Origin of the sequence: Streptomyces odontomachicola, from assembly GCF_039605595.1 — a bacterium.
GTDB lineage: Bacteria > Actinomycetota > Actinomycetes > Streptomycetales > Streptomycetaceae > Streptomyces.
The window spans coordinates 225,589-282,961 of the sequence record NZ_JBCFOK010000007.1 but is presented as its reverse complement, the minus strand read 5'-3'; the positions used below and the strand labels follow the sequence as shown (position 1 = coordinate 282,961).

The 57,373-nt window shown below is 71.9% G+C and carries 47 protein-coding genes (2 of these 47 running past the window's edge); 30 read left to right on the top strand and 17 right to left on the bottom strand.

The window, feature by feature from the left end; genetic code table 11:
- The 5 genes from ABEE00_RS15735 to ABEE00_RS15715 all read left to right on the top strand — a co-directional run.
- Positions 1-217 carry the end of an NAD(P)H-binding protein gene (locus ABEE00_RS15735; protein WP_345746084.1) on the top strand. Its footprint begins 629 nt before the window's first position, so 217 of the gene's 846 nt are visible here — the last part of the coding sequence; the start codon falls outside the window, past its left edge; the stop codon is at positions 215-217.
- 198 nt (positions 218-415) lie between these two features.
- Positions 416-3,025, top strand: coding sequence for a sensor histidine kinase KdpD (locus tag ABEE00_RS15730; protein ID WP_345746083.1), 2,610 nt, complete (start codon positions 416-418; stop codon positions 3,023-3,025).
- Positions 3,000-3,686, top strand: a complete 687-nt coding sequence (locus ABEE00_RS15725) for a response regulator (RefSeq protein ID WP_345746082.1) — start codon at positions 3,000-3,002, stop codon at positions 3,684-3,686. Before ABEE00_RS15730 ends, ABEE00_RS15725 begins: the two co-directional genes overlap by 26 nt.
- Positions 3,687-3,784: 98 nt before the next feature.
- Positions 3,785-4,222: an OB-fold nucleic acid binding domain-containing protein gene (locus ABEE00_RS15720; protein ID WP_345746081.1), complete on the top strand. Its 438-nt coding sequence runs from the start codon at positions 3,785-3,787 to the stop codon at positions 4,220-4,222.
- 3 nt (positions 4,223-4,225) lie between these two features.
- The gene (locus tag ABEE00_RS15715; RefSeq protein WP_345746080.1) at positions 4,226-4,993 is read left to right on the top strand and encodes a DUF3159 domain-containing protein; all 768 of its coding nucleotides are present in this window, start codon (positions 4,226-4,228) and stop codon (positions 4,991-4,993) included.
- Positions 4,994-5,117: 124 nt separating this feature from the next.
- Here the strand turns inward: ABEE00_RS15715 and ABEE00_RS15710 are convergent, their stop codons facing one another.
- On the bottom strand, positions 5,118-5,780 hold the full coding sequence (locus ABEE00_RS15710; protein WP_345746079.1) for a potassium channel family protein: 663 nt from the start codon (positions 5,778-5,780) through the stop codon (positions 5,118-5,120).
- Entirely contained in the window at positions 5,777-6,448 is a 672-nt protein-coding gene (locus tag ABEE00_RS15705; protein ID WP_345746078.1) for a potassium channel family protein, read from the bottom strand. The genes ABEE00_RS15710 and ABEE00_RS15705 overlap by 4 nt, the downstream gene beginning before the upstream one ends.
- 69 nt (positions 6,449-6,517) lie before the next feature.
- Between ABEE00_RS15705 and ABEE00_RS15700 the strand changes: the two genes are divergently transcribed.
- Both ABEE00_RS15700 and ABEE00_RS15695 read left to right on the top strand, forming a co-directional pair.
- Positions 6,518-8,629: an APC family permease gene (locus ABEE00_RS15700; RefSeq protein WP_345746077.1), complete on the top strand. Its 2,112-nt coding sequence runs from the start codon at positions 6,518-6,520 to the stop codon at positions 8,627-8,629.
- Between the two features lie 229 nt (positions 8,630-8,858).
- Positions 8,859-10,193, top strand: coding sequence for a class I SAM-dependent RNA methyltransferase (locus ABEE00_RS15695; RefSeq protein ID WP_345746076.1), 1,335 nt, complete (start codon positions 8,859-8,861; stop codon positions 10,191-10,193).
- Between the two features lie 67 nt (positions 10,194-10,260).
- Here the strand turns inward: ABEE00_RS15695 and ABEE00_RS15690 are convergent, their stop codons facing one another.
- A complete protein-coding gene (locus ABEE00_RS15690; RefSeq protein WP_345746075.1) occupies positions 10,261-12,699 on the bottom strand; it encodes an FG-GAP-like repeat-containing protein in 2,439 nt (812 codons plus the stop codon).
- Positions 12,700-12,832: 133 nt separating this feature from the next.
- On the opposite strand from ABEE00_RS15690, the gene ABEE00_RS15685 reads away from it, so the two are divergent.
- Positions 12,833-13,564: a MerR family transcriptional regulator gene (locus tag ABEE00_RS15685; protein WP_345746074.1), complete on the top strand. Its 732-nt coding sequence runs from the start codon at positions 12,833-12,835 to the stop codon at positions 13,562-13,564.
- Between the two features lie 186 nt (positions 13,565-13,750).
- The gene (locus ABEE00_RS15680) at positions 13,751-14,458 is read left to right on the top strand and encodes a S1 family peptidase (RefSeq protein ID WP_345746073.1); all 708 of its coding nucleotides are present in this window, start codon (positions 13,751-13,753) and stop codon (positions 14,456-14,458) included.
- A 21-nt stretch (positions 14,459-14,479) separates the two neighbouring features.
- On the opposite strand, the gene ABEE00_RS15675 is transcribed toward ABEE00_RS15680, so the two are convergent.
- On the bottom strand, positions 14,480-16,225 hold the full coding sequence (locus ABEE00_RS15675; protein ID WP_345746072.1) for a tetratricopeptide repeat protein: 1,746 nt from the start codon (positions 16,223-16,225) through the stop codon (positions 14,480-14,482).
- Between the two features lie 148 nt (positions 16,226-16,373).
- Here ABEE00_RS15675 and ABEE00_RS15670 point away from each other — a divergent pair, with 148 nt between their 5' ends.
- The 5 genes from ABEE00_RS15670 to ABEE00_RS15650 all read left to right on the top strand — a co-directional run bounded on the left by ABEE00_RS15670 (position 16,374) and on the right by ABEE00_RS15650 (position 19,877).
- On the top strand, positions 16,374-17,135 hold the full coding sequence (locus ABEE00_RS15670) for an AzlC family ABC transporter permease (RefSeq protein WP_345746071.1): 762 nt from the start codon (positions 16,374-16,376) through the stop codon (positions 17,133-17,135).
- Entirely contained in the window at positions 17,132-17,437 is a 306-nt protein-coding gene (locus tag ABEE00_RS15665) for an AzlD domain-containing protein (RefSeq protein WP_345746070.1), read from the top strand. Before ABEE00_RS15670 ends, ABEE00_RS15665 begins: the two co-directional genes overlap by 4 nt.
- A 217-nt stretch (positions 17,438-17,654) precedes the next feature.
- Complete coding sequence (locus ABEE00_RS15660; protein ID WP_345746069.1) at positions 17,655-18,815, top strand: AAA family ATPase; 1,161 nt, start codon at positions 17,655-17,657, stop codon at positions 18,813-18,815.
- Positions 18,816-18,979: 164 nt separating this feature from the next.
- A complete protein-coding gene (locus ABEE00_RS15655; protein WP_345746204.1) occupies positions 18,980-19,309 on the top strand; it encodes a nucleotide pyrophosphohydrolase in 330 nt (109 codons plus the stop codon).
- Between the two features lie 106 nt (positions 19,310-19,415).
- Positions 19,416-19,877, top strand: coding sequence for a DUF6099 family protein (locus ABEE00_RS15650; RefSeq protein WP_345746068.1), 462 nt, complete (start codon positions 19,416-19,418; stop codon positions 19,875-19,877).
- A 172-nt stretch (positions 19,878-20,049) separates the two neighbouring features.
- On the opposite strand, the gene ABEE00_RS15645 is transcribed toward ABEE00_RS15650, so the two are convergent.
- Positions 20,050-20,334: a hypothetical protein gene (locus ABEE00_RS15645; protein WP_345746067.1), complete on the bottom strand. Its 285-nt coding sequence runs from the start codon at positions 20,332-20,334 to the stop codon at positions 20,050-20,052.
- A gap of 134 nt (positions 20,335-20,468) precedes the next feature.
- Here ABEE00_RS15645 and ABEE00_RS15640 point away from each other — a divergent pair, with 134 nt between their 5' ends.
- From ABEE00_RS15640 to ABEE00_RS15605, 8 genes are all read left to right on the top strand, one after another.
- Complete coding sequence (locus ABEE00_RS15640) at positions 20,469-21,392, top strand: LLM class F420-dependent oxidoreductase (RefSeq protein WP_345746066.1); 924 nt, start codon at positions 20,469-20,471, stop codon at positions 21,390-21,392.
- A gap of 15 nt (positions 21,393-21,407) precedes the next feature.
- Complete coding sequence (gene mmuM, locus ABEE00_RS15635; protein WP_451918587.1) at positions 21,408-22,334, top strand: homocysteine S-methyltransferase; 927 nt, start codon at positions 21,408-21,410, stop codon at positions 22,332-22,334.
- 190 nt (positions 22,335-22,524) lie between these two features.
- The gene (locus ABEE00_RS15630) at positions 22,525-23,763 is read left to right on the top strand and encodes an arginine deiminase (RefSeq protein WP_345746065.1); all 1,239 of its coding nucleotides are present in this window, start codon (positions 22,525-22,527) and stop codon (positions 23,761-23,763) included.
- 116 nt (positions 23,764-23,879) lie between these two features.
- Positions 23,880-24,890: an ornithine carbamoyltransferase gene (gene argF, locus ABEE00_RS15625; RefSeq protein ID WP_345746064.1), complete on the top strand. Its 1,011-nt coding sequence runs from the start codon at positions 23,880-23,882 to the stop codon at positions 24,888-24,890.
- Between the two features lie 161 nt (positions 24,891-25,051).
- Positions 25,052-26,455 carry an amino acid permease gene (locus tag ABEE00_RS15620; protein ID WP_345746063.1) on the top strand — a complete coding sequence of 468 codons (1,404 nt, stop codon included), beginning with the start codon at positions 25,052-25,054 and terminating at the stop codon, positions 26,453-26,455.
- 357 nt (positions 26,456-26,812) lie between these two features.
- Positions 26,813-27,175 (top strand): arsenate reductase family protein, encoded by a 363-nt coding sequence (locus ABEE00_RS15615; RefSeq protein WP_345746062.1) that lies wholly within the window; start codon positions 26,813-26,815, stop codon positions 27,173-27,175.
- A gap of 160 nt (positions 27,176-27,335) precedes the next feature.
- Positions 27,336-28,163 carry an enoyl-CoA hydratase family protein gene (locus ABEE00_RS15610; RefSeq protein WP_345746061.1) on the top strand — a complete coding sequence of 276 codons (828 nt, stop codon included), beginning with the start codon at positions 27,336-27,338 and terminating at the stop codon, positions 28,161-28,163.
- A 1-nt stretch (position 28,164) separates the two neighbouring features.
- The gene (locus ABEE00_RS15605; RefSeq protein ID WP_345746060.1) at positions 28,165-30,477 is read left to right on the top strand and encodes a bifunctional salicylyl-CoA 5-hydroxylase/oxidoreductase; all 2,313 of its coding nucleotides are present in this window, start codon (positions 28,165-28,167) and stop codon (positions 30,475-30,477) included.
- A gap of 29 nt (positions 30,478-30,506) precedes the next feature.
- Here the strand turns inward: ABEE00_RS15605 and ABEE00_RS15600 are convergent, their stop codons facing one another.
- The 5 genes from ABEE00_RS15600 to ABEE00_RS15580 all read right to left on the bottom strand — a co-directional run bounded on the left by ABEE00_RS15600 (position 30,507) and on the right by ABEE00_RS15580 (position 36,796).
- A complete protein-coding gene (locus tag ABEE00_RS15600) occupies positions 30,507-30,722 on the bottom strand; it encodes a DUF3099 domain-containing protein (protein WP_345746059.1) in 216 nt (71 codons plus the stop codon).
- The gene (locus ABEE00_RS15595) at positions 30,686-31,555 is read right to left on the bottom strand and encodes a PaaX family transcriptional regulator (RefSeq protein WP_345746058.1); all 870 of its coding nucleotides are present in this window, start codon (positions 31,553-31,555) and stop codon (positions 30,686-30,688) included. The genes ABEE00_RS15600 and ABEE00_RS15595 overlap by 37 nt, the downstream gene beginning before the upstream one ends.
- Positions 31,556-31,568: 13 nt before the next feature.
- Complete coding sequence (locus tag ABEE00_RS15590; RefSeq protein ID WP_345746057.1) at positions 31,569-33,095, bottom strand: CoA transferase; 1,527 nt, start codon at positions 33,093-33,095, stop codon at positions 31,569-31,571.
- Positions 33,095-34,897, bottom strand: a complete 1,803-nt coding sequence (locus ABEE00_RS15585) for an acyclic terpene utilization AtuA family protein (RefSeq protein WP_345746056.1) — start codon at positions 34,895-34,897, stop codon at positions 33,095-33,097. The genes ABEE00_RS15590 and ABEE00_RS15585 overlap by 1 nt, the downstream gene beginning before the upstream one ends.
- Positions 34,898-35,101: 204 nt before the next feature.
- Positions 35,102-36,796: an AMP-binding protein gene (locus ABEE00_RS15580; RefSeq protein WP_345746055.1), complete on the bottom strand. Its 1,695-nt coding sequence runs from the start codon at positions 36,794-36,796 to the stop codon at positions 35,102-35,104.
- 238 nt (positions 36,797-37,034) lie between these two features.
- Between ABEE00_RS15580 and ABEE00_RS15575 the strand changes: the two genes are divergently transcribed.
- Complete coding sequence (locus ABEE00_RS15575; protein WP_345746054.1) at positions 37,035-38,162, top strand: acyl-CoA dehydrogenase family protein; 1,128 nt, start codon at positions 37,035-37,037, stop codon at positions 38,160-38,162.
- Positions 38,159-38,557, top strand: a complete 399-nt coding sequence (locus tag ABEE00_RS15570; RefSeq protein WP_345746053.1) for a RidA family protein — start codon at positions 38,159-38,161, stop codon at positions 38,555-38,557. The genes ABEE00_RS15575 and ABEE00_RS15570 overlap by 4 nt, the downstream gene beginning before the upstream one ends.
- A 37-nt stretch (positions 38,558-38,594) precedes the next feature.
- On the opposite strand, the gene ABEE00_RS15565 is transcribed toward ABEE00_RS15570, so the two are convergent.
- From ABEE00_RS15565 to ABEE00_RS15555, 3 genes are read right to left on the bottom strand one after another with little or no spacing between them, the layout of a single operon-like run.
- On the bottom strand, positions 38,595-39,179 hold the full coding sequence (locus ABEE00_RS15565) for an NUDIX hydrolase (protein ID WP_345746052.1): 585 nt from the start codon (positions 39,177-39,179) through the stop codon (positions 38,595-38,597).
- Positions 39,094-40,023, bottom strand: a complete 930-nt coding sequence (locus ABEE00_RS15560; RefSeq protein WP_345746051.1) for an isocitrate lyase/PEP mutase family protein — start codon at positions 40,021-40,023, stop codon at positions 39,094-39,096. The genes ABEE00_RS15565 and ABEE00_RS15560 overlap by 86 nt, the downstream gene beginning before the upstream one ends.
- Complete coding sequence (locus ABEE00_RS15555; protein WP_345746050.1) at positions 40,023-40,790, bottom strand: ArsR/SmtB family transcription factor; 768 nt, start codon at positions 40,788-40,790, stop codon at positions 40,023-40,025. Before ABEE00_RS15555 ends, ABEE00_RS15560 begins: the two co-directional genes overlap by 1 nt.
- Positions 40,791-41,065: 275 nt before the next feature.
- On the opposite strand from ABEE00_RS15555, the gene ABEE00_RS15550 reads away from it, so the two are divergent.
- A complete protein-coding gene (locus ABEE00_RS15550; RefSeq protein ID WP_345746049.1) occupies positions 41,066-43,546 on the top strand; it encodes a glycosyltransferase in 2,481 nt (826 codons plus the stop codon).
- A complete protein-coding gene (locus tag ABEE00_RS15545) occupies positions 43,543-44,757 on the top strand; it encodes an acyltransferase family protein (protein ID WP_345746048.1) in 1,215 nt (404 codons plus the stop codon). Before ABEE00_RS15550 ends, ABEE00_RS15545 begins: the two co-directional genes overlap by 4 nt.
- Before the next feature lie 57 nt (positions 44,758-44,814).
- Here the strand turns inward: ABEE00_RS15545 and ABEE00_RS15540 are convergent, their stop codons facing one another.
- Both ABEE00_RS15540 and ABEE00_RS15535 read right to left on the bottom strand, forming a co-directional pair.
- Positions 44,815-46,344 (bottom strand): helix-turn-helix domain-containing protein, encoded by a 1,530-nt coding sequence (locus ABEE00_RS15540; RefSeq protein WP_345746047.1) that lies wholly within the window; start codon positions 46,342-46,344, stop codon positions 44,815-44,817.
- A gap of 128 nt (positions 46,345-46,472) precedes the next feature.
- Entirely contained in the window at positions 46,473-46,892 is a 420-nt protein-coding gene (locus ABEE00_RS15535; RefSeq protein WP_345746046.1) for an RICIN domain-containing protein, read from the bottom strand.
- A 594-nt stretch (positions 46,893-47,486) separates the two neighbouring features.
- Between ABEE00_RS15535 and acnA the strand changes: the two genes are divergently transcribed.
- Positions 47,487-50,210: an aconitate hydratase AcnA gene (gene acnA, locus ABEE00_RS15530; protein ID WP_345746045.1), complete on the top strand. Its 2,724-nt coding sequence runs from the start codon at positions 47,487-47,489 to the stop codon at positions 50,208-50,210.
- 67 nt (positions 50,211-50,277) lie between these two features.
- Here acnA and ABEE00_RS15525 read toward each other — a convergent pair whose 3' ends face one another.
- Positions 50,278-50,529: a hypothetical protein gene (locus tag ABEE00_RS15525; protein WP_345746044.1), complete on the bottom strand. Its 252-nt coding sequence runs from the start codon at positions 50,527-50,529 to the stop codon at positions 50,278-50,280.
- An 11-nt stretch (positions 50,530-50,540) separates the two neighbouring features.
- Positions 50,541-53,942: a GH92 family glycosyl hydrolase gene (locus tag ABEE00_RS15520; protein ID WP_345746043.1), complete on the bottom strand. Its 3,402-nt coding sequence runs from the start codon at positions 53,940-53,942 to the stop codon at positions 50,541-50,543.
- A gap of 425 nt (positions 53,943-54,367) precedes the next feature.
- Between ABEE00_RS15520 and ngcE the strand changes: the two genes are divergently transcribed.
- From ngcE to ABEE00_RS15505, 3 genes are all read left to right on the top strand, one after another.
- Entirely contained in the window at positions 54,368-55,795 is a 1,428-nt protein-coding gene (gene ngcE / locus ABEE00_RS15515) for an N-acetylglucosamine/diacetylchitobiose ABC transporter substrate-binding protein (RefSeq protein WP_345746042.1), read from the top strand.
- An 82-nt stretch (positions 55,796-55,877) separates the two neighbouring features.
- Complete coding sequence (locus ABEE00_RS15510; protein WP_345746041.1) at positions 55,878-56,804, top strand: carbohydrate ABC transporter permease; 927 nt, start codon at positions 55,878-55,880, stop codon at positions 56,802-56,804.
- Positions 56,804-57,373 carry the 5' portion of a carbohydrate ABC transporter permease gene (locus ABEE00_RS15505; protein WP_345746040.1) on the top strand. 369 nt of this gene lie beyond the right edge of the window, so the window shows 570 of its 939 coding nt (coding positions 1-570); it begins with the start codon at positions 56,804-56,806; its stop codon lies beyond the right edge, outside the window. The genes ABEE00_RS15510 and ABEE00_RS15505 overlap by 1 nt, the downstream gene beginning before the upstream one ends.

Genomic DNA, 57,373 nt, shown 5'->3' with positions numbered 1-57,373 from the left:
CAGGCCGCTGCGCTACGAGGAGCTGCCGCCCGAGCAGGCGCGCGCCGCCATGGAGCACAACGGCATCCCGGGGCCCATCGCCGACGCGCTGCTCCAGTACTGGGAGGCGACCGTGGGCAAGGACGTGCCGGTCAGCGGCGAGGTCGAGCGCATCACGGGGCGCGCGCCGCGCAGCTTCGCGCAGTGGGCGGAGGAGAACGCGGGGAAGTTCCGCTGAGCCGGGCAGGGCGCAGGGCTCAGGGCGGGTTCCGGTGGGCGGGCGGCGTCGCGGTGGGCCGCTGGGGCCGCGAGCGGACCCCGTGACCTTCCGGGAGCGCCGGGGCGTCACGGTGACCTGGCCAGTCCATACGGAACCCTGACGCCCTGAGCCGCCCGAGCGGCCTGAGCGCCCGCCGTGAGCGGTGACAATGAGGGCATGGCGTCAGCACGGCAGACGCGGCGCGGAACGCTGCGTATCCATCTCGGGGCCGCCCCCGGAGTCGGCAAGACCTACGCGATGCTCTCGGAGGCGCACAGGCGGCTGGAGCGCGGCACGGACGTGGTGGTCGGCCTGGTCGAGCACCACGACCGGCCGCGCACAGAGGTGCTGCTGCACGGCCTGGAGCAGGTGCCGCGGCGCGAACTCGCGCACCGCGGCTCGGTGTTCACGGAGATGGACACCGACGCGGTGCGCGAGCGGCGGCCCCAGGTCGCGGTCGTGGACGAGATGGCGCACACCAACGTGCCAGGCTCGCGCAACGAGAAGCGCTGGCAGGACATCGAGGAACTGCTCGCGGCCGGGATCGACGTGATCACCACGGTCAACATCCAGCACCTGGAGTCGCTGGGCGACGTGGTGGAGTCGATCACCGGCGTGCGCCAGCAGGAGACCGTGCCCGACGAGGTGGTGCGCCGCGCCGACCAGATCGAGCTGGTGGACATGGCCCCGCAGGCGCTGCGGCGGCGCATGGCGCACGGCAACATCTACTCCTCGGACAAGATCGACGCCGCGCTCTCCAACTACTTCAGGCCCGGCAACCTCACCGCGCTCCGCGAGCTCGCGCTGCTGTGGACGGCCGACAGGGTCGACGAATACCTCCAGCAGTACCGCTCCGAGCACGCCATACGCTCCACCTGGCGGGCCCGTGAGCGGATCGTGGTGGGGCTCACCGGCGGCCCCGAGGGCCGCACCCTCATCCGGAGGGCGGCACGGATGGCGGCCAAGGGCTCGGGCAGCGAGATCCTCGCCGTCTACATCTCCCGCTCCGACGGCCTCACCTCGGCCTCGCCCAAGGAGCTCGCCGTGCAGCGCGGCCTGGTGGAGGACCTGGGCGGCACGTACCACCACGTCATCGGCGACGACATCCCCAGCGCGCTGCTCGACTTCGCCCGCGGCGTGAATGCGACCCAGATCGTGCTGGGCTCCTCGCGGCGCAAGGCGTGGCAGTACATGTTCGGCCCCGGTGTGGGCGCGACCGTCGCCCGTGATTCGGGGCCCGACCTGGATGTGCACATCGTGACCCACGACGAGGTGGCCAGGGGCCGCGGACTGCCCGCCCAGCGCGGCGCCCGGCTGGGCCGCGCCCGCACCGTCGGCGGCTGGCTCATCGCGCTGGCGGCGCCCTTCCTGCTGTCGCTGCTCATGGCGGAGATCGACCCGCACATCGGCTTCGCCAACGAGGTGCTGCTCTTCCTGGTGCTCACCGTCGCGGCCGGCATGGCGGGCGGGCTGCTCCCCGCGCTGGCCTCGGCGGCGCTCTGCTCCGGGCTGCTGAACTACTACTTCACGCCGCCCACCCACACCTGGACGATCAGCGACGCGCGCAACATCGTCTCGCTCGCCGTCTTCTTCGGTGTGGCGCTCGCCGTGGCCTCGGTCGTGGACCTCGCCGCGCGCCGCACCCACCAGGCCGCCAGGCTGCGCGCCGAGTCGGAGATCCTCTCGGTGCTGGCCGGCAGCGTGCTGCGCGGCGAGGACTCCCTGGACGCCCTGCTCCAGCGCGTACGGGAGACCTTCGGGATGGACGCGGTCGCGCTGCTGGAGCGCTCGGGAGAGCCCGGCGACTGGACGTGCGTGGGCAGCTCGGGGGAGATCCCCGAGGCCGGCGAGACGCGCCCGGACACCGGCGATGTCGACATGCCGATCGGCGACGACGTGACCCTGGTGCTGTACGGGAGGGCGCTGCCCGCCGAGGACCGCAGGGTGCTCGCCGCCTTCGCCGCCCAGGCCGTCGCCGTACTCGACAGGCAGCGTCTCGAGGGCCAGGCCGAGCAGGCGCGCGAGCTCGCCGAGGGCAACCGCATCCGCACCGCGCTGCTCGCCGCGGTCTCGCACGACCTGCGCACCCCGCTCTCCGCGATCAAGGCGTCCGTCTCCTCGCTGCGCTCCGACGACGTGGAGTGGACCCCGGAGGACGAGGCCGACCTGCTGGAGGCCATCGAGGAGGGCGCCGACCGGCTGGATGCGCTGGTCGGCAACCTGCTCGACATGTCCCGCCTCCAGACCGGCACCCTCGCGCCGCTGATCCGCGAGATCAGCCTGGAGGAGGTCGTGCCCAAGGCCCTGCGCGGCGTGCCCGAGGGCACCGTGCGGCTGGCACTCGCCGAGGAGCTGCCGCTGGTCGCCGTCGACCCCGGGCTGCTGGAGCGCACGGTCGCCAACATCGTCGAGAACGCGGTCAAGTACAGCCCCTCCGACAAGAAGGTCCTGGTCCGCGCGAGCGCCCTCGCCGACAGGGTGGAGCTGCGCGTCACCGACCGCGGCCCCGGCGTGCCCGACAGCAGCAAGGACCGCATCTTCGAGCCCTTCCAGCGCTACGGCGACGCCCCGGCCGGCTACGGCGTGGGCCTCGGCCTGGCCGTCGCCCGCGGCTTCGCCGAGGCCATGGGCGGAACGCTGGAGGCCGAGGACACACCGGGGGGCGGCATGACGATGGTGCTCACGCTGCGCGCCGCACACGGCCGCGACCCCCGCAGGACGCCACTGGAACCCCGCAGGACACCACTGGAGAGGACATCCCATGCACCGGGTGCTCGTGGTCGATGACGAGCCGCAGATGGTCCGCGCCCTCACGATCAATCTGAAGGCGCGGAAGTACGAGGTGGACGCGGCGCCCGACGGGGCCACCGCGCTCCGGCTCGCCGCGGACCGGCACCCCGACGTCGTGATCCTCGACCTCGGGCTGCCCGACATGGACGGCGTCGAGGTGATCCGCGGCATCCGCGGCTGGACCCGGATGCCGATCCTTGTGCTCTCCGCGCGGCAGACCTCCGACGAGAAGGTCGAGGCACTGGACGCGGGCGCCGACGACTACGTGACCAAGCCGTTCGGGATGGACGAGCTGCTGGCCAGGCTGCGCGCGGCGGTGCGCCGCGCCGAGCCGGGCGGATCGCCGTCCGAGGACTCCGGGGTGATCGAGACGGCGGGCTTCACCGTGGACCTGGCGGCCAAGAAGGTGCACAGGAACGGCAGGGACGTGCGCCTCACGCCCACCGAGTGGCACCTGCTGGAGGTGCTGGTCCGCAACACCGGGCGGCTGGTCAGCCAGAAGCAGCTCCTGAAGGAGGTCTGGGGCCCGGCGTACGGGACCGAGACCAACTATCTGCGCGTCTACATGGCCCAGCTGAGGCGCAAGCTGGAGGCCGACCCCGCGCACCCCGCGCACTTCGTGACCGAGCCGGGAATGGGCTACAGGTTCGAGAAGTAGCCGGAAGCGGCGAGTGCGCGCCGGTGCTCCCGGGAGCGCTTCCCGGCGTGCGCGAGGACCCGCGATCGATGTCGCCCGGCACGGGTACGCTGGCGGTTATGACAGGTGCCACCCACCGGGCCGACAGGGCGCCCGGACCCGTCGACAGCAAGCCCAGGACGACCGGGGGAAACCGGTTCCGGCGCTTCCTGGAGCGGCTGGGATCCTCCGAGGAGGATCTGCGTTCCGAGGAGCTGCGGCAGGACGCGGACAGCAAGGGCTGCACGCGGATCTGCGACTGCGGCGACCGGCAGATAGTCCGCGTCACCGGCACCCTGCGCACCGTCACCCTGCGGCCGCGCGCCGGAGTGCCGACGCTGGAGGCCGAGCTGTTCGACGGTTCGGCCTCGCTGGACGTGATCTGGCTGGGCCGCCGCGCCATCACGGGGATAGAGCCGGGGCGGCGGCTGATCGCCTGGGGCCGGATCTCCACCAACCGCGGCCGCCCGGTCATGTTCAATCCGAAGTACGAGCTGCGACCCCTCGGACAGGAGTAGCGGGTGACATCCCTCGACAAGCCCACCGCCGGTCGTGAAGCCGCCGGTCCCCACGACACAGGACGGCGCGACGCCGAGGGCGGTGAGGAGGAGGGCTCGGCCGAGGTGACCGAGGCCGCGCTCTTCGAGGCGTTCGGCGGAGTGCGCGGCCTGGTGGAGACGACGGTCCCCGGCCTGGTCTTCATCCTGATCTACACGCTCAACAAGGACTGGTTCCCGCAGGCCGCGATCATCGCGCTGGCGATGTCCGTGGTCATGGGCGTGGCCAGGCTGGTGCGCAGGGACACCGTGAAGCACGCCTTCAGCGGCGTCTTCGGCGTCGGCTTCGGCGTGGTGTTCGCGATGATGACCGGCAACGCCAAGGACTTCTACCTCCCCGGCATGCTCTACACGCTGGGCCTGGCCCTCGCGTACCTCATCACCGCCGCCGCCGGCGTGCCGCTGCTCGGCCTGGTGCTGGGCCCGGTGTTCAAGGAGAACCTCTCCTGGCGCACCCGCAACCCCGGCCGCAAGAAGGCGTACACCAAGGCCAGTTACGCCTGGGGCCTCATCCTGCTGGCCAAGTCCGCGATCCTCTTCCCGCTCTACTTCTGGGGCGACACCGCGCAGTTCGGGTGGATCACGGTCGCGCTCAAGATCCCGCCGTTCCTGCTCGCCGTCTGGCTCACCTGGATCTTCCTCGCGAAGGCCCCGCGGCCGATCAACGTGATCGCCGAGATGGAGGCCGAGGAGGAGCGCAAGGAGGCGGCGAAGGCCGTGAGGGAGCGCTGAGCCTCCGTACACGCACGACATCGGCGGTCTGAGCGAGACTCTCGCTCAGACCGCCGAGTCGTTCGTACGCGTCGCACGTGGGATGCGCGGGGACCGTACGGGGCCGAAGCCCCTCACGCCCTGCTCAGGCCCGCACCGACAGCAGCTCCTCGAGCTGCTCCTCGCGCGCCGGCGCCGCCACGAACAGCAGCTCGTCGCCCGCCTCCAGCGCGTCGTCCGGGTCCGGTGTGAGGACGCGGTTGCCGCGGATGATCGTGACCAGCGTGGTGTCCTCGGGCCAGGTGACGTCCCCGACCCGGGTGCCCGCGAGCGCCGACTCCGGCGGGAGCGTCAGCTCCACCAGGTTCGCGTCGCCCTGCGAGAAGCGCATCAGCCGCACCAAGTCGCCCACGCTCACGGCCTCTTCGACCAGCGCCGACATCAGGCGCGGCGTGGACACGGCCACGTCCACGCCCCAGGACTCGTTGAACAGCCACTCGTTCTTGGGGTTGTTGACCCGCGCGACCACCCGCGGCACCCCGTACTCGGTCTTGCCGAGCAGCGAGACCACCAGGTTCACCTTGTCGTCGCCGGTGGCCGCGATCACCACGTTGCAGCGCTCCAGCGCGGCCTCGTCCAGCGAGGTGATCTCGCACGCGTCGGCCAGCAGCCACTCCGCCTGGGGCACCCGCTCCACCGAGATGGCCGTCGGCGCCTTGTCGATGAGCAGCACCTCGTGGCCGTTCTCCAGCAGTTCGCCGGCGATCGAGCGCCCCACGGCGCCCGCACCCGCAATGGCAACCCTCATCGCTGCCGCTCCTCCTCGGGACCCATCGCGAAGGCCGCCTCGACCTCACCGACCTGATCGCAGCGCATCATCACATGCACCAGGTCGTCCTCCTGCAGCACGGTCTCCGACGTGGGCAGCATGGCCTCACCGAGCCTGGTGAGAAACGCCACCCGCACCCCGGTCTCCTCCTGCAGCTTGCTGACCCGGTAGCCGACCCACGCGGGGGAGGCGTGCACCTCGGCGAGCTGCACCCCGCCGCTCGGGTCGCGCCACAGCGGCTCGGCGCCCGAGGGCAGCAGCCTGCGCAGCATCTGATCGGCCGTCCACCGGACGGTGGCCACCGTCGGAATGCCGAGCCGCTGGTAGACCTCGGCGCGGCGGGGGTCGTAGATGCGCGCCGCCACGTGCTCGACACCGAACATCTCGCGCGCGACCCTGGCCGCGATGATGTTGGAATTGTCACCGCTGCTCACGGCGGCGAAGGCCCCGGCGTCCTCTATGCCGGCCTCCCGCAGGGTGTCCTGGTCGAAGCCGACGCCGGTCACCCGGCGCCCGCCGAACCCGGAGCCCAACCGCCGGAAGGCCGTGGGGTCCTGGTCCACCACGGCGACCGTATGGCCCTGTTGTTCCAGCGTCTGGGCGAGCTCGGCGCCGACCCGCCCGCAGCCCATGATCACAATGTGCACGCCCGTCCCTCTCGTCCCGTACAGCGGGCCGTCCCAGCATCGCACGACTGAACGCATACGATCCTCTTCGTGTCCAGGATGACCGACGTACCGAAACGACTTCTCCTCGGGAGGGCGCTCCGCAGCGACCGCCTGGGTGAGACTCTGCTGCCCAAGCGGGTCGCGCTGCCCGTTTTCGCCTCCGACCCGCTGTCGTCCGTGGCGTACGCGCCGGGCGAGGTCCTGCTCGTGCTGTCGGTCGCCGGGGTCTCGGCGTACCACTTCAGCCCCTGGATCGCGGTGGCGGTCGTGGTGCTGATGTTCACCGTCGTCGCCTCGTACCGGCAGAACGTGCGCGCCTACCCGTCAGGCGGCGGCGACTACGAGGTGGCCACCACCAACCTGGGCCGCCGCTCGGGCCTCACCGTCGCCAGCGCGCTGCTCGTCGACTATGTGCTGACGGTCGCCGTGTCCATCTCCTCCGGCGTGGAGAACCTGGGCTCGGCCGTGCCGTTCATCGTCGAGAACAAGACCGCCATAGCCGTGCTCATGATCATCTTGCTGACGCTGATGAACCTGCGCGGCGTGCGGGAGTCGGGCAAGCTGTTCGCGATCCCCACCTACTGCTTCGTGGTGGGCGTCTTCTGCCTGATCGCCTGGGGCGCCGTACGCGGCCTCGTGCTCGGCGACGACATGAAGGCGCCCACGGCCGACTACGACATCGCCACCGAGCACACCGGCGGCCTGGGCGGGATCGCGCTGTGCTTCCTGCTGCTGCGCGCCTTCTCCTCGGGCTGCGCGGCGCTCACCGGCGTCGAGGCGATCAGCAACGGCGTGCCCGCCTTCCGCAAGCCCAAGTCGAAGAACGCCGCGACCACGCTGGCCATGATGGGCCTGATCGCGGTCACGATGTTCTGCGGCGTGATCGCGCTGGCCCTCAGCACCGGCGTGAAGATGGCCGAGAACCCGGCCAAGGACCTGCTGATCAACGGTCACCCGGCGGGTGACGGTTACACCCAGAACCCGGTCATCTCGCAGGTGGCGGCCGCCGTGTTCGGCGACGGCTCGCTCCCCTTCATCTTCCTGGCGGCGGCCACCGCGCTGGTGCTCTTCCTGGCGGCGAACACCGCCTACAACGGCTTTCCGCTGCTCGGCTCGATCCTGGCCCAGGACCGCTATCTGCCGCGCCAGTTGCACACCCGCGGCGACCGGCTCGCCTTCTCCAACGGCATCGTGCTGCTGGCCGGGGCCGCCGCCATACTCGTGCTGCTCTACAACGCCGACTCCACGCGGCTGATCCAGCTCTACATCGTCGGCGTCTTCGTCTCCTTCACGCTCAGCCAGACGGGCATGGTCCGGCACTGGAACCGCCATCTGCGGGAGGAGACCGACCCGGCCAAGCGGCGCCAGATGCACCGCTCCCGGGCGATCAACACCTTCGGCGCCTTCCTCACCGGGGTCGTGCTGGTGGTCGTGCTGATCACGAAGTTCTCGCACGGCGCGTGGGTCTCGCTGGTCGGCATGGCGCTGTTCTACGCGGTGATGACCGCGATCAGGCGGCACTACGACCACGTCGCCGAGGAGCTGGCCTCCGAGGACCAGGACGAGAAGCGGGTGCGCCCCTCGCGGGTGCACTCCATCGTGCTGGTCTCCAAGATCCACAAGCCGACGCTGCGGGCGCTCTCGTACGCCAGGCTGATGCGCTCCGACAGCCTGGAGGCCGTCACCATCAGCGTGGATCCCGAGGAGACCGCCGCGCTGCGCAAGGAGTGGGAGGAGGAGGGCATAGACGTGCCCCTCAAGATCCTCGACTCGCCCTACCGCGAGATCACCCGCCCCGTGATCGACTACGTGAAGCGGCTCCGCAAGGAGAATCCGCGCGATGTGGTCAGCGTCTACATCCCGGAGTACGTGGTGGGCCGCTGGTACGAGCAACTGCTGCACAACCAGAGCGCGTTGCGGCTCAAGGGCCGGCTGCTCTACACGCCCGGCGTCATGGTCACCTCGGTGCCCTGGCAGCTGGAGTCCTCCGAGGCGGCGAAGAAGCGGGCGCGGCGCGGCGCGGAGTGGAACGCGCCGGGTTCGGTGCGGCGCGGGCCCGCCGGGCGCCCGAACGCGAAGTCGGCAGCGGGGCTCACGTCGAGCTCGGCGAATTCGGCGCAGCGGGATGCGGCGCAGCGGGATTCGGGGCGCGGGCGGTAGGTGCCGCGGGGCGCGGGCTGCCCTGGGGCGCGCGCTGACGCGTGCCTCGCATTGCGGCCGTGGCGGGCGCCGGTTGTCCGCTGCCTTCCGTGAATGTGGCGGGCACCGGCTGTCTGGCGGGACGCGTGCCGCGGGGCGCGGTCACGGCCAGTAGAGTGGAGGGCTGCCCCGCGATCGGGGCGGCCGCAGCGCCGCCCGCCCTTCCCTCACGTACTGGAGCCACCCCGCCATGCCCGACGTCACCGCCGAATCCGCCGCCCCGTCCCTGGTGGGCGAGGAGTACGAGGTCGAGATCGGCCCCGTCGCACACGGCGGGCACTGCGTCGCCAGGACCGAGGCGGGGCGCGTGCTCTTCGTACGGCACACCCTGCCGGGCGAGCGCGTGGTGGCCCGGGTCACCGAGGGCCACGAGGACTCCCGCTTCCTGAGGGCCGACGCGGTGGAGGTGCTCCAGCCGGCCAAGGACCGGATCGAGGCGCCCTGCCCCTTCTCGGGCCCCGGCAAGTGCGGCGGCTGCGACTGGCAGCACGTGAAGCCGGGCGGCCAGCGGCGCCTCAAGGCCGAGGTGCTGACCGAGCAGCTGGAGCGGCTGGCCGGGCTGACCCCCGAGGACGTCGCGTGGGACGGCACCGTCGAGCCCGCGCCGGGCGACAAGGTTCCGGCCGGCGAGGTGCCGGCATGGCGTACGCGGGTGCAGTTCGCCGTGGACGACGAGGGACAGGTCGGCCTGCGCAAGCACCGTTCGCACGAGGTGCAGCCGGTGGACCACTGCCCGATCGCCGCGCCCGGCGTCGAGGAGCTGGGTGTCGAGAGCCGCGAGTGGCCGGGCATCGAGTCGGTGGACGTCGTCGCCGCGACCGGTTCGCAGGACCGCCAGGTGGTCCTGACCCCGCGCCCCGGACGCCGGCTCCCGATCGTCGAACTCGACCGCCCCGTCTCGGTGCTGCGCGTCGGCGAGCGCGACAAGGCGCTGCACCGCGTGCACGGGCGCGACTTCGTACGCGAGCGTGCCGACGACCGCACCTGGCGCGTCGGCGCGGGCGGCTTCTGGCAGGTGCACCCGCAGTCGGCCGAGCTGCTGGTGGACGCGGTGATGCGCGGACTCACCCCGCGCAAGGGCGAGATGGCGCTCGACCTCTACTGCGGCGTGGGCCTCTTCGCCGGCGCCCTCGCCGACCGCATCGGCGACACCGGCGCCGTGCTGGGCATCGAGTCCTCCAAGCGCGCCGTCGAGGACGCCCGCCGCAACCTGGACGACTTCGACCGGGTACGCATCGAGCAGGGCAAGGTCGAGGCGGTCCTGCCCCGCACCGGCATCACCGAGGCCGACCTCGTCGTGCTGGACCCGCCCCGCGCGGGCGCGGGCAAGCGCACCGTCCAGCACATCGCGGACCTGGGCCCGCGCCGCATCGCCTACGTGGCCTGCGACCCGGCGGCCCTGTCCCGCGACCTCAAGTACTTCGCCGAGGCAGGCTACGAGCCGCGCTTCCTGCGCGCGTTCGATCTGTTTCCTATGACGCATCACATGGAGTGCGTGGCGATTTTGCAGCCGGTGAAGAAGTAGCGCCTGAGGAGTGACGTGGCCCCGGAGGGAGCCGGGGCCACGTCATGTGTGGGCAGGGCTGGGGGAGTTACCTGTTGCCGCCCCTGTTGAGCCAGGCTCGGACCGTGCCGCCGTCGTAGATGACGGTGTAGTCCGCCCTTCCGTCGCCGGAGATGTCGCGGAAGGCGGACTTGCTGCCGGGGTAGCCGGTCTCCCTCACGAAGTTGCGGTGTTCTGTGAAGCCTCCGTGGCCCCTGCCGCCCCTGTTGAGGTAGGCGTGTACGGCGCCGCGCCGGCCGACCATGAGGTAGTCGGCCTTCCCGTCGCCGTCGACGTCTGCCAGGCGGAGCTTGCCGCGGGAGCCTGAGGGGACGCCGGGGGCCCAGTTGCGGTGCTCCTTCCAGCGCCAGCCGTCGGCCTCTCCCTCGTAGTTGTAGTAGGCGTGCGCCGAGCCGTTCTCGCCGATCCTGAGGACGTCGTCGCGGCCGTTGCCGTCGACGTCGGCGAAGCGGAGGGTCTTCGGCGGGGAGTCGGTGAAGTGGCCGTCCATATACACGTACTGCCAGCGGAACCGGCCGCCGGAGACGCCCTGGTTCAGCTGGACGAGGGCGTTCGCCTCGACGTCCGTGGGCGGGAGCAGGACGATGTCGTCGCGGCCGTTGCCGTCGAGGTCGGCGAAGCGGGTCGTCCAGTCCTCGTAGGAGGAGAGGTCGATGCCGGAGCGCACCTCCTTCCAGTGCGGCTTGCCGGGCCTCGCCTCGCGGTTCACGGCGATGCGCACCGTGCCGCCGCGGTAGACGCGTACGTAGTCGTCGCGGCCGTCGCCGTCGAAGTCGGCGAGGTCCGTGAGGCCGCCCGTGTTCTCCATGCCCGGGGCGACGACGCCCAGCGCGCGCCAGCCGGGGCCCGCCCTGCTCTCGTCACCGCCCGGATCGTCGGGGTCGCAGCCCTTGCCGTCGCCCGGTACGGGCTTCTTCAGCCAGCCCTGGTTCTCCACGAGCAGCAGCGCGTCGTGGTACGCCGTGGCCATCTTGCCGTAGCCCTCGTCGTTGGGGTGCGAGCCGTCGACGTCCTCGGGCCGCACCGCGCCCATGCCGACGAGCTTGACGCGTTTGCCCTGGTCACGGCGTTCCCGGACGATCCGGGGCAGCTCGGCGTTATAGCGGTCGATCTTGGCCTGCATGCCCGGCTTGTGCGAGGGCGGCAGCGTGCCCACGAGGACCGTGGCCTCCGGGGCGTCCCTGAGGATCTGGTCGATGAGCGAGCCCAGCCGCTCGGGGGCGCTGTCCAGCCCGTAGTCCTGGTTCATGTCGTTGGTCCCGGCCATGAGCGTGACCACGTTGGGCCGGTATGCCCTGACCGAGCAGCGGGCCTTGGAGGCGATCTGGTCGATCCTGTTGCCGGGGTGGCCCTCGTGGTCGCGGTCGGCCATCTCGCCGCTGCGCTGGGAGCCGACCATGTTCACGTCCCGCTTCATCCACGTCAGGCCGGTGTCGGTGAAGATCGCCTTGTGGCGGAGGCGCTCGCGGTAGCGCCCGCGGTATCCGTTGCCGTCGCTGCTGTTCTTCCCGAAGGCCAGGGAGTCGCCCATCGACTGGTTCTTCGTGTCGACGGGTTCGGTCTGCGCGGGCGGCTGGATGCGGCCCAACTGCAGGGCCCAGTGGTCGGAGAAGGTCCGGTCGCGGCGGAACACCTGCGGCCGGCGGCCCAGGTTCTCGTTGGTGACGAAGTAGTCCAGCTCACGGCCGCTGGTGTGGGTCTGCTGGTGGGTGCGGTAGGTCCGGGCCCCACGGGGCAGGCGCAGGTCCTCGGGGCGCCTGTTGAAGTCGCCGCCCACGGCCCACCGGTACCCGCGTCCGTCCCGGCGTCCCCAGGCCCTGACCGTGCGGTCGATCGCGCGGACCATGGCGGGGGAGTCGCTGCCGCGGCTGCGGGAGAGGCCGTGGAAGCTGAAGTACCAGTCCTGCCCGAAGCGCACGCCCAGGGCGCGGCGGCCGCGCTGGGCCGGATTCTCGACCACCCGGACCTCGTCGGGCTCCTCGCGGGTGAGGACGGCGATGTTCACGCGGCCGCCCTCGTCCGTGCCGCCGTTGGAGTCCGTCTGGAGGAAGTTGACCACGTACGGGATGCCCCGCTCCCTGCCGTCCGGGTTCCATAGGGCGTTCCGGTACGCGTGCCCGTCCCTGGTGTGCAGGCGGGTCGAGGCAACGCGTGAGCCGTTGTCGGGGTCGGTCAGGCTGGAGGGCGGATTGGGGCCGACCTCCTGCAGCAGCACGACGGACGCCTCGCGCGCGTAGTGCTCGTGCACGTGCCGCCACTTGATGCCTGACACACCGTCCGCGCTCTCTCCTTGCATGTTCCAGGCGACGACCGAGCGGTCCCGGATGTCGGCGCGTGCGGGGCGCGGCGTGAGGACGACGGCGGACAGCGAGGCGGCGACCGTGGCCATCGCGAGGAACGCCGTGAGCAGTACGCGGAGGGGTCTGGGCCATCGTGGCTTGAAGGGGCGGTGTTCACTCGTGGGCATGGTGGTCCCCCGTTTTCGGTCGTGTGCGGTGGGCAGTCCGGGAACAGGAGAGACCGTGCCGTCGCGGCACACTCAAGCCAGGAGGCGTGTGGGGCCGGTCACTTGGGGTGGCCGGGTACGGGGGGAGAGCGCTGTGGCGTGGAGTACGCGCGAGGTCGCGCAGCTCGCGGGGGTCAGCCTGCGTGCGGTGCGGCACTACCACGAGGTCGGCCTGCTCACGGAGCCGGAGCGGCGGCCCAACGGGTACAAGCAGTACGGAGTGGCCCATCTCGTCAGGCTGCTGCGGATCAAGCGGCTCGTGGGGCTGGGGTTCTCGCTGCCGCGGATCGCCGAGATGGGCGCCGACGACGGGCCTCCCGAGGAGGCGTTACGCGCCCTGGACGCCGAACTGTCCGCCGAGATCGAGAAGTTGGAGCAGTCCAGGGCGGAAGTCGGCTCCCTCCTGCGCAAGTCGGCCGCGGAGCGTCCCGAGCCCGAGGAGGAGCACCCGTTCGTCGCCTTCATGGGAACGGTGCTCGGGCCCCGCGGCAAGGAGGCGTACGCAGGCTTCGTACGCGATCACGGCACCGAGACCGCGGGGCCGCTCGGCGAGGAGGGCGAGGAGTTCGCGCACCTGCCCGCCGACGCCGACGAGTCCGCGCGCGCCGATCTGGCCACGCGCATGGCCCCCGGCATGCGCGCGCTCTTCCGGCGGCACCCGGGGCTGGACGCGCTGAGCACCGACGCGCCGCGCGGGGCGCGGTTCGCGCGCCAGGCGATCGACGCGGCGCTCGCCGACCTCTACAACCCCGCGCAGGTCGATGTCGTACGGCGGCTGAGGGCCCTGCTGGCGGGGGCGAAGGCGGGGGCGGAACAGCACTCCTGAGGGGTGACGGGGTGTCAGGCGCCGTAAGGCGGGCGCCTCATGGGGCCACCGTCGGTTATCGGCCGGTCCCGTCGCGCAGGGAACCATTCGAACTCAGTCGATATCTCAGCACCCGTACGTTCCATACCCTCCTGAGAGGAGCTGTTCCGGATGGTCCGGTTGGTGCGTCGAGTGGGTGCGGTGCTGATGACCGTCTTGCTGGCGGCGGTGGGTTCGGTGGTGTCGGCCGGGCCCGCCTCCGCCGTCATCGGCGGGTCGAAGAGCACGTACGGGCCGTGGGCCGTGCGGATGCTCGTCGACGGCAAACCGGCGTGCACCGGTACAGCGGTCGGCAAGCAGTGGATTCTCAGCGCCTCGCACTGCTTCTACGAGCAGGCGCAGCCGGTCGCCGACAAGCGGATCTCCTTCCGTGTCGGCAGCCTCGACATGCGCAAGGGCGCCACGGTGCGCCCGCTCAAGGGCAAGCGCGTGGGCAGCGCGCACGCCGACATGATGCTGATCAAGGTCCAGCCGATGAAGGCGAGCACGGCGCGGCTGTCCACGGCCCCCGTACACCGGGGTCAGAAGGTGCGGCAGTACGGGTGGGGCGCGACCTGCACCACGGACGAGAACGCCTGCCAGTCGCCGGTGCTCAAGCAGTCGGACCTGCGGGTCGTGCGGCCCGACGACCCGCGCTGCGCGGGCCACACCGCGCCGGGCGGACCGGACTTCTGCATGGAGAAGGTGAAGGGGATACCCGCGGGCGGCGACTCCGGCGGCCCGGTGATGAGCACCGGGCCGCGCGGCAGCGAGACCCTCCTCGGCGTCTTCAACGGCTCGGACCGGGAGACGACGGCGGAGGCCGGAGAGGTGTCGCAGCAGCTCAAGTGGATCCGGTCGGTGATCGGGAAGTAGCGCGGGAGACCTCCCGACCTCTCACTTCTCCGTCGACAGCACCTTGAAATTCCCCACCCGCTGCGGGTTCATCCGATACCCCGGCCGCCCCTGCACCACCGCGTCCTGCGCGATGTCCCAGTCGGTGAGCTCGGAGAACGCCTGTTTGCAGGCCGCGCGGAAGCGGCGGACGGTCTGCGCCAGCGCCGCCGTCGTACGCCCCGACCGCTCGGCGAGTTCCGCCGCGGTGAGGAACGGGGCGTCCTCGCCCGCGTCCTGGGCCCGCATCAGGTCGCCGCCCAGCACCTTGAGCACGTCCACCAGGGGCGCGGGGGCGTGCTCGTGCACGGTGACGCCCTCGACCGAGAGCCGGGTCCCGTACAGGGCGATGTCGAGCCGGTCGGGATCGGACATCCGCGAATCGGTGACTCCCACTGAGAGGAATTCGGGCGCGAGCAGATCGGCGCGCAGCCCGATGTACGTGCTCAGCGACTGCCACTCGCCCCGCCGCCGCGGCGCCTGTACGTGGTCGACGACGGCGCCCAGCGCGTCCGGGACGGTGGAGCGCAGCTCGGCGAGGTAGCGGGTGATCCACTCGACGGCCGTTTCCCTGCCGTGCAGCCGCGCGTGCAGCACCGCGGCGTCCAGCAGGACGAGGCCGGCGTGCTCCCGGAGCCCGGCGTGGCCGAGCTGTTCGTGCAGGGTGACCGCCGCGTCGATGAGCGGTCCCGGCTTCACCCGCACCCGGTAGGTGCGCAGCATCCGGTGCCACCGCTCGTGCGCGGTGAGATGCACGTCCCACTCCTCGGACCCCGCGTGCCCCGCGTGCCGCTCGGCGAGGCGCCGCAGGATGCGCGGGTACGGGGACTCGGGGAAGCCCGTCCAGCCCAGCGAGAAGACGTCCAGCCCCGCCTCGAAGTCCCGCCGCCTCCCGTACCGGCACGCGGCGAGGAAGAACTCGGCCGCCCGCACATACCGCCGCAGCAACTCGTGGTCGCGCGGCGCCAGTTCGCCCGGGCGCAGCGCCGAGGACTCCACGAAGGTGCCGTACTCGCCGCTGCGTACGTCGCCGACGTGGAAGTACGGCTTCGCGGCCGACCGCGCCGGCGGGAACTGCTCCCGCACCGACTCCACGTACCCGCGCTGCTCCTCCAGCACGGCGGCCGCCCTCTCGTGCTCGCCCGCCGCGAGGTCGGCGACCACGAGATCGGTGAAGAGCCAGGCGGTGTCCGCGAAGTAGAGATAGCGCCGGTAGCGGGCGAGGGACTGCTCGAAGAGGGGGCGTGCCTTGGCCGGTTCGCCGGAGGCCGCCGCCTCCAGCCCCCGCCACCACAGCACGAAGGAGACCTCGGAGAACGCACGCGGCTCCGGATCGAGCCCCAGCCCCTCCGCGAGCCGCTGGAAGGCCTCGGGGAAGACGGAGTCGGCGTACGCGGACCAGCCCTGGCTCATGTGGTCGGCCGCCTCTTCCAGGCCGGCCAGTGAGCGCTCGTCCACGCTGCGGTCCAGCAGCCGGACGATCTCCTCGGTGCGGGGCAGGATGCGCCCCGTGTAGAGCAGCGAGCTGTCGGTGTAGCGCTCCATGACGGTGAACAGCGGGCCCGCCGCCGACTGCCCGCCGTCCAGGCGCGCGCACAGGGCGCCGAGCAGCAGGAGCGTGGCGACGTCGTGCTCGTCGGACTGGCGGAGGTCGGCGGCGGACAGCTCGGCGAGACCCGCCACGTCATACGGCCTGCCGCCCCTGACGTGCTCCTCAAGGGCCTTGAACGCCCCGGCAACGCTGGTCACTTGTACGCCCCGCTCCTCGTGCGCTGCCGTCTGGCTGCGCTGACCGTCGATGTCATCGATGTCATTCTAGGCTATCTCGATGACATTCTACAGTCATGCCGAGTAGTATCCATGACAGATGTTTCGGAGGATCTGAAGGGGGTCAGGGGTGGCAGAGGTGACGGAACACGTGGCGGAGGCAGCGGCGGAGGACGACGTGGGCGTCCCGAGGGAGCAGCGGTCCGCGCTGCTCAGGGACGCGCTCGGGATCGGCGTCGCGGTCGGCGCCTACGGGCTGTCGTACGGGGCGCTCGCGGTGTCGGCGGGGCTGACGGTGGTGCAGACCCAGGTGCTCTCGCTGCTGTTGTACGGCGGCTCCACCCAACTCGCCCTGGTGGGCGTGCTGGCGGCGGGCGGCGGCGCCGCCTCGGCCACCGCGACCGGAGTGCTGCTGGGCGCGCGCAACCTCTTCTACGGGGTGAGCCTGCGCTCGGTGCTGAGGCTCCCCGGCAGGCAACTGCTGCCCGCCGCGCACCTGTTGAGCGACGAGAGCGCCGCGATGGCGTTCGGCAAGCCGAGCCGCGCGGCCGGGCGCTACGCGTACTGGGCGACCGGGCTCACGGTGTTCCTGTGCTGGAATCTGGCGACCCTGGCCGGCGCGCTGGCCGGTTCGCTGATGTCCGACCCGAAGGTGCTGGGCCTCGACGCGGCCTCGTCCGCCGCGTTCCTGGCGCTGGTCGCGCCGCGCCTCAAGGAGCCCGCGCACCGCATGGTCTTCGTGCTGGCCTGCGCCGCGGCGCTGTGCGTCACGCCGTTCGCCGGCGCCGGGATGCCGGTGGTGCTGGCGGGGCTCACGGCGCTGAGCGTGCTGCTGGTCCCCGCGCGCGGCAAGGGCGGCAGGGGCCGTACCCAGGAGGAGGGCGCCATATGAGCTGGACATGGCTCGCGGCCGCGGTCGCCGGGTGCTTCGCGCTGAAGCTCCTCGGCCTGCTGGTCCCCGAACGCGCCCTGGCGCACCCCGCGGTGGCGCGCACAGCGGACGCCGCGCCGGTCGCCCTGCTCGCCGGCCTGATCGCGGTGCAGACCTTCACCGCGGACCAGCACCTCACGCTGGACCACCGCGCCGCGGGGCTGCTGGTGGCCGCGCTGCTGATCTGGCGCCGCGCCCCGTTCCTGCTCGTGGTGGTGGCGGCCGCGGCGACCACGGCACTGCTCCGCTGGTACGGGGGCTGAGCGCGGCAGTGGGAGCGCGCCCCGTGGCCAGCGCGGCGTGCGCTGCGGCAACTCCGGGCGTGCTCATACGGCGGAGCCAACTCCGGGGCGCAGCACCCCCGTTGATGCTCCGGCGAATGCCACGGGTGCGCCGTGGCGTGCCGCCGGACCATTCCATCGGGCGGAGGAGGGCAGGGCGTAACGGTTCGCCGGCCCGCGCCGTACGTACCGTCGCCGCATGGACGACCTCCGCAGCGCCACCGCGGCCGTGGTGACCGAACTCCGGCTGTCGGCATACCGGACCCTGCGCGGCAGGGCCGTCCCGCTCACCCCCGTCACGCTGCTCGCGGGACCCAGCGGCAGCGGCAAGACGAGCGTGCTGGAGGCGTACGCGGCGCTGTCCCGGCTCGGCGGCGGCGCCGCGCTGGGCGAGGTGTTCGACGGCGGGCGCGACGGCCCCTCCGTGCATGTGCCGCAGGACGCGCGGAGCGACCCGCAGGGGCGGCGCGGCTTCCGCCTCGGCTGCACCGTCGACGGCCCGGCCGGACTCGTACGCTGCGACGTCGCGGTCCAGGCCGAGCCCGAACTGCGCGTCGTGGGCGAGCGGCTGACCGCGCCGGACGGCAGGACGCTGCTGGCCACGGCGCTGCGCGACCCGGGCCGCCGCACCGTCGCGGCCGAGTGGCACAGCGCGGGCGTGAGCCGGGTGGTCCGCGCGCCGCTGCCGGACGACCGGCTGGGCACCGCGCTGCTCCCGCTGCGGGTCGCGGGCACGACGGAGGGGCAGCGCCAGGTGCTCGCCGCCGCCGAGCAGGTGGTGGTGGCGCTGCGCTCCGCGTTCCCCTGCGACCCGCGCCCGGCCGTCATGCGGGATCCCGTGGGTACGGCGGACGGCAGGCTGTGGAGGGACTGCGGCAACCTCGCCGCCGTGCTGCACCGTACCCGCGCGGAGTGCGCCGTACGCCACGGGCTGCTGGTCGACGCCTTACGGGCCGGATGCGCCGGACCCGTCGAGGACCTGGACACCGAGCCGGCCGGCGGGCCGCAGCGCGTGCGCGCGGTCCTGCGGCGCGGCGGTGAGCGCGGCACCCCGCTGGACTGGCTCGGCGAGGGCGAACTGCGCTACACGGCGCTCGCCCTCGTCCTGCTGACGGGCCCCGGCGTGCTGTCCATGGATCCGGCGGAGGAGGTGCTGCCCGCGCGGCAGGCGCTGACCGTGCTGGCGGACGGCATGGACCGCGGCCTGGACGGGCGCCAGCGGGCCGAACTCCTGGGCCTGGCGCGGCGGATGGCGGAGCGCGGACACGTGCGGGTGCTCGCCACCGTGGGGGACGCGGACGCCGTGTTGCGGGGGGCAGGAGGGGCGCCCGGGGTGTCCCTGGTAAACCTGGGGGAGTGAGCGATACCCCGGACGTCACCCCCCACGCCTCTTCCGAGGGCCGCAACGGCAGCGGCCCGCGCGCCCCAGGAGCCGCACCGCCGGGCCACGAGCCCCCGTACGAGTCGCCGCACGAGTCCCCGTACGACTCGCAGTCCGAGGCGCGGTCCCAACAGGGCCCCACCGTGCGGGAGTTGCAGCGGCGGCTGGCCGATTTCGCCGCGGCGCGGGACTGGGGGCAGTACCACACGCCGAAGAACCTGGCCGCCGCGCTGAGCGTGGAGGCGGGCGAGCTGGTGGAGATCTTCCAGTGGCTCACGCCCGAGGAGTCGGCGCGGGTGATGGCGGACCGGGAGAGCGCCGCGCGGGTGGAGGACGAGGTCGCCGACGTCCTCGCGTATCTCCTGCAATTCTGCGGCGTGTTGGGCGTGGACCCGCTCGCGGCGCTGGATGCGAAGATCGACAGGAACGAGAAGCGTTTCCCGGTGACCCGTACCGGTCACTCTATGGAGTGAACGTGGTATCCACACGAAGCCTATTGTCCACAGATTTCCCAAACTCCCTGGCGGTAGAGCCCGTTGACGGTCACGCTGGGTAGCGACCAGCGGAGGGGGATGGCACATGGATGCGGTATGCCTCATCGAGGCCACCCGGCACGCCTTGGCGAAGAGCGCCGAAGCATCGGCGATCGTCACCGAGGCGTGTCAGGCGCACGCGCTCGCCGAAGCGGTGGGCGCCCATCTCGCGGTCAGCGGGCCGCCGGTGGTGCGCAACGAGGCGCTGCGGCTCAGCGAGGCGGGCGGCCTGGCGGGCGCGGCCCTGCGCGTGCAGGGGAGCCCCGGTGCCGACGGCGTGCGCGCCGCGCAGCTCTCCATGGTCGTGGACCCCCGCGGTGTGCTGCACGAGCTCTCCACGCTGCTCGGGGAGACCGGCGCCGCGCTGTTCAGCGCCGCGGTCGAGGCGGAGGACGAGGGGCTGTATTGGCAGTGCGTGGAGGCCATCGACGCCACCGACGAGTCGGGTGACCGGGTGACGGCGATCCTGCGCAGGCTCGACCTGCTGGAGCGGGGAGGCGTCGCCTGAGCCGGGCCTAGGGTGCTTCTGATGGATCTCCGTGGCATCGCGACGCCCGGCACATGCTCTCGCCGCACCGGCCGCAAGCCCGAGTACGCCCAGTACGAGGGCTTCCGGCCGGCACGCCGAGAGCAGGCACCGGACGCCGCTCCTTCACCCACGGAGATCCATCAGAAACCCCCTAGGCGGGGCCGGACCCGGTCTCCGCGCCGGAGGACTCCGCTTCTCCGGCGCCGGACGCGTCCTGCCCGGGCAGCTCGGGCGACTCGTCCTGCTCCTGCGGCTCGTCCTCGTCCGGCAGCCTGGACTGGAGGTCGGCGTCGAGCCGGGTGAGGTCCGCGTTGAGCGCGGCCATCAGCTCGTCCATCTGGTCCAGCAGCCCCTTGGAGAGTCCGTCCTCCTCCGGCTCCTCCGAACTGCCGCCGGGCTGCGGTGTGTTGGGCTCCGGTACGGCTTCGTGGGACATGTACGTCCTCCTGACGCGTCCTGGGGAACCGGACGGTTCGCGCCGGTTGGTCCGCGTCCGTCCGGCCGATTCGACCCCGCCAACGATCACGGCCGAGAGCGGGTCACGGGGGCGCACGGTGCAAGATGGACGGCATGGATCTGCGCATTTTCACCGAGCCCCAGCAGGGCGCGAGCTACGACACCCTGCTCTCCGTCGCCAAGGCCACCGAGGACCTCGGCTTCTCCGCCTTCTACCGCTCCGACCACTACCTGGTCATGGGCGACGGCGACGGGCTGCCCGGACCCACCGACGCCTGGATCACGCTGGCCGGGCTCGCCCGCGAGACCCGCACGATCCGGCTCGGCACCCTGATGACGGCCGGCACCTTCCGGCTGCCAGGGCCGCTCGCGATCCAGGTCGCCCAGGTCGACGCCATGTCCGGCGGCCGGGTCGACTTCGGCCTGGGCTCCGGGTGGTACGAGGCGGAGCACACCGCGTACGGGATCCCGTTCCCCAAGGAGAAGTTCGGGCGCCTTGAGGAGCAGCTGGAGATCATCACCGGGCTGTGGGGCGCCGCCGAGGGCGAGAAGTTCAGCTACGACGGCACGTACTACCAGCTCAGCGACTCGCCCGCGCTGCCCAAGCCCGCGCAGCCGCGCATCCCCGTACTCATCGGCGGCTTCGGCAAGGTGCGCACGCCGCGGCTGGCGGCCCGCTTCGCCGACGAGTTCAACATCCCCTTCGCCTCGATCGAGGACACCGCCGCGCAGTTCGCCCGGGTACGGGAGGCCGCGCAGGCGCGGGGGCGTGCGGCGGACGAACTCACCTACTCCAACGCGCTGATCGCCTGCGTCGGCAGGGACGAGGCCGAGATCGCCCGGCGGGCCGCCGCGATCGGCCGCGAGGTGGACGAGCTGCGGGAGAACGGCCTGGCCGGTACGCCCGACGAGGTGGTGGACAAGATCGGGAGGTACGCCGAGACCGGCTCCTCGCGCATCTACCTCCAGATCATGGACCTGAGCGACCTGGACCACCTGGAGCTGATCTCCAGCAAGGTCCAGTCCCAGCTCGCCTGATGAGGCGGTGACCCGGTGACCATCCCCGAGCGCCCGCTCGCCGACGCCCTGGCGGAAGGCGCCGTCGTCCTCGACGGCGGCCTCTCCAACCAGCTTGAGGCGCAGGGCTGCGACCTCTCCGACGCCCTGTGGTCGGCCCGTCTGCTGGCCGACGACCCGGGCCAGCTCGTCGCGGCCCACGCCGCCTATGTGCGGGCGGGCGCCCGGGTGTTGATCACCAGCAGCTACCAGGCGTCCTTCCAGGGCTTCGCGCGCCGCGGCACGGACCGCGCCGCGGCGCGCCGGCTGTTCCACCGCAGCGTCGGGGCCGCGCGCGAGGCAGCGGAGCGGGCGGGCGCGGGCGAGCGGGTGTGGGTGGCGGGCTCGGTCGGTCCGTACGGGGCCGTGCTGGCCGACGGGAGCGAGTACCGCGGCCGGTACGGGCTCGGCGTGCGCGAGCTGACCGAGTTCCACCGCCCCCGGGTCGAGGCGCTGGTGGAGGCCGCCCCCGACGTGCTCGCCCTGGAGACGGTGCCGGACGCGGCGGAGGCGGAGGCCCTGCTGCGCGCGGTCGAGGGCTGCGGGGTCCCGGTGTGGCTCAGCTACACGGTGGCGGGCGACCGCACGCGGGCCGGGCAGCCCCTGGCGGACGCCTTCGCCGTGGCGGCCGGCAATCCGCAGGTGATCGCCGCGGGCGTGAACTGCTGCGCGGCCGAGGACGTGGCGGGCGCCGTCGAGGCGGCGTGCGCGGCGACCGGCAAGCCGGCCGTGGCGTATCCGAACAGCGGCGAGGGCTGGGACGCGGCGGCGCGGTCGTGGACCGGCAGCCCCACCTTCGACCCGGCGCGGCTCGGCGCGTGGACGGCGGCCGGCGCGCGGCTCGTCGGCGGCTGCTGCCGGGTGGGCCCGCGCGAGATCGCCGCACTGGCCGCGACCGCGCACGGGACCTCGTACGAGAGCTGACCCCGGACCCCGTACGAGCTGACCCCGGCCGTCGTACGGGAGCGAGCCCGGACCGCGTACGGGACTTCGTACGGGAGCGGGCCCGGACCGCGCACGGGGCCTCGTACGGGGCCTCGTACGGGAGTCGAAGCCGGGCCCCGCAGAGGATCTGCCCCTGCCGGAACCCGCTGTGCGGGGACAGTATGGGGCCATGGGATTCCATGTGGACTCCGAGGCGGGGCGGCTCAAGCGGGTCGTGCTGCACCGCCCCGATCTGGAGCTGAAGCGGCTCACGCCGACCAACAAGGACGAGCTGCTCTTCGACGACGTGCTCTGGGTGCGCCGGGCCAGGCAGGAGCACGACGCCTTCGCGGACGCGCTGCGGGACCGCGGCGTCGCGGTGCACCTCTTCGGCGAGCTGCTGACCGAGACCCTGGCGGTGCCCGAGGCGCGGAAGCTGGTGCTGGACAGGGTCTTCGACGAGAAGGAGTACGGGCCGCTGGCCACCGGGCACCTGCGGGAGGTGTTCGAGCGGAAGCCCTGCGAGGAGCTGGCCGAGGCGCTGGTCGGCGGGATGACCAAGCGGGAGTTCCTGGAGGGGTATCCGGAGCCCACCTCGGTGCGCTTCCACGTGATGGACCTGGACGACTTCCTGCTCGCTCCGCTGCCCAACCACCTGTTCACCAGGGACACTTCGGCCTGGATCTACGACGGCGTCTCGATCAACGCGATGCGCCGCCCGGCGCGGCAGCGCGAGGCCGTGCACTTCGAGGCGATCTACCGGCACCACCCGCTGTTCACCGGGCCCGAGGCGGGCGGCTTCCGCTTCTGGTCCGAGGGGCAGACCGCGTACCCCTCGACGATGGAGGGCGGGGACATCCTCGTCATCGGCGACGGCGCCGTGCTCGTCGGGATGAGCGAGCGGACCACTCCGCAGGCGGTGGAGATGCTGGCGCGCGGGCTGTTCGCCACCGGCTCCGCGCGCTGCATCGTGGCGCTGGACATGCCCAAGCGCCGGGCCTTCATGCACCTGGACACGGTGATGACGATGATCGACGGGGACACCTTCACCCAGTACGAGGGGCTGGGCATGCTGCGCTCCTACACCATCGAACCGGGCGCCGAGGAGCAGGAGCTGAAGGTCACCGACCATCCGCCCGAGCACATGCACCGGGCCATCGCGGCCGCGCTCGGGCTGCACCGCATCCGGGTGCTGACCCCGACCCAGGACGTGCACTCGGCCGAGCGCGAGCAGTGGGACGACGGCTGCAACGTGCTGGCCGTGGAGCCCGGCGTGGTCCTCGCCTACGAGCGGAACGTCACCACCAACACCCACCTGCGCAAACAGGGCATCGAGGTGCTGGAGATCCCCGGCGGCGAGCTGGGCCGTGGCCGGGGCGGGCCGCGCTGCATGAGCTGCCCGGTGGAGCGGGGCGCCGTGGACGGCTGAGCGGGGCGCCGCCCGGTTCCCGCCCTCCGCTTGTATAGAGATACGGATACTCGTATATACTTCCGGTTTACGAGGAGACCCCGTACGACCTGCACGCAGCAAGCGAGGAGCCCACCATGGCGACAGACCTCACGGGCCGGCACTTCCTCAGGGAACTCGACTTCACCGCCGGGGAGTTCGAGCACCTGACGGGACTCGCCGCGGAGCTGAAGGCCGCCAGGAGGGCGGGCACCGAGGAGCAGCGGCTGCGCGGCCGCAATGTCGCGCTCGTCTTCGAGAAGACCTCGACCCGCACCCGCTGCGCCTTCGAGGTCGCCGCCGCGGACCAGGGCGCGCACACCACGTACCTCGATCCCTCCGGCTCGCAGATCGGGCACAAGGAGTCGGCGCGGGACACCGCGCGGGTGCTGGGGCGGATGTACGACGCGATCCAGTACCGGGGCAGCGGGCAGGACGTGGTGGAGGAGCTCGCCGCGTACGCCGGTGTGCCGGTCTACAACGGGCTGACCGACGACTGGCACCCGACCCAGATGCTCGCCGACGTGCTCACCATGACCGAGCACTGCGCCAAGCCGCTGACCGGGATCTCCTTCGCGTACCTGGGCGACGCGCGCAACAACATGGGCAACTCCTACCTGGTCACCGGCGCGCTGCTGGGCATGGACGTGCGGATCGCGGCGCCCCGCAGCCTGTGGCCGGCCGACGAGGTGGTCGCGCAGGCGCGCGCGCTCGCCGAGCGGTCAGGGGCGAGGATCACCCTCACCGAGCAGGTCGAGGAGGGCGTGCGCGGGGCCGACTTCGTGGCCACCGACGTGTGGGTGTCGATGGGCGAGCCCAAGGAGGTGTGGGACGAGCGGATCGCGCTGCTCAGGCCGTACGCGGTGACCATGGACGTGCTGCGGGCCACCGGCAATCCAGGGGTGAAGTTCCTGCACTGCCTGCCCGCCTTCCACGACCTGGGCACGGCGGTGGGCCGCGAGGTCCACGAGCGGCACGGGCTGACCTCGCTGGAGGTCACCGACGAGGTCTTCGAGTCGCCCGAGCACTCGGTGGTCTTCGACGAGGCGGAGAACCGGATGCACACGATCAAGGCGGTCATGGTCGCGACGCTGGGCGGCGCCTCGTAAGCACTCCGGCGCATAGGTGTGCGCATAGTCATACATGGATATGCGGAGGCATGCATTCCATCCGGTTACGATGGAAGTGCTCAGAATCGAGGGGGTCCGGGCCGGAAGGCCCGGACCCTTTTTCTGTGCCTCCCACCCCGAAGCACCCGGAAAGTACGCGCATGCCCAGCACCACCCGGCGCCGCAAGCCGCCTGAGACCCTCCTCGCCGAATCCGGCGCCGACCTCGAAGGACACGGCCTCCAGCGCACCATCGGGCCCTTCCAGCTCGTCTGCTTCGGCATCGGCGCGATCGTCGGCACCGGGATCTTCGTGGGCCTCTCCGACACCGTGGCCGAGGCCGGGCCCGCGGTGATCGTCTCCTTCGTCCTCGCGGCGATCACCTGCATCTTCACCGCGTTCTCCTTCGCCGAGCTGGGCGGCGCGATGCCGGTCTCCGGCAGCTCCTACTCGTACGCCTACGCCGCGCTGGGCGAGCGCACCGCGTTCCTGGTCGGCTGGTGCCTGCTGCTGGAGTACGGGGTGTCCGTCTCGGCGGTGGCGATCGGCTGGGGGCAGTACCTCAACGAGCTGCTGCGCAACACCGTGGGCTGGGAGATCCCCGCGGCGCTGGCCGACGCGCCGGGGCACGGCGGGGTGGTCAACGTGCCCGCGGTGATCGTGATGCTGCTCGCCGGCGTACTCCTGGTGCGGGGCATCAGGGAGAGCGCGCGGGCCACGGCCGCGATGGCCATCATCAAGATCTTCATCCTGCTGCTGTTCTGCGGGATCGCCTTCACCGCGTACGAGGCGGGGAACCTCTCGCCGTTCGCGCCGGAGGGGCTGGCGGGGATCGGGGCGGGGGCCTCGGTCGCGTTCTTCTCCTTCATCGGCTTCGACGCGATCTCGACGGCGGGCGAGGAGGTCAAGAATCCGCGGCGGAACATCCCGCTCGCCGTCCTGGTGACCATCGGCGTCGTCACCCTCCTCTACTGCCTGGTCTCGGTGGCCGCGCTCGGCGCGATGCCGTGGGAGGAGGTCGGCGGGAAGCCGGCGGCGCTGTCGCTGATCGTGAACCATGCGACGGGGTCCGCCTTCGGCAGCACGGTGATCGCGATCGGGGCGGTGGTGGCCATCGCGTCGGTGGTGCTGGCGGTGCTGTACGGGCAGACGCGGATCCTGATGTCCATGTCGCGTGACGGGCTGATGCCTCAGGTCTTCGAGCGGATCTCACCGAAGACGTCCACGCCGGTGGCCAATACGTGGATCGTGTGCGTGGTCTTTTCTGTGCCGGCTGCTGTGGTGCCGCTGGACGTCGTCCTGGATCTGACCGTGATGGGGACGCTGGCGGCGATCGCCGTGGTCAATGTGTGCGTGATCGCGCTGCGGCGGTCGCGGCCGGGGCTGGAGCGGCGCTTCCGGGTGCCGTTCTACCCGGTGACGCCGGTGCTGGGCGTGGGGTTCTGCGCGTATCTGATGTACGGGCTGCCGTGGGGGACGTGGGTGCAGTTCGTGGTGTTCCTCGGTGTGGGGGCGCTGGTGTATCAGGTGTACGGGCGGCGGCGGTCGCGCCTGGTCGAGGCGTAACGGGGCTGCGCCTGCGCAGGTGCGGGGTTGCGGGGGCCTCGCGGCTGGCGGTTCCGGTGTGCCCACCCTCCCCCAAGCTCTCCGGCTTCGCTCCGAGCAGGGAGGTACCCCCCTCGCCCCTGCGGAACGACTGCCCACACCTCGTAAGTAGACACGGTCGCGACTGCTCGTACGCAGCCCTCCGCGGGCGTCGCAGACCGGGCGGAGGCCCGGCCGGAGGCGCGGAGCGTCGTAGGGCGGGCCGGAACTCACAAAGTCGGGCGCAACCACACACCCGAATCCCGCCGCAGCGGGAAGTGACCAGAAGCGGCAGTTGTCGGCGGTGGCAGCGGCGCGCGGCCGTGGGATTCTGGCCCCATGGAGATCTGGATCAATCCCCGCTGTTCCAAGTGCCGTAGCGCGCTCTCCCTCCTCGACGAGGAAGGCGCGGAGTACACGGTGCGGCGGTATCTGGAAGACGCCCCCGGCGAAGAAGAGCTGGAGCAGGTCCTGGAGCGGCTCGGGCTGGAGCCGTGGGACCTCGTACGTGACGGCGAACCCGCCGCGAAGGAGCTCGGGCTCAAGACGTGGCCGCGCGAGGAGAGCGAGCGTGGGCGCTGGATCGCGGCGATGGCGCAGCATCCGGAGCTCATCCAGCGGCCGGTGATCACGGCGGACGACGGCACGGCGGTGATCGGCCGCACCGAGGAGGCCGTGCGGGACGCGCTCAACCGGGGCTGAGAGCAGCGGCGGGCCAGGCCACGCACATGGCCTGAACCCGCCCCCGCGCGCACCCCACCCACAACTCCGTATCGCGCACTCGTGACGGTGGTCACAACCCGGTGATACGTTCGCGGCGCGCCGCGCGCCGCGAACCGTCCACCGCCAAGGAGGCCCGGTCATGAGCCCGTTCACCGGTTCAGCCCGCCGTACGGAGTCCTGGAAGCACCTCGAGGTGGCCGAGGAGGACGGCGTCGTCACCGTCACCCTCGCCCGCCCGGAGAAGCTCAACGCGCTGACCTTCGGCGCCTACGCCGACCTGCGCGACCTGCTGGCCGAGCTGGCCCGCGAGAAGCAGACGAAGGTGCTGGTGCTGGCCGGCGAGGGCCGCGGCTTCTGCTCCGGCGGGGACGTGGACGAGATCATCGGCGCCACGCTCGGCATGGACACCGGCGCGCTGCTGGACTTCAACAGGATGACCGGGCAGGTCGTACGGGCGATCAGGGAGGCGCCGTTCCCGGTGGTCGCCGCCGTGCACGGGGTGGCGGCGGGGGCCGGCGCCGTACTCGCCCTCGCCTCGGACTTCCGGGTCGCCGACCCCAGCGCCCGCTTCGCGTTCCTCTTCACCAAGGTCGGCCTCTCCGGCGGCGACATGGGCGCGGCCTACCTGCTGCCGCGCGTGGTCGGCCTCGGGCACGCCACGCGGCTGCTGATGCTCGGCGACTCCGTACGCGCGCCCGAGGCCGAACGCATCGGCCTGATCAGCCAGTTGACCGAGGAGGGCGGGGCGCACCGTGCCGCGCACGAGCTGGCCCAGCGCCTCGCCGCCGGGCCCTCGCTCGCGTACGCGCAGACGAAGGCGCTGCTCACCGCCGAGCTCGACCAGCCGCTGTCCTCGGCCGTGGAGATGGACGCGGCCACCCAGGCGCTGCTCATGCACAGCGCGGACTACGCGGAGTTCCACGCCGCGTTCAGCGGGAAGCGGGACCCCGAGTGGAAGGGGGCTTGAGATGGCCGGGTCCCAAGGAGCGGTCGTGCCCCAAGGTGCACCCGTGCGCACCGTCGCCGTGCTCGGCGGCGGCCCCGGCGGCCTGTACGCGGCGGTGCTGCTCAAGCGCCTCGACCCCGCCCGCACGGTCACGGTGTACGAACGGAACGCGCCGGACGAGACGTTCGGCTTCGGCGTCGTGCTGTCCGACGAGACGCTCGGCGGCATCGAGCACGCCGACCCCGCGGTGTACGCGGCGCTCCGGGACGAGTTCGTGCGCTGGGACGACATCCTCATCACGCACCGCGGGCACACCCGGCGCTCCGGCGGCCACGGCTTCGCCGCGCTGAGCAGGCGGCGGCTGCTGGCCGTGCTGCACCGGCGCTGCGAGGAGCTGGGGGTGCGGCTGCGCTTCCGTACCGAGGCGCCGCCCGCGGCCGAACTCGCCCTGGAAAACGACCTGGTGATCGCCGCCGACGGGGTGCACAGCGCCACGCGGCAGGCGCACGCGGACGTGTTCGGGCCGCGGGTCACCGAGCACCGCTGCCGGTACATCTGGCTCGCCGCCGACTTCGCGCTGGACTCCTTCCGCTTCGAGATCGCGGAGACCGAGCACGGGGTGGCCCAGCTCCATGCCTATCCGTATGCGGAGCACGACAGCACCGTCATCGTCGAGATGCGCGAGGAGGTGTGGCGGGCCGCCGGGTTCGAGGGGCTCGACGAGCGGGCCTCGGCCGAGCGGTGCGCGAAGCTCTTCCCCGAGACGCTGGGCGGCGCCACGCTGCGCGGCAACAACTCGCAGTGGATCGCCTTCCGCACGGTCACCAACGAGCGCTGGTCGCACGGCAACACGGTGCTGCTCGGCGACGCCGCGCACACCGCGCACTTCTCCATCGGCTCGGGCACCAAGCTGGCGGTCGAGGACGCGCTGGCGCTCGCCGCGTGCGTCGGGGAGCAGCCGGATCTGGGGTCAGCGCTGGAGGCGTACGAGGCCGAGCGGCGGCCCGTGGTGCTCTCCACGCAGCGCGCGGCGCGCGCGAGCCTGGAGTGGTTCGAGGACCTGGCGGCGTATGTGCACCAGCCGCCGGGGCAGTTCGCCTTCAACCTGCTGACCCGCAGCCGCCGGGTCACCCACGACAACCTGCGGCTGCGCGATCCGGGCTTCGTGGCCTCGGTGGAGCGGGAGGCGGGCGTGCCGGAGGGCACGCCGCCGATGTTCACGCCCTTCCGGCTGCGCGGTCTTGAGCTGCGGAATCGCGTGGTCGTCTCCGCGATGGACATGTACTCGGCGCAGGACGGCGTCCCCGGCGACTTCCACCTCGTCCACCTGGGCGCGCGGGCGCTCGGCGGGGCCGCGCTGGTCATGACCGAGATGGTGTGCGTCTCGCCTGAGGGCCGGATCACGCCCGGCTGTACGGGGCTGTGGTCGGACGCGCAGGAGGCGGGGTGGGCGCGGGTCGCCGCGTTCGTGCACGGACAGCGGGGCGGGGAGGCCGCGTTGGGTGTGCAGCTCGGGCACTCCGGGCGCAAGGGCTCCACGCGGCTGATGTGGGAGGGCATCGACCAGCCGCTGCCCGAGGGCAACTGGCCGGTGGTCGCGCCGTCGCCGATCCCGTATCGCGCGGGGGTCAACCAGGTGCCGCGCGAGCTGACCCGCGCGGAACTGGCCGAGGTGCGGGACGACTTCGCGGGGGCCGCGCGCCGTGCGGCCCGCGCAGGCTTCGACCTGCTCGAACTGCACTGCGCGCACGGCTATCTGCTCTCCAGCTTCCTGTCCCCGCTGACGAACCTGCGCACGGACGAGTACGGAGGCGACGTACGGGGACGGCTGCGTTTCCCGCTGGCGGTCTTCGACGCGGTGCGCGAGGCGTGGCCCGAGGACCGGCCCATGACGGTGCGGATCTCGGCGACGGACTGGGCCGAGGGCGGCATGTCGGGCGAGGACGCGCTGGCGGTGGCGGCGGCGTTCGCCGAGCACGGCGCGGACGCGGTGGACGTCTCCACGGGCCAGGTGGTCCCGGAGGAACGGCCCGACTTCGGGCGCTCGTACCAGACCCCGTACGCGGACCGGATCCGCAACGAGACCGGCGTCCCCGTCATCGCCGTCGGCGCGATCTCCTCGTGGGACGACGTGAACTCCCTGATCCTGGCCGGCCGCGCGGACCTGTGCGCCCTGGCACGCCCGCACCTGTACGACCCGCACTGGACCCTGCACGCGGCGGCCGAACAGGGCTACGCGGGACCGGGCGCTGTGTGGCCGCTCCAGTACGGCGCGGGCAGCAGGCGCCCGCCGACGGGGCGGACGGACGCGCCGAAGCAGCGCCTCAGCCTGTAGGGGGCGAGCAGTACGGGACGGGGCGCGGGCTACTTCCTGTTGCCGTTGTCCTCGTCCCACCATTTGTCGTCGCTCTCCCGCTTGTTGCCGACGATCGCCGCCGTGGGCGGGATGACCATGGCCACCACGCACATGCCCACCGCCACCGGGACCGACCACAGCCGGACGAAGGCCCAGGCGCCGACGAACAGCACCAGGCAGAGCGTCATCAGGGCGAAGTACCGCCGTCGCCTGCGTGCGTACATGTCTCCACCGTAGGACGGAGTCCGTCGACGTACTCCTGCGCGGCGGACCGCAGCCTGCCGTGCAGGGCGAAGAAGACCTCGGCCGCGTGCTCGCCGGGCCAGTCGGAGGGGAGCAGCTCCGCCGGCAGGCCCGGGTCCGCGTACGGGAGGCGGCGCCAGTCGTCGAGGGCGAGGAGATAGTCCCGGTACGCGGCCTCGGGCCCACCCCCGCGCTGCTGCCAGGCGCGCAGCGCCGGCTCGTGCGCGGCCAGGAAGTCGCGGTGCTGTGCGGCGATGGCGTCCAGGTCCCACCACTGCGCGGCCGCCTCGGCCGTGGGCCGGAAGCCCGCGTGCTCGCCGCGGAACAGCTCCACGTACGGGGCGAGGCCGAGCCGCCGCAGCGTGTGCCGGGTCTCCTCCTCCAGGTGCGTCGGGGCGATCCACACGCCGGGCGCCGCGTTGCCGAAGCCCAGCCGGGAGAGGCGGGAGCGCAGGATGTGCCGGCGCTGCCGCTCGCTCTCGGGCACGGAGAAGACGGCGAGCAGCCATCCGGAGCCGGACTCCGGGTTCTCGCGCGGCCCCGCGTAGATGCGCCGGTCGCCGTCGTCCAGGAGCTGCCGCGCGGCCTCGGACGGCGCGTACCCCGCCGCCCTGCTCCCGGACCGCACCGCGGTCAGCAGCCCGCGCCGCTTGAGCCGCGAGACCGCCGAGCGCACCGAGGGCGCGTCCACCCCCACCGCGGCGAGGGCCCGGATCAGCACCGCGACCGGCACCGTGCCGTCGCCGGGGAAGCCGCGCCCGTACGCGCCGTAGAAGGTGAGTATGAGGGAGCCTGGTGAGGGACGTTCGGTCACGGCCACACCCTAGTCAGCGCTCCGGGGAGGCCCACTCCGGGCGGGAGGAGCCGCGCGGCACCAGGACCGTGCGGTAGCGGCCAGGGGTGGCGGACATCGCGACCTGGTCGGTGACGCCCTGGTAGCGGCCCAGCGGGGTGTCGGCGGTGAAGGTCTGCGGGTCGAGGTAGCGGTGCTCCTCCGTGCTGCCCGCCGCCTCCTCCGCGTACGCCTTGTCGAAGACGCCCATGCCGAGGATCCACAGCGCGGCGCGGGTGAGCGAGACGTGCACCCGCCAGCTTCCGCCCTCAACCGACCTGCGGTGCAGCGCCTCGGTGACCCCGGCGGCCATGAGCCAGGACACGATGTAGTCGTTCACGACCAGGATCGGCGGCAGCGCGGGGCGCTCGCCGCCGCCCTCCAGCAGCATCATCCCGGTGAGGCTGCCCGCCGTCTGGTCGAAGCCGACGCGGTCGGCCCACGGCCCGTACTCGCCGTTCAGCGTCGCCGTCGCGTGCACGATCCCGGGCCGCACGGCGGCCGACTCCTCGGCCGACAGGCCGATGGAGGCCAGATAGCCGGGGCGGCGGTTGGCGTAGAAGACGTCAGCGCCCGCGAGCAGCCGCCGGATGACGGCCGCGCCGTCGGCCCCGTACGGGTCGACCGTCGCCGACCGCGTGCCCACGTTCGCCGTCACGTACGTGGCGTCGTGCTCGTGCTCGCCTGGCCGCCACAGGTTGAGCACGTCCGCGCCGTGCAGCGCGAGGGAGCGGCCGACGCCCGCGCCCGCGATCACATGGCCCATGCCCAGGGCCCGTACGCCGTCCAGCGGCTGCTCGGCGCCCGCGGGCAGCGGCTCGGGCGCGCTCTCGCCGATCTTGGTGATCTCGATCAGCGGCATGCGGGACAGGGCCTCGCGGTAGTGCGGCTCGGCCATGAGCTCGCGGGTGGTGCGCAGGACGGGCATGACGACGCCGGCCTCGTACGCGGCCTGCTCCAGGTCCGCCGCCTTCCAGCCGCCGATGGCCTTGGCGACGGCGTCCACGTCGTCCGGGGTGTTCAGCAGCTTCTGCGCCGCGTTCTTGATCTTCGGGTACGGGTTGAGCGGCATCACCCAGCGGTCGTCGGCCGTGCGGTGGAACATGAAGCCCAGCGCGTTGCTCACGTTCGAACTCGACGTCGCCGGATAGCCGTTGACCAGCTCCCACCTGCGGTCGTAGAAGGGGCACAGCCGGTGCGGCGCCGAGCGCAGGTCCACCGCGATGTCCTGTCCCTCGCCGCCCCGCTGCCGCCACAGCTTCGCCGCCGCGGCCGACTTGGCGGCCAGCGCGATGCCGGCGGCGCCGCCCAGCCTGAGGGTGCTGGGCACCACCGGGTCGGCGCCGCGGAAGGTGATCGCGCCGCCGGTCTCGCCCGGGGTCATGCCGATGCCGCCGAGTACGCCGTCGAGCTCGGCGTGCGGGTCGAAGGCGTCGTCGGTGGCCGGTGTGTCCACGGCCGCCTCCAGCCGCGCGGTGAGCGCGGCTGCTTCGGGGTCTGCTGTGTCTTCTGTGGGTGCCATCAGTGGGGCTCCTGTTGGTCGTTGTGCTGGTTGAGCAGGTGCTCGGGTATCAGGACGTGCTTGGCGCGCAGGTATTCGCCGACCGCCTTGCCGATCTGGTCGGCGCGCAGGTTCGAGGAGCCGCCGCTGCCGAGGAGCCCGCGCAGCACGAAGTGCACGGCGCGCAGGTGCGGGAACTCGTGCCGTACGACGTCCAGTTCCTTCGCCTCGGGCAGCAGCCGCCGCAGCTCGGCCGTGCTGAGTGCGCTGCGCAGCCACGGCCAGGCGCGCGGGTCGGGCGCCCACACGCCGACGTTGCTGTTGCCGCCCTTGTCGCCGCTGCGTGCGTACGCGACGGTGCCGAGCGGTACGCGGCAGGGCCGCCCCTCCTCGTCGGCCGCGCTCTCCGGCTCGGGGTGCGCGGGCTGCCCCGTGAACTCCTCGGTGACCTCCGGCGGCGCGATGTCCAGTGGGCGGCCGTCGTCCAGCACGGCGCGGTGCGGAACGGCGGACTGGGGGAGCACGGCCGGCCAGTAGTCGACGCGGGGGCGGGGAGGGGCGGCGGGCGGTGCGGCGCCGTCGAGGAAGAAGCCGGGGAAGGACTGCAGGTAGAGGCTGCCGAGCCTTCCCGCGAGGCCCAACTCCTCCAGGGTTTCCTTGTGTTGGGCGGTGGCCATGACGCGTACCGGTACCGTCGCCTGCCACTGCGAGGCCGGGTCCTCGGCCGCGCTGCCGAGGGCGGTGACGTCCAGGTCCTCGATGCCCTGCGGCAGGTCGCGGGCGAGCTGGGCGCGGAGCAGCCGCACCTTCTCGTCGGTGTCGAGGCCGGTGACGTGGGCGGTGCCGACGACCTCGTAGCCGACCGGCGCGAACAGCGCGGCCTTGGTGGTAGGCGGGGGAGGGGATCCCGCGGCGCCGGACAGCCGTACGCGGTCGGGGCCCTCCTGCTCCAGCGCCAGGTCGTCGAGGTGCACGGTGACGTCGGGGTTGAGATAGCGGGGGCCCTGGATCTCGTACACGAGCTGGGCCGTGACGGTGTCCACGGTCACGGCGCCGCCGTCCCGCGCGTGCTTGGTGATCACGGCGGTGCCGTCGTGGGCGATCTCCGCGACGGGGAAGCCGGGGGTGAGCATGTCCGGGATGCCGGTGAAGCCGGAGAAGTTGCCGCCGGTCGCCTGGGGGCCGCACTCGATGATGTGGCCCGCGGTGACGGCGCCTGCGAGCGCGTCCCAGTCCGTACGGGTCCAGCCGTGCCACCACGCGGCGGGGCCGCTGACCAGCGACGCGTCGGTGACGCGTCCGCAGATGACGAGGTCGGCGCCCGCTTCCAGCGCGGCGGCGATGCCCCAGCCGCCGAGGTAGGCGTTGGCGGCGAGGGGGGTGTGGGGCCAGGTGGTGAGGGGTGCGCCGGTGTCGAGGTGGGTGAGCCGGTGGCCCGCGTCCGCGAGCCGGTCCAGCTCCGGGAGCAGGTCGTCGCCTTCCACGTGGGCGACTTTCAGGTGTACGCCCTGTGCGGCCAGCTCCTCCCTCAGCGCCGCCGCGAGTCCCGCCGGGCTGAAGCCGCCCGCGTTGGTCACGACCTTGATGCCGCGCTGGGCCAGGGCTGGGAGGTGGGGTCGCAGCTGGTCCAGTACGTAGGGGACGTAGCCGCGCGAGGGGTCGGCGCGGCGGCGGGCCGAGAGCGCGGCGAGGGTGATCTCCGCGAGGTAGTCGCCGACCAGCACGTCGACCGGGTCCCCGGCCATGACCTCGTCCACGGCGCTGCGGCGGTCCCCGAGATACCCCGAGAAGTTCGCGATCCGTACGCCCCGCGCCTGACTCATGCACGACACCTCCGCGACGGTTACGTATGTACTTTACAACTATTCTGCATGGTCCCAGTGCTGTCGTGAACCCCGCGAGGGCGGCGGCCCGGGTGCGCGGTCGCTCACCGCCGCGCCGGAGCGGCGGGGGAGGGGGTTCGGCGACGGGAGTGGGCGATAACGCCTGTTCGCGCGTTGAGTGGTCGGCGCCGGGGGCGCCGCGGGTCAGTCGCGCAAGCGGAAACGCTGGACCTTTCCTGTCGCCGTTCTCGGGAGTGCCTCGGTGAAGATGATCTCGCGGGGGCACTTGTAGGGGACCAGTTCCGTCGCGGTGAACTTTCGTAGGGACTCCGCCGTCTCGGGGCCCTGGGCGGCGCCCTGGCGCAGGACCACGTGGGCCACCACCACCTGGCCGCGCCGCTCGTCGGGGCGGCCCACGACCGCCGCCTCCACCACGTCGGGGTGGCGCAGCAGGGCCTCCTCGACCTCGGGCCCCGGCACGTTGTAGCCCGCCGAAATGATCATGTCGTCGGCGCGGGCCACATACCGGAAGTAGCCGTCCGGCTCGCGTACGTACGTGTCGCCCGTGATGTTCCAGCCGTGCTGCACGTAGTCGAGCTGCCGCTCGTCGTCGAGGTAGCGGCAGCCCACGGGGCCGCGCACCGCCAGCAGCCCCGGCTCGCCGTCGGCCACCGGCACCAGCTCGGTGCCCGCGCCCGGACGCAGCACGCACGCCTCGAAGCCCGGCACCGGCAGCCCCGTCGTGCCGGGCCTGATCCGCTCGTCGGCCGCCGCGATGAAGATGTGCAGCATCTCCGTCGCGCCGATCCCGTTGATCAGTCGCAGCCCGGTCCCCTCGTACCAGTCCTGCCAGGTCGTGGCCGAGAGGTTCTCGCCGGCCGACACGCAGCGCCGCAGCGGCGACAGGTCGTACGGGGTCCCGCGCGCCTCCCCGGCGGCCAGCTCGGCCAGCATGCCCCGGTACGCGGTCGGCGCCGTGAACAGCACCGAGATCCGGTGCCTGCGCACCGCCTCCAGCATCTGCTCGGCGCCGCTCCACTGCTCCAGCACCGCCGAGGCCCCCGCGCGCAGCGGGAAGATCACGAGCCCGCCGAGCCCGAAGGTGAAGCCCAGCGGCGGGCTCCCGGCGAACACGTCGTCCGGCTCGGGCCGCAGCACCTGCGCGGAGAAGGTGTCCGCGATGGCCAGCACGTCCCGGTGGAAGTGCACGCAGCCCTTCGGCCGCCCGGTCGTGCCCGAGGTGAACGCGATGAGCGCGACGTCGTCCGCCGCCGTCGGCACGGGGGTGAAGGGGCGGTGCTCGGGCAGGCCGGCGGGCAGCAGCCCGTCCACACCCTCCGCGCTCTCGGCGTTCTCCCCGCCCTCCGCGCCGAAGGCGGTGATCCGCAGCCCGGGGACCTCGGCCCGGTACAGCCCCTCCAGCGCACGCGCGTCGCACAGCGCGTGGCTGACCCGCGCGATCTCGCAGATCGTGCGCAGCTCGTGCGGGCGCTGCGCCGCGAGCACGGTCACCGCGACCCCGCCCGCCTTCATGACGGCCAGCCAGCAGGCGGCGAGCTGCGGCGAGTTGGGCCCGCGCAGCAGCACCCTGTTGCCCGGCACCAGGTCCAGTTCGTCGACGAGTACGTGGGCGATGTGGTCGACGCGGGCCTGGAGCTCGCCGTACGACCAGACCGTCTCCGTACCGCCCTGGAGGGAGCGGAAGGCGGGGCGCGCGGCGCCGAACCGTTCGACGGTCCTGTCCAGCAGCTCGGCGCCGCAGTTGAGCCGGTCCGGATAGCCGAGCGCGGCGAGCCCCGGCAGCAGCGGCCACTGGTCCGGCGGGGGCAGATGGTCGCGGGCGAACGTGTCGACGTGCGCCGACGGGCTCTGTTCCCGGTTGGGCTCCACGGGCTCCATGGCGGATGCGCCCCCTCGCGTGCACGGCGTCATGCGGGCTGTCGAGGTACTGCGGTGCTGCGGTGCCGACCCGCGGTGCCGCGGATCTGCGGTGCTCCCGGACCCGCGGTGCCGCGGATCCGCGATGGTGCGGTGCTGCCGGATCTTCGGTGCTGCGGACGGCTGTGCGCCGTGTGCCGCTGAGCGTAACGTGATGGTGACGACAGTCAACGGTACGCGATACGGGAGGAGTCGCCGGATGCGCGCGTTCGCTCTGGACCCGGAGCAGCAGGAGTGGTGCGGCGAGCTGCGTGCGCTCGCCAGGGACCGGCTGCGGCCGCTCGCCGAGCAGGGCGAGCACGGCCGGATCAACCGCCCGCTCGTCGCCGCGCTCGGCGAACTCGGCCTGCTGCGGCGGCTGTTCCCGCCCGAGGGCAGCGCGCTCGACCTGTGCCTGCTGCGCGAATCCCTCGCGTACGGATGCACCGAGGCGGAGACCGCGCTCGCGCTCCAGGGGCTCGGCGCGGGCCCGTTGGCCCAGTGCGGCACGCAGGAGCAGCGGAAACGCTGGCTGGAGGAGATCACCTCCGGGCGCGCCGTCGCGGGCTTCGCGCTGAGCGAGCCGGGCGCGGGCAGCGACGCCGCGGCGCTGGAGCTGGCGGCCGAGCCGGAGAGCGGGCCGGACGGCGAGGGCTGGCGGCTGACCGGCACCAAGACCTGGATCTCCAACGCGCCGCACGCGGACGTCTACGCGGTCTTCGCCCGTACGACGCCGGGCGCGGGCTCGCGGGGGATCACCGCCTTCCTGGTCCCGGGCGACCGCGCCGGGCTGAGCGGCGAACCGCTCGACATGCTCGCCCCGCACGCGCTCGGCACCCTGCGCTTCGACGGGGTGCGGGTGACCAGGGACGATCTGCTCGGCGAGGTGGACCGCGGCTTCGGCGCCGCGATGCGCACGCTGAACCTCTTCCGGCCCAGCGTCGGCGCGTTCGCGGTCGGCATGGCGCAGGCCGCGCTCGACGCGGCGCTGGAGCACACGGGGGAGCGGGCGGCGTTCGGCGGGGTGCTGCGCGATCTCCAGGCGGTCTCGCACCCGTTGGCCGAGTCGGCGACCCGGATCGAGGCGGCCCGGCTGCTGGTGTACGCCGCGGCCGCCGCGTACGACCGGGGCGATCCGGACGTCGCCAAGCGCGCCGCGATGGCGAAGCTGCTGGCCACCGAGACCGCGCAGCAGGCCGTGGACGCGGCGGTGCAGGTGCACGGCGCGGCCGCGCTCCAGCGCGGGCACCTGCTCGAACACCTCTACCGGGAGGTCCGCGCGCCGCGGATCTACGAAGGCGCCAGCGAAGTGCAGCGCACCGTCATCGCGAAGGAGCTCTACCGGTGAGCCTGGAACGCATCAACCCCGAGGAACTGTCCCCCGCCACCGGCTTCTCGCACGCCGTGGCCGCCACCGGTTCGCGGCTGGTCCTCCTCGCCGGCCAGACCGCGCTGGACGGGGACGGGAAGGTCGTGGGGGACACGCTGCCCGAGCAGTTCCGCGTGGCGCTCTCCAACCTGCTGGCCGCCCTGCGCGCGGCCGGCGGCACCCCCGCCGACCTGGCACGGGTCACCGTCTACACCACCGACGTGCCCGCGTACCGCGAGCACGCGCGCGAACTCGGCCGCACATGGCGCGAGTTGGCCGGCCGCGACTATCCGGCGATGGCCGTGATCGGCGCGGTGCGGCTGTGGGACGAGGCCGCTATGGTCGAGCTGGACGGTCTCGCGATGCTGGAGTGAGACCGTCGGCGGGTCCCGCACGGTTGCGTACGGGGGCTCAGCGAAGCAGCCGCTCCGCCCGCCGCAGCGTCTCGCGCAGGTTGTCCGCCGCGGTCGCCGCCCGCGCATCCTCGAAGGAGAACCACCGCACGGGCGCCGTCTCCCGCTCGGCCCGCGCCGCCTCCGGCTGCTCGGTGACCAGCACATAGCGCAGGTCCACGTGCTCGTGGGCCGGTTCGGAGCCCGCGGCGGCCACCGGCACGATCACCAGGTGCAGCGGCGAGGCGTCCGGCCACGGCGTGAGGTCCGGCAGCCCCGTCTCCTCCACGCCCTCGCGCAGCGCCACGCCCAGCGGGTCCGTCTCGCCGGGGTCGGCGTGCCCGCCCACGTGCAGCCAGGTGCCCTGCCGCTCGTGGTGCCGCAGCAGCACGCGGCGGCTCGCGCGGTGCACGACGAGCGCGGACGCCGTGAAGTGCAGCGGCGTCGCGCGGTCCCAGGCGGTCCGCGCGCCCTCGGGCGCGGTCAGCAGCGCGGCGGCGCGCTCCAGGTCGGCGGCCTCAGCGGCGTCCGGCGGGCGGTGCGCTTCCAGGGCCCGGGCCAGAGCCGTACGGGCTTCCGGCGCCGGCGTGTCGGTCGAAGTCATCGGCGAGCTCCTGCACGAGGGCGTACGGAGGGACGCCGCTCATGGTCCACGACCCGGCCGCCGCGCGCCGCTCCTTTTCCCGTGCCGCGGGGGCCCACGCCTCGGGCAGGACCGAGAGCGCCGTGTCCACGGCCCGCCCCAGCGCCGCGCGGAACAGCAGCGAACCGAGCGAGATCCGGGCCACGCCCAGCTCCGCCAGCCGCCCGGGGTCCGAACGGCCGGGCGCGTACAGCACGTTCACCGGCAGCGCCGACTCCCGTACGAGTGCCCCGACCTCCTCCTCGTCCGCAAGGCCCGGCACGAAGACGCCGTCGGCGCCCGCCTCAGCGTAGGCCGCCGTACGCCGCAGCGCGGCCCGCAGCGTCGGCTCGGCGCCCAGCCAGTGGGTGTCGGTGCGCGCGTTCACGAAGACGCGCGGGGCCGCCTCCTTCGCCGCGGTGATCTTCTCCGCCTGCCGTACGGGGTCGGCGAGGGTGCCGTCGGGCAGCCCGTCCTCCAGGTTGACCCCGGCCACACCGGCGTCAGCCAACTCCCGTACCAGGGCCGCCACGTCCTCCGGCTCCGCGCTGAAGCCGCCCTCCGCGTCCACGCTGACCGGCACCGGGAGCCGCGCCAGCCCGCGGCCCAGCGCGAGGGTGTGCTCGCGCGCGGCGCCCGCGCCGTCCGGCAGCCCGGCGGCCGAGGCCACCCCCAGGCTCGTGGTGGCGACCGCGGGGAACCCGCTCCGATGCAGCGCGGCCGCCGAGGCGTGGTCCCACGCGTTCGGCAGCAGCAACGGGCGCGCGCCGTGGTGCAGTTCGCGGAACCTCTCGTACATGTCGCCGCTCTTCGTCCCGCCGCTCATCACTCGACCTCTCCCGCATCGATCCCCAGCAGGTCGCGCAGCGCGTCCCGCCCCTTGTCCGTGACCCGCAGCGCGCGGCCGCTGCCGATCCGTTCGCACCAGCCCGAATCCAGCGCGTGCGCGCACAGCGCGGCCCCGGCCAGGCCCGCCAGGTGCGGGCGGCGCACGGTCCAGTCGATGCACGCGCGCGCCAGCGGCCGCCTGCTGCGCGGAGCGCGCCGCGCCTCCAGCGGAATCCCCGCCTCCGCGAACCACGCGAGTCCCGCCTCCGTCACCGCGAACCCGGTGCTGTCCTGCACCAGCCCCCGTTCCAGCAGCCCGTCCGTGACCGCGACGCCGAGCCGCCCGGCGAGGTGGTCGTAGCAGGTGCGGGCCCGCGCCATGGCCGCTCCGGCCGAGCACGCGCGCAGGCCGCGCGGCGCGGGAGGGGGACCGGCGTGCGCGGCCAGGTCCTCGACGAGCTGCGCCAGCCGGTGGTTCGCCAGCCGTACGTAGCGGTGCCGGCCCACCCGGTGCTCGGCCAGCAGCCCGCCCTCGACCAGCTTGTCCAGGTGGCTGCTGGCGGTCGCGGCCGTGACCCCCGCCGTCTTGGCCAGCTCGCCCGCCGTCCAGGCGCGCCCGTCCAGCAGCGCGAGGCAGAACGAGGCCCGCGTGCCGTCGGCGAGCAGCCCGGCCAGCCGCGCCAGCCCGGCCCCTGAGGGTGCGGCGCGCTCGCCGCGTACTCCCGAGAGCGCGGCGCGCTCGCCTCGTACGTTCCGCTCGTCCATGGGACCAGCATGCGCGCCCGACACTTCGACGGCCGCCGAAGTGTCCTCGGCGCGCCGCGCTCTCCACGGGTCCCTGAGTCCCAACTCCCTTTGCACGCGCGCCGGTTGAGGGCAGGACGGGCAGCATTAATCGGAGCGTCACGCCTCTGAGGGAGGGGCTTCACCGTGCTCCCAGAGGCTGAGGTGTCCACCGGGGGGCAATGGTGCGCCCGGTACGGGACAGCGCGTGTGAGATCAGGTCCTCCCCACGATCCCTGACCAGGATGGGACCCAACATGGCTACAGAGGTGCTCACTTCGCACCCTTCCACCGCACCACCCGCGACCGGCGGCCCTGGCGCCGCCGACCCCGCCCCGGCCCCACCCGGAGCGGACCGGGGGCCCTCGGCCGGCCCCTGCCAGGTGCTCGCCGTCGGCACGCCGGGCGCCCGGCGCGAACGGCTGGTGCGGGTGCTCCTCGCCAGCGGGCACGAGGTGGCGCACGCCGTGCCGGAGGAGGCAGCGGCCCGCATCCGTACGACGCCGCCCGACGCGGTCGTGGCGCTGCACGAGAGCACGGAGGCCGGAGGTGAGGGGGTCGGCGACGGCGGTGACTGCGACGACGGCCTGCGCGTCATTCGCGGGATACGCGCCGAACCCGCCGGCGGCGCCCTCCCGTTGCTGATGGTCACCGAGTCGGCCGGCCCCTCCGAGGTCGCCGGGCTGCTGCGGCACGGCGCCGACGACTGCGTGCCGGAGAGCTCGCACCCCGAGGAGCTGGCCGCGCGCATAGAGGCCAAGCTGCGCCGGGTCCCCATACCCGTGGAGGACCTGCTGCGCGACCCGCGCACGGGCCTGTACTCGGCGCCGTACTTCCTCGACGAGCTCGACCGCGAACTCGGCCGCCCCGACGCGGCGCGCGGGCAGGGCGTCGTGGCCGTCGTCGGCGTCGCCGAGATGCCCTCGCTGGAGAAGCGGCTCGGGCCGCGGGTGCGCAGGGAGGCGGCCGAGCGGCTCGCCGGGATCGCCGAGCGGGTGCTCGGCGCCGCCGACCGGCTCGGCCGCGACGAGTCGGGACACCTGCTGGTGCTCATGCCGGGCGTGGACGAGGAGGCCGCGCGGCGCGCGCTGCGGGAGTTCGCGCTCGCCGTCGCCGGAACCCGCTTCATCGTCGCGGACGAGAACGTACGGCTCACCCCGGCCGTCGGCTGGGCGCCGCTCGCCGAGTCCGGGGAGGACGCCGGGTCCGGGGAAGGGGGAGGGGACCGGGGCGAGGCCGTGCGGATGGCGCGGGACGCGGCCGAGGAGGCGCGGCGGCACGGCGACCTGTGCCCCGTCAGGTACGCGCCCTGGATGCGCGCGACCGCGCGGCGCGGACGCCACCGGAGCGGTGCGGCGCGGCTCGCGCTGCGGCCGCTGCTCTCCGCGCTGTCCCCGCTGCTGACCCTGGTGCTGGGCATCGGCGTGCCCTTCGCGCTCTACCAGCGGCTGTACGCCGTGGGCCTGGACGTCACACCGGTCGTGTACTGGCTGGTCGTGTTCGGACTTCTGCTGTCGGCCGTGCTGATCGTGCTGGAGTGCCTCTACTCGCTGGACGCCGAGGAGCGGCCCGCCGAACCGGCCCAGGCCTTCCCGCCGGCCAGCGCCGTGGTCGCCGCCTACCTGCCGAACGAGGCGGCCACCATCGTCGACACCGTGGAGTCCTTCCTCCGCCTCGACTACCCCGGCGACCTGGAAGTGGTCCTCGCTTACAACACCCCGCACCCGCTGCCGGTAGAGGACACGCTGCGCGAAATGGCGCGCCGCGACCCCCGGTTGGTGCTGCTCCCCGTGCCCGACAGCACCTCCAAGGCGCAGAACATCAACGCCGCCGTCACCCGCGTACGCGGCGAGTTCGTCGGCATCTTCGACGCCGACCACCACCCGGACCCCTCCTCCTTCCGCTACGCCTGGCACTGGCTCTCGCACGGCTACGACGTGGTGCAGGGACACTGCCTGATACGCAACGGCGACAGCTCCCGGGTGGCCCGGCTGGTCGGCGTCGAGTTCGAGACGATCTACGCGGTGAGCCATCCGGGCCGCACCCGGCTGTACGGCTTCGGCGTGTTCGGCGGCTCCAACGGCTTCTGGCGTACGGACCTGCTGGCCCGCACCCGGATGCACGGCTCCATGCTGACCGAGGACATCGACTCCACGATGCGCGCGCTGCACGAGGGCGCGCGCTTCGCCGTGGACCGCACGCTCATCTCCCGCGAACTGGCGCCCACGATGCTCAGGCCGCTGTGGAACCAGCGGGCGCGGTGGGCGCAGGGCTGGCTCCAGGTCTCGCTCAAGTACCTGTGGCGCGGCCTGCGTTCGCCGGTCTTCTCGCCCCGCCAGAAGACCGGGCTGCTCGTGCTGCTCGGCTGGCGCGAGGTGCAGCCCTGGCTCACGCTCCAGATCATCCCCGTACTGCTGCACTCGGTGCTGAGCGCGGGCGGGCTCGCGCAGGTGGACTGGGCGGTGCCGGTGTGCCTGCTGGCGACGCTGCTCACGATGTCGGCCGGGCTCGTGCAGACGGGGCTCGGGCTGCGGCTGGCGGCGCCCGAACTGCGCCGCAGGCGCCGGTGGTTCTGGACCTATCTGCTGCTGAGCACCTTCTTCTACACCCACTTCAAGAACCTGGTGGCCAGGCAGGCGCACCTCAAGGAGGCGCTCGGCGACCGGCAGTGGAGGGTGACGCCGCGGGCTTCCGGCGCTGCTTCCGGTGCCGCTTCCGAGGCGGTGACCCGCTCGTGAGCCGCAAGGCGACGACTCCGACGACCCCTCCCGAGGGCGCACCGGCACGCAGCCGCGCCCGCGAGATCGAGGGCTACCGCGGGCTGGCGGCGATCAGCACGGTCCTCTTCCACGTCTGGCAGCAGTACGTGCGCTACGACGCCGAGGGCGCGCATCCCCCGGTCCAGAACCCCTTCGTGAAGGCACTGTTCACCCTGGAGGTCATCGACTTCTTCTTCCTGCTCTCCGCCTACCTGCTGACCATCAGCTACGCGCGGTCCGCCATCGACGGCGGTTCGGTGCGCCCCGCGAAGGCGTTCCTCTTCCGCCGCGCGATCCGCATCCTGCCGCTGTACTTCCTCGCCGTGCTGGTCGTGTGGGCCGTCCGCAACCCCGACCTCCCGGGAGACTGGCGGGACCTGGTGGAGCACCTGACCTTCACCCACGTCCTGGACCGCGAGCGGATCTTCTACACGCTGGGCCCCTCCTGGTCGCTCTCGCTGGAGATCCTCTTCTACCTCGCCCTGGTCGGCCTCGGCCCGCTCGCCGTGCGGACCTGCCGCCGCCTGGAGCGACGGCGCTCGCGCGCGCTGGTGTGCCTCGGGGGCTGCCTGGCGCTGTTCGCCGTCCCCGTGCTGTGGCTGACCCTCGCCCACTACGGGCTCGGCATCCCGGACACCGAGTGGCCCGCGTACTTCGGCCCACAGGCGCGCTTCGGAGGCTTCGCGCTCGGCATGGGGCTGGCGGTGGCGGTCGTCGCGCTGGGCCCGCGTGCGCGCGTGGGGCCTGTGGGCGCGACCCTCGTCGCGGGCCTGGCGGCCACGGGCCTCTACGCCCTCTCCCTCGCCTCCGGCGCGTACTTCGGCCCCTCAGCGGCCGAGGCAGCCAAGCTCTACTACCACCCGGCGGCCGCGCTCCTGTGGGCGCTGCTCCTGTACGGCACGGTCCACGTCCGCCGACAGGTGCGCTGGCAACGGGTGCTGACCACCCGTTGGCTGACCGGCATCGGCCTGGTGAGCTACAGCCTCTTCATCTGGCACGAGCCGGTGATGCTGCTCCTGTACGACGGCGGCCTGCTCCCCGGCACATTCCTCCTGGCAGCACCCCTGACCCTGGCCGCAGCGATCCCCGCGGCCTGCGCGAGCTACTGGCTCCTGGAACGCCCCGCAAGCCTCCTGGGAAAGCTGCGGGACGGGGCGGGGGAGCCGCGGGACTTCTATGCGCGGGCGTGAGCCCGAAGCGGCCCCGGCGCACGGAGCACCGGGGCCGGTCCCACCTCAGATGCGCCGTCAGATGTCGCGGAACGTCTCGATCTGCGCGCCCACCTCGTTCAGCCGCTCGGCCAGGTCCTCGTAGCCGCGGTTGATCACGTAGACGTTGCGCAGGACCGACGTGCCCTCTGCCGCCAGCATGGCGAGGAGGACCACCACGGCGGGGCGCAGGGCCGGCGGGCACATCATCTCCGAGGCGCGCCAGCGCGTCGGGCCCTCCACCAGCACGCGGTGCGGGTCGAGCAACTGGAGCCTGCCGCCGAGCCTGTTGAGGTCGGTGAGGTAGATGGCGCGGTTGTCGTACACCCAGTCGTGGATGAGGGTCTTGCCCTGGGCGGTCGCGGCGATCGCCGCGAAGAAGGGGACGTTGTCGATGTTGATGCCGGGGAACGGCATCGGGTGGATCTTGTCGATGGGCGCCTCCAGCTTGGAGGGGTGCACCGTGAGGTCGATCAGCCGGGTGCGGCCGTTGTCCGCCGCGTACTCCGCGCCGCGGTCCACGACGAGGCCCATCTCCTCCAGCACGGCGAGCTCGATCTCCAGGAACTCGGCCGGCACCCGCCGCACCGTCAGCTCCGACTCGGTCACCACCGCCGCGGCCAGCAGGCTCATGGCCTCGACCGGGTCCTCGGAGGGCGAGTAGTCCACGTCGACGTCGATCTCCGGGACGCCGTGCACGGTCAGCGTGGTGGTGCCCACGCCCTCCACCCGCACGCCCAGCTCCTCCAGGAAGAAGCAGAGGTCCTGGACCATGTAGTTCGGCGAGGCGTTGCGGATCACCGTGACGCCGTCGTGCCGCGCGGCCGCCAGCAGCGCGTTCTCGGTGACGGTGTCCCCGCGCTCGGTCAGCACGATGGGGCGCTGCGGAGTGACCGAGCGGTCGACCTCCGCGTGGTAGAGCCCCTCGGTCGCGGTGATCTCCAGCCCGAAGGGGCGGAGCGCGGTCATGTGCGGCTGCACGGTGCGCGTACCGAGGTCGCAGCCGCCCGCGTACGGGATGCGGAAGCGGTCCACGCGGTGCAGCAGCGGGCCCAGGAACATGATGATGCTCCGGGTGCGGCGCGCGGCGTCCTCGTCGATGGCGTCCAGGTCGAGCGCGGCGGGCGGCACGATCTCCAGGTCGGCGCCGTCGTTGATCCAGCGGGTGCGCACGCCGACCGAGGAGAGCACCTCCAGGATCCGGAAGACCTCCTCGATGCGCGCGACCCGCCGCAGCACCGTGCGCCCGGAGTTGAGCAGCGAGGCGCAGAGCAGCGCGACACACGCGTTCTTACTGGTCTTCACGTCGATGCTGCCGGAGAGCCGGCGGCCGCCGACCACGCGCAGATGCATGGGCCCGGAGTACCCGAGCGAGACGATCTCACTGTCCAGAGCCTCGGAGATGCGGGCGATCATATCAAGGCTGATGTTCTGGTTGCCGCGCTCGATGCGGTTGACCGCGCTCTGGCTGGTGCCGAGCGCCTCGGCCAGCTGGGACTGTGTCCAACCGCGATGCTGGCGGGCGTCGCGGATGAGGTGGCCGATGCGTGCGAGGTAGTCGTCGCTCATAGAGGTAACGGTATCTCAGCCATGAGATAGGCGCTTCGCCAGGGTGTCGTATCCCGTGCGCTGTCGAGGGCGCCCGTGCGCCGTCGAGGGCGGGCGCCGCTGCGCCCGCCCTCTTCACCGCCTCGCGCTCACGCGGTGTCGAAGCGCCACATCTGCCGCGGGTCGCCGCGCCAGGGCTCCAGGGAGAGCTGGGTGCCCTCCTTCTCCTCGGTGAGGGTGGCGACGCCGTCGATGTACGGGAAGTGGAGCCGGAACTTGCCCTCGCCCACGGGCTCGATCGACCACTGCTCGTAGTGGTGCTGGCCGGCGATCTTGGGCGGGTAGATCTTCAGGGTGCTCAGGGCGAAGTAGGTCTCGCCCGACGAGATCTTGCTCTTGATGATGTAGAGGTTGGGAGCGGAGGCGCGGATGATCTCCCACTGCTGGTTCTCGCCCTTGTGGTAGCTCCAGCCGATGATCGGGGTCTCCGGCTCCGGGCTGCCGCCGCTCAGGTCGGCGACCCGGTCCTCGAAGGCCGCGTTCCTGATCACGTACACGCCGTTGGCCATGGTTCTGCCTCCTCGGGAGAAGAAGGGAACGTGCCGGATCGAGCCCCCTCACCGTAGGAGGGGCGAGAGGGCCGGGTAAGCACCGATCTGGACGTGGGGGCGGCATTCGTCATGGCCGGTCCGCTCTCTCCCAGATGTCCCCGCCGTACGAGGGCCCCCGCGCCGCGCCACGCGGCACCGCCGCACCCGCCCGCGCACCGCCAACTCCCGTGCCGTACCGGCCCTTCCGCTCTCGTACACCGTGCGGGAACCTGCTCGCGCGCCGCTCGTGGCAGGCTTCACAAGGGGCCGCGGCGTGCTGTCCACAGCAAGGAAGCGGCCGGTCCGCGGCGACGCGGCGACGGCCTGTGTCCGTCGTCGGCGCGGGGCGGTACGGGCGGTGCGTGAGCGGTGCGCGGGAAGGGCACGCGCGGCAGAGGCGGGGCAGGGCATGACCTGCTCGCGGTCGTGTACTAGGGTTATCTCGACATCGAGATAACTGGCCCGAGACTGACCAAGGGGCACACGACCGCTGCAAGTAAGGCTTACCTAACTAAGCCTTGCCCACCCTAGCGGATCGCTATTCATGCACTGAAGGCACTGAAGGAGACTGTCGTGTCGGCGAACAGCTTCGACGCCCGCAGCACGCTGCAGGTGGGCGACGAGTCGTACGAGATCTTCAAACTGGACAAGGTGGACGGCGCCGCCCGTCTGCCGTACAGCCTGAAGGTCCTGCTGGAGAACCTGCTCCGCACCGAGGACGGCGCGAACATCACCGCCGACCACATCCGCGCGCTCGGCGGCTGGGACCCCAACGCCCAGCCCAGCGAGGAGATCCAGTTCACGCCGGCCCGCGTGATCATGCAGGACTTCACCGGCGTGCCCTGCGTGGTGGACCTCGCCACGATGCGCGAGGCCGTGAAGGAGCTCGGCGGCGACCCGTCCCGGATCAACCCGCTCGCGCCGGCCGAGCTGGTCATCGACCACTCCGTGGTGGCCGACAAGTTCGGCACCCCGAACGCCTTCTCGCAGAACGTGGAGCTGGAGTACGGGCGCAACAAGGAGCGCTACCAGTTCCTGCGCTGGGGCCAGACCGCGTTCGACGAGTTCAAGGTCGTGCCGCCCGGCACCGGCATCGTGCACCAGGTCAACATCGAGCACCTGGCCCGCACCGTCATGGTCCGCAACGGCCAGGCCTACCCCGACACCCTCGTCGGCACCGACTCGCACACCACCATGGTCAACGGCCTCGGCGTGCTGGGCTGGGGCGTCGGCGGCATCGAGGCCGAGGCCGCGATGCTGGGCCAGCCGGTCTCGATGCTCATCCCGCGGGTCGTCGGCTTCAAGCTGACCGGCTCGCTGCCGACCGGCACCACCGCCACCGACCTGGTGCTGACCATCACCGAGATGCTCCGCAACCACGGCGTGGTCGGCAAGTTCGTCGAGTTCTACGGCGACGGCGTGGCCTCGGTGCCGCTGGCCAACCGCGCCACGATCGGCAACATGTCGCCGGAGTTCGGCTCCACCGCGGCGATCTTCCCGATCGACGGCGAGACCATCAACTACCTGAAGCTGACCGGCCGCGACGAGCAGCAGCTCGCGCTGGTCGAGGCGTACGCCAAGGAGCAGGGCCTCTGGCACGACGCGGCGCACGAGCCGGTCTACTCCGAGTACCTGGAGCTGGACCTCTCGACCGTCGTTCCGTCGATCGCCGGTCCGAAGCGCCCGCAGGACCGCATCGCGCTGTCCGACGCGAAGGCCAAGTTCGGCCAGGACGTGAAGAACTACGTCTCCGAGGAGACGGACATCGACGAGGCGGGCAAGGAGTCCTTCCCGGCCTCCGACGCGCCGGCCGTCTCCAACGGCGTGCCCACCAAGCCGGTCCAGGTGACCGACGCGGACGGCAAGACCTTCGAGATCGACCACGGCGCCGTCGCGGTCGCCGCGATCACCTCCTGCACCAACACCTCGAACCCGTACGTCATGGTCGGCGCCGCGCTGGTCGCCAAGAAGGCCGTGGAGAAGGGCCTGTCCCGCAAGCCCTGGGTCAAGACCACCCTGGCCCCCGGTTCGCAGGTCGTCATGGACTACTACGACCGCGCGGGTCTGACGCCGTACCTGGACAAGCTCGGCTTCAACCTGGTCGGTTACGGCTGCACCACCTGCATCGGCAACTCGGGCCCGCTGCCCGACGAGATCTCGCAGGCGGTCAACGACAACGACCTGGCCGTCACCTCGGTGCTCTCCGGCAACCGGAACTTCGAGGGCCGGATCAACCCCGACGTCAAGATGAACTACCTGGCGTCCCCGCCCCTGGTCGTCGCCTACGCGATCGCCGGCTCCATGAAGGTGGACATCACCACCGAGGCGCTCGGCACCGACCAGAACGGCAACCCGGTCTACCTCGAGGACATCTGGCCCTCCGAGAAGGAGGTCGAGGAGGTCGTCGCCGGGGCCATCGGGCAGGAGATGTTCACCAAGTCCTACTCGGACGTCTTCGCCGGCGACGCCCAGTGGCAGGCGCTGCCGGTGCCGACCGGCAACACCTTCGAGTGGGACCAGGAGTCCACCTACGTGCGCAAGCCCCCGTACTTCGAGGGCATGGGCATGGAGCCCGCGCCGGTCGAGGACATCTCGGGCGCCCGCGTGCTGGCCAAGCTGGGCGACTCGGTCACCACCGACCACATCTCCCCGGCCGGTGCGATCAAGGCGGACACCCCGGCGGGCAAGTACCTCACCGAGCACGGCATCGAGCGCCGCGACTTCAACAGCTACGGCTCGCGCCGCGGCAACCACGAGGTCATGATCCGCGGCACCTTCGCCAACATCCGCCTGCGCAACCAGATCGCGCCGGGCACCGAGGGCGGCTTCACGCGTGACTTCACGCAGGAGGGCGGCCCGGTCTCCTTCATCTACGACGCCTCGCAGAACTACCAGGCGCAGGGCACCCCGCTGGTCATCCTGGCCGGCAAGGAGTACGGCTCGGGCTCGTCCCGCGACTGGGCCGCCAAGGGCACCGCGCTGCTGGGCGTGAAGGCCGTCATCGCCGAGAGCTACGAGCGCATCCACCGCTCCAACCTCATCGGCATGGGCGTCCTGCCGCTGCAGTTCCCCGAGGGCGCCAACGCCGAGTCCCTGGGCCTGTCCGGCGAGGAGACCTTCTCCGTCTCGGGCATCACCGCCATCAACGACGGCGGCATCCCGGAGACCGTGAAGGTGACCACGGACAGCGGCGTCGAGTTCGACGCCAAGGTCCGCATCGACACCCCCGGCGAGGCGGACTACTACCGCAACGGCGGCATCCTGCAGTACGTCCTGCGGAGCCTCATCCGCAACTGACGTTCTGAGACGCATGACTGAGGGCCGCGCCCCGGAGAACCTCCTCCGGGCCGCGGCCCTCAGCCGTTCACTGCTGCCACGGCGAACTCGGCGGCACCCGCGGGAACTTGCGCAGCCACGTCCTGGTGTCCTCGTCCATGGGGAGCTGCCACTGCATATGGCCGCACCCGGCGCAGATCAGGGACACCAGCACCTTCTGCTTTCCGCCGAAGAACCTGCCCGGCGGCCGCAGACTCGCCTGCGCCGCGAACTCCGCCTGGTAGACCTCATCCGACCCGCACGACGCGCACCGGCCGTAGCGCATGTCCCCGTTGCTCATGGCGGAGAACCCTACGAGAGCAGCTCGATCTCCGCGAGCTTCCCCGTCCCGCCCTTCGGGACCAGGCGGTACGAGGTGTACGCGGCCGGGTGGCGCAGCGCGAAGGCGCGGGTCTGCTTGTCCCAGCGGAAGGTCTCGGCGGGCCGCCTGTCCACCGCGTGCCAGCGCTTTCCGTCCCGCGAGCCCTCCAGGACCCAGCCCTCCGGCGCCTGCCGGCGGTCCGAGGAGGTGAGGGTGTACGAGGTGACGCGCGCGCCCTTGCGTACGGGGAGCGCTCGGTCCTTCACCTCGCCCGCGGTGTCCGAGGTGTTGTCGAGCAGAGGGTCGTCCTCGGCCGGCCTCGTGGCGTCCTCGGCGGGGGAGGGCACCTTGTCGTCGCGGGTCAGGGAGGTGGGGCCGGCGTTCTTGCCGGAGCCCCACTTGGAGGGCCGCGGGCCCATGTCGAAGTCCAGCGTCGCGCCGCGGGACAGCAGATCGTGGGGGAGCGCCGTGGAGTTCCAGGGCTTGCCGTTGACCTTGAGGCCCTGCACGTACACGTTGCGCGCGTTGTTCTCCGGCGCCCGCACCACCAGGTCGCGCCCGTTCTCCAGATGCACCGTCGCCTTGGTGAACAGCGGGGAGCCGACGGCGTATTCGGGCGCGCCCATCACCAGCGGGTAGAAGCCGAGGGCCGAGAAGACGTACCAGGCGGACATCTCGCCGTTGTCCTCGTCGCCCGCGTAGCCCTGCCCGATCTCGCTGCCGAGATACAGCCGGGACAGCGCCTCGCGCACCTTGGCCTGCGCCTTCCACGGCCGGCCCGCCGCGTCGTAGGTGTACGCGATGTGGTGCGCGGGCTGGTTGCTGTGCCCGTACATGCCCATCCGCACGTCGCGGGCCTCGGTCATCTCGTGGATCACGTTCCCGTACGAGCCCGCGTACTCCTTCTCGCCGGTCTCGGGGGTGGAGAAGTAGGCGTCCAGCTTCTTCGCGAGGCCGGAGCGTCCCCCGTACAGATTGGCCAGGCCGCGGGTGTCCTGCGGTGCGGTGAAGGCGAAGTTCCAGCCGTTGGTCTCGGTGTAGTCGTGGCCCCACACCCGCGGGTCGTACTGCGCGGGGGTCAGGCGCCATTCGCCCTTCGCGTCACGGCCCTGGAAGAAGCCGATGCGCTGGTCGAAGAGCTTCACGTAGTCCAGGGCGCGGTTGCGGAAGTACGCCGACTCCTCCTTGTAGCGCGGCTTCTTGGTGCGCTCGTAGAGGAGCCGTCCCATGCGCGCTATGCCGGAGTCGTTGAGATAGCCCTCCAGCGCCCAGGACATGCCCTCCTTCGTCTTCGTGCTCGTGTAGCCGAGGAAGGGGGAGGTGTCCATGCCCTTGCGGCCGACGCCCGGGTCAGGCGGCGCGACCGTCGCGTTCTTCACCGCCGCCTCGTACGCCGCCTCCGCGTCGAAGCCCACGCCCTTCGCGTACGCGTCCGCGAAGGCGACATCGCTGTTCGTGCCGGTCATCAGGTCCGCGTAGCCCGGCGAGGACCAGCGCGAGATCCAGCCGCCGTCCTTGTACTGCTGCACGAAGCCGTCCGCGAGACGCCCGGCCCGGCGCGGCGTGAGCAGGGAGTACGCGGGCCAGGTCGTGCGATACGTGTCCCAGAAGCCGTTGTTGACGTAGACCTCGCCGTCCACGATCTTCGAGCCGGTCTCGGTGGGGGTGTCGGGGCGCTCCGCCTTGGAGAACGGGCTGGCGTACCGCTTGCGCGAACCCACCTGCTCGAAGCCGGAGTTGGGGTAGAGGTAGAGCCGGTAGAGGTTGGAGTACAGCGTCGTGAGCTGGTCGCGGCTGGCGCCCTCCACCTCGACCCTGCCCATGATCCGGTCCCACTGCGCCCGCGCCTCGCCGGCCACCGCGCCGAACGAGGCCGAGGCCGGAAGCTCCCGCTCCAGATTGGCCTTGGCCTGCTCGGTGCCGATCAGCGAGGTCGCCATCCGCATCGTGACCTTACGGTCCTGGCCGGCGCGGAAGCGCAGATAGCCGGTCACGTCCCCGCCGCCGGTGTCCTTGCCGCCGTCCAGCTTCCCGCCGCCGGAGACCGGCTTGTCGAAGACGCCGTAGACGAACATCCGCGTCGCGCCCGTGGACAGGCCGCTCTTCACGTCCGAATAGCCGCTGACGACGCCGCGTTCGGCATCGAGGCGCAGCCCGCCTTTGCTGTTCACGTTGTCGAAGATGAGGCTCGCGTCGTCCTTGGGAAAGGTGAAGCGCATCATCGCCGCGTGGTCGGTGGGCGTGACCTGCGCCTTGAGTCCGTTCTCGAAGGTGACCCCGTAATAGTGCGGCCGCGCGGTCTCCTTCGAGTGCCGGAAGGGCAGCGCGCGGGCCTTGCGCGAGGGGTCCGGGGTGCCGCTCGCGGCGGACGGCATCACCTGGAAGGTCTGCCGGTCGCCCATCCACGGGCTCGGCTCGTGGCTCGCGCCGAAGGCCTGGATCTCGGGGAGGTTGTCCGCGTTGTTCTTCCGCGCGTACTCGTACAGCCAGTCCGTCGAGCCGGCATTGGTCACCGGCGTCCAGAAGTTGAAGCCATTGGGCACCGCGGTCGCGGGGAAGTTGTTGCCCCGCGAGAAGCTGCCGCTGGAATTGGTGCCGCGCGTGGTGTCCGCGTAGTCGGCCAGGTGCGCCTTGCGCGCCTCCGGCGCCTTGGGCGCGATCGAGACGTCGTCCACCCACCCCGCGAACTCGCCGGATTCCGAGAGGCGCCGGGGAGCGTCGTACGCCACCAGCACCCGTGCGACGGTCTTGCCCGCCGCGACGCCGCCGATCCGCGTCTCGCGGTGGTTCCACTGATTGACGTACGCCGTCTTGGCCGCGCCCTGGCCCTGCGGGCTCAGCGCGTTCCCGTGCTGGTCGCGGGCGCGCAGCTCGCTCAGATAGGTGCCGTCGGTGAAGGCCAGGTCGACGGCCGCGTAGGTGGCGGAATAGGAGCGGTCGCCCTCCGGCATCTCCGGGAAGAGGCGGTACGAGAGCACCGTGCCGGCGGTCACGCGGGTGTTCACGTCGAAGACCTTGTTGTACGCGTAGCCGCGCCCCCCGGCGCGGTGCGTGCCCGCGTACCGCAGCGCGTGCCGCCCCGTGAAGCCCGCGTTCTCCTTCGCGGTGGGGGACTTGGCGGGGCCCGTGCCCGGCACGGTCTCCATCGCGCCCGCGAGGCCACCCGTACGGGGAACGCCGTCGGGCCCCGTCTCCGGGGTGCCGCGCCAGTCGGGCGCCGGCTGCCCCGGCTCGAAGGAGGAGGCGAAGTCCCGCTCAGCGGGGTCGGGTTCGGGCGCCGCATACGCCGAGCCGCCGTACAGCGTGCCCTGGAACGTGCAGACCAGGAGTGCCGCCAGGACCAGGGCGGGAGCGCGCCCCGTAAGCCGTCTGTGCCGTCTCGAGTGCCGCACGGTCGCCTCTCCACGGGGCCGACAACGTTGTCGTGGGGGGATTGCAGAGATAAGTAATGTGTGTGGGGCCTTTGTTGTCAAGAGTGGCCCGTGTCAAGGGTGGCGGAGTCGCATACCGGGGGCGCCGCGTGGTGCGCGGGGATTCGGCCGCCGTATCGAGCAGGTCTCAACTCGGGAAAGACTGGACGGGAACCCTGTATTCGATCTTGATTGGCGTGCCGCGAGTGGACTATACCTATCGGCACCTCGAACGGCCTGCCCTTCCGGCGCCGTCGACGGAAGTCTTGATCGCACGTGATCGCACCACCCGAGCCTCAACCGCACGACCCAGCTTCAACTGACCCGCGGTGTCGGGCCCTTCGCCAGTGGCGAGTGACGGGAGACCGCTACACCGCCTGAGTCCTGGAGAAGGCGAGGACTTGAGCATGGGATCCACCAGTGTCAACCGCCGTGCCCTGCTGAAGAGTTCCGCGGCGGTGGGCCTTGTCGCCGCCACCGGAACGGGGCTGCTGAGCGGCTGTGCCAGCGGCAGCGACGACAACGGGAAGAAGGTCGAGAAGGGCAAGAAGAGCGCGAAGAACCCGCTCGGCGTGAACGAGAGCGCGGCCCTGGAGACCTATATCTTCGACGGCGGTTTCGGCACCGCGTACGCCGAGGCGGCGAAGAAGGTCTACGAGAAGAACTTCCCGAAGGCCAAGGTCACGCTGAAGTCGACGCAGAAGATCCAGTCGGTTCTCCAGCCGCGCTTCAACGGCGGCACTCCGCCGGACCTCATCGACAACTCCGGTGCCGAGCAGATGGACATGGGCACCCTGGTCGGCAAGAACCAGCTCACCGACCTCACTCCGCTGCTGGACGCGCCCTCCTACGACGACCCGGGCAAGAAGGTGCGGGACACGCTGCGCCCCGGCGTCGTGGAAATGGGCCAGTTCGACGGCAAGCCGGTGTGGATCCTGTACTACGCGTACACCGTCTACGGCGTCTGGTATTCGCAGACCAATCTCGACAAGCTCGGCGTCGAATACCCCAAGACCTGGGACGACATGCTCAAGGTCTGCGCCAAGGCCAAGAAGAAGGGGATAGCCGGCTGGACCTACCCGGGCAAGTTCCCCTACTACCTGCCCTTCAGCCTCTACCCGTTCATCGCGATGATCGGCGGCAACAAGGTCCTGGACTCCATCGACAACCTGGAGCCCAACGCTTGGAAGAACCCGGCGGTCAAGTCGGCCTTCGAGGCGTACTACGAGCTCTACAAGAAGGGCTACATCCTCAAGGGCAGCCCGGGGCTCACCCACATCGAGTCGCAGACCGCGTGGACCGAGGGCAAGGCGCTGTTCATCCCGAACGGCTCCTGGGTGGAGAACGAGGCGAAGAAGACCACGCCGAAGGACTTCCAGATGCGGGTCGGCCCGCCCTCCAGCCTGGACAGCTCCGACAAGATGCCGTTCGGCACGCTGTGGGCCTCGGGCGGCGAGCCGTTCATCGTGCCGAAGCAGGCGAAGAATCCCGACGGCGGCATGGAGCAGCTCCGCATCATGCTCGGCGAGAAGTCCTCGCAGAACTTCATCAAGGCCGTCTCCTCGCTCACCTCCTATGACGGCGGAACCGAGGGGATGACTCTTCCCCCAGGGCTCAACTCCGCCGTACAGGTGGTGAAGAAGGCCGGGAAGAACATCGTCAACCCGCGCATCCAGGACTGGTACGTCGCGCTCCAGAAGGAGAAGATCGGCGTCGGCGCGCTCGGCGAGATGATGGCGGGCCGCATGACCCCGGCCGAGGCCATCAAGAAGATTCAGAAGTACGCGGACGACACCGCCAAGGACGACTCCGTCAAGCACTACAAGCACCAGTGAGCGCACCGGGGGGTTCCTGGGGAGCCCCCCGGGCAGAATCCGTACCGGCGGCTGTGGTCGCGGAAGATCGGGGTCCTCAGGCATGCAGCACGGCAAGTACCGCTTTATCGTGGGGTTTCTCTCCGTGCCCCTCGCGCTCTATCTGCTCTTCGTGGTCTGGCCCTTCATCCAGGCGATCTACTACTCGTTCACCGACTGGACGGGGCTCAGCCCGGATTTCTCCATGGTGGGCTTCAGGAACTACACCAAGCTCTTCCAGGACGACACCTTCCTGGCGTCGCTCGGGCACAGCCTGCTGTTCATGCTGCTGCTGCCGCTGATCACGCTCGCCATCGCGCTGTTCCTCTCGTACATGATCAATGTCGGCGGCCGCAAGCGGAAGAACTCGGTGGTCGGCGGAGTGCGCGGCGCCGGGCTCTACAAGGTCCTGTACTTCTTCCCGCAGGTGCTCTCCATCGCGATCGTCGCGCTGCTCTTCCAGTTCGCCTACAACCCGCGCAGCGGGGCGCTCAGCGCGGCGCTCGACGCGGTCGGCCTGGATTCCCTCAACAGGAACTGGCTCGGCGACCCCGAAACGGCCCTGTGGTGCGTGATGGCCGTGCTGGTGTGGAGCACCGTCGGATTCTTCGTGGTGCTCTTCTCCGCCGGAATGACCTCGATTCCCAAGGACTTCTACGAGGCGGCGCTGCTGGACGGCGCGAACCGGATCACCACCTTCTTCCGGATCACCCTGCCGCTGCTCTGGGACACCGTGCAGTCCGGCTGGATCTACATGGGCATCCTGGTGCTCGGCGCCGAGGGCTTCGCGGTGGTGCAGATCATGACGGTCGGGCCCGGCGGACCCGATGACTCCACCACGGTGCTGCCGCTGTACGTCTACCAGAAGGCGTTCCGCGACGGTCAGGCCGGCTATGCCACCACCGTCGGCGTCGCGCTGCTCCTGATCACCCTGGCCTTCGCGGCCCTCGTTCTCAAGCTCGGACGCCGCGAGCGGCTGGAGTACTCCTGATGAAGACCACCGACACCACGCAGGACGCCGGGGCCCCCGGCGGCGCGGGCTCCTCCATACCCCCGGGCTCTCCGGCCGAGGCGCCGCCCGGCAAGGACGACGTGCGCAAGAAGGAGGGCGGGGTCCTCAACGTCTTCTCGCACGGGATGCTCATCCTGTGGGCGTTCATGGTCACCCTGCCGCTGATCTGGGCGGTGATGACCTCCTTCAAGGACGACAAGTCCATCTTCACCTCGCCCTGGTCGCTGCCGGACAAGCTCCACTTCGAGAACTGGAGCCGCGCCTGGTCCCAGGCGCACATGAGCGACTACTTCCTCAACACCATCCTGGTGGTGGGCTGTTCGCTCGTCGGCACCCTGGTGCTGGGGTCGATGGTCGCGTACGTGCTGGCGCGCTTCGACTTCCCCGGGAACCGCTTCCTCTACTTCCTGTTCATCGGCGGCATGAGCTTCCCGGTGATGCTGGCGCTGGTGCCGCTGTTCTACGTGCTCAGCAACATGGGCATGCTGAACACCTTCCACGGCCTGGTGCTGGTCTACATCGCGTACTCGCTGCCCTTCACGGTCTTC

What these genes read in the sequence shown, in the direction of transcription:
- ABEE00_RS15535 (WP_345746046.1), bottom strand. Translation starts at nt 46,892, where the DNA reads ATGGCCAACGGCGTGTACGTGATCAGGAACGCGGCCTTCGAGGACCGG.
- ABEE00_RS15605 (WP_345746060.1), top strand. Translation starts at nt 28,165, where the DNA reads ATGGCCGGGTCCCAAGGAGCGGTCGTGCCCCAAGGTGCACCCGTGCGC.
- argF (WP_345746064.1), top strand. Translation starts at nt 23,880, where the DNA reads ATGGCGACAGACCTCACGGGCCGGCACTTCCTCAGGGAACTCGACTTC.
- ABEE00_RS15615 (WP_345746062.1), top strand. Translation starts at nt 26,813, where the DNA reads ATGGAGATCTGGATCAATCCCCGCTGTTCCAAGTGCCGTAGCGCGCTC.
- ABEE00_RS15650 (WP_345746068.1), top strand. Translation starts at nt 19,416, where the DNA reads ATGGATGCGGTATGCCTCATCGAGGCCACCCGGCACGCCTTGGCGAAG.
- ABEE00_RS15565 (WP_345746052.1), bottom strand. Translation starts at nt 39,179, where the DNA reads ATGACTTCGACCGACACGCCGGCGCCGGAAGCCCGTACGGCTCTGGCC.
- ABEE00_RS15725 (WP_345746082.1), top strand. Translation starts at nt 3,000, where the DNA reads ATGCACCGGGTGCTCGTGGTCGATGACGAGCCGCAGATGGTCCGCGCC.
- ABEE00_RS15580 (WP_345746055.1), bottom strand. Translation starts at nt 36,796, where the DNA reads ATGGAGCCCGTGGAGCCCAACCGGGAACAGAGCCCGTCGGCGCACGTC.
- ABEE00_RS15680 (WP_345746073.1), top strand. Translation starts at nt 13,751, where the DNA reads ATGACCGTCTTGCTGGCGGCGGTGGGTTCGGTGGTGTCGGCCGGGCCC.
- ABEE00_RS15640 (WP_345746066.1), top strand. Translation starts at nt 20,469, where the DNA reads ATGGATCTGCGCATTTTCACCGAGCCCCAGCAGGGCGCGAGCTACGAC.
- ABEE00_RS15540 (WP_345746047.1), bottom strand. Translation starts at nt 46,344, where the DNA reads ATGAGCGACGACTACCTCGCACGCATCGGCCACCTCATCCGCGACGCC.
- ABEE00_RS15710 (WP_345746079.1), bottom strand. Translation starts at nt 5,780, where the DNA reads ATGAGGGTTGCCATTGCGGGTGCGGGCGCCGTGGGGCGCTCGATCGCC.
- ABEE00_RS15600 (WP_345746059.1), bottom strand. Translation starts at nt 30,722, where the DNA reads ATGTACGCACGCAGGCGACGGCGGTACTTCGCCCTGATGACGCTCTGC.
- ABEE00_RS15690 (WP_345746075.1), bottom strand. Translation starts at nt 12,699, where the DNA reads ATGCCCACGAGTGAACACCGCCCCTTCAAGCCACGATGGCCCAGACCC.
- ABEE00_RS15660 (WP_345746069.1), top strand. Translation starts at nt 17,655, where the DNA reads ATGGACGACCTCCGCAGCGCCACCGCGGCCGTGGTGACCGAACTCCGG.
- ABEE00_RS15560 (WP_345746051.1), bottom strand. Translation starts at nt 40,023, where the DNA reads ATGAGCGGCGGGACGAAGAGCGGCGACATGTACGAGAGGTTCCGCGAA.
- ABEE00_RS15720 (WP_345746081.1), top strand. Translation starts at nt 3,785, where the DNA reads ATGACAGGTGCCACCCACCGGGCCGACAGGGCGCCCGGACCCGTCGAC.
- ABEE00_RS15730 (WP_345746083.1), top strand. Translation starts at nt 416, where the DNA reads ATGGCGTCAGCACGGCAGACGCGGCGCGGAACGCTGCGTATCCATCTC.
- ABEE00_RS15550 (WP_345746049.1), top strand. Translation starts at nt 41,066, where the DNA reads ATGGCTACAGAGGTGCTCACTTCGCACCCTTCCACCGCACCACCCGCG.
- ngcE (WP_345746042.1), top strand. Translation starts at nt 54,368, where the DNA reads ATGGGATCCACCAGTGTCAACCGCCGTGCCCTGCTGAAGAGTTCCGCG.
- ABEE00_RS15510 (WP_345746041.1), top strand. Translation starts at nt 55,878, where the DNA reads ATGCAGCACGGCAAGTACCGCTTTATCGTGGGGTTTCTCTCCGTGCCC.
- ABEE00_RS15695 (WP_345746076.1), top strand. Translation starts at nt 8,859, where the DNA reads ATGCCCGACGTCACCGCCGAATCCGCCGCCCCGTCCCTGGTGGGCGAG.
- ABEE00_RS15525 (WP_345746044.1), bottom strand. Translation starts at nt 50,529, where the DNA reads ATGAGCAACGGGGACATGCGCTACGGCCGGTGCGCGTCGTGCGGGTCG.
- ABEE00_RS15575 (WP_345746054.1), top strand. Translation starts at nt 37,035, where the DNA reads ATGCGCGCGTTCGCTCTGGACCCGGAGCAGCAGGAGTGGTGCGGCGAG.
- ABEE00_RS15630 (WP_345746065.1), top strand. Translation starts at nt 22,525, where the DNA reads ATGGGATTCCATGTGGACTCCGAGGCGGGGCGGCTCAAGCGGGTCGTG.
- ABEE00_RS15665 (WP_345746070.1), top strand. Translation starts at nt 17,132, where the DNA reads ATGAGCTGGACATGGCTCGCGGCCGCGGTCGCCGGGTGCTTCGCGCTG.
- ABEE00_RS15620 (WP_345746063.1), top strand. Translation starts at nt 25,052, where the DNA reads ATGCCCAGCACCACCCGGCGCCGCAAGCCGCCTGAGACCCTCCTCGCC.
- ABEE00_RS15590 (WP_345746057.1), bottom strand. Translation starts at nt 33,095, where the DNA reads ATGGCACCCACAGAAGACACAGCAGACCCCGAAGCAGCCGCGCTCACC.
- ABEE00_RS15610 (WP_345746061.1), top strand. Translation starts at nt 27,336, where the DNA reads ATGAGCCCGTTCACCGGTTCAGCCCGCCGTACGGAGTCCTGGAAGCAC.
- ABEE00_RS15585 (WP_345746056.1), bottom strand. Translation starts at nt 34,897, where the DNA reads ATGAGTCAGGCGCGGGGCGTACGGATCGCGAACTTCTCGGGGTATCTC.
- ABEE00_RS15555 (WP_345746050.1), bottom strand. Translation starts at nt 40,790, where the DNA reads ATGGACGAGCGGAACGTACGAGGCGAGCGCGCCGCGCTCTCGGGAGTA.
- ABEE00_RS15645 (WP_345746067.1), bottom strand. Translation starts at nt 20,334, where the DNA reads ATGTCCCACGAAGCCGTACCGGAGCCCAACACACCGCAGCCCGGCGGC.